This is a genomic window from Senimuribacter intestinalis (assembly GCF_943192965.1).
GTDB classification, from domain to species: domain Bacteria; phylum Bacillota; class Clostridia; order Peptostreptococcales; family Anaerovoracaceae; genus Senimuribacter; species Senimuribacter intestinalis.
This window is the reverse complement of sequence record NZ_CALPCF010000008.1, coordinates 1-55,187: the sequence shown is the minus strand read 5'-3', so window position 1 is coordinate 55,187 and position 55,187 is coordinate 1. Positions and strand designations below refer to the sequence as shown.

Annotated in this window: 72 protein-coding genes (1 of these 72 running past the window's edge); 7 read left to right on the top strand and 65 right to left on the bottom strand. The window is 44.4% G+C overall.

The genetic code is table 11. The features are described from left to right. From NFR88_RS08605 to NFR88_RS08555, 11 genes are all read right to left on the bottom strand, one after another. Window positions 1–723, bottom strand: partial view of an AMP-dependent synthetase/ligase gene (locus tag NFR88_RS08605; RefSeq protein WP_251615185.1) — the 5' portion only. 2,838 nt of this gene lie to the left of the window's left edge; the window shows 723 of its 3,561 coding nt (coding positions 1–723); the start codon lies at window positions 721–723; its stop codon lies off the left edge, out of view. A gap of 319 nt (window positions 724–1,042) precedes the next feature. Beyond that, on the bottom strand, window positions 1,043–1,258 hold the full coding sequence (locus NFR88_RS08600) for a DUF3791 domain-containing protein (RefSeq protein ID WP_160201812.1): 216 nt from the start codon (window positions 1,256–1,258) through the stop codon (window positions 1,043–1,045). A gap of 2 nt (window positions 1,259–1,260) precedes the next feature. Beyond that, complete coding sequence (locus tag NFR88_RS08595) at window positions 1,261–1,500, bottom strand: hypothetical protein (protein ID WP_160201813.1); 240 nt, start codon at window positions 1,498–1,500, stop codon at window positions 1,261–1,263. An 11-nt stretch (window positions 1,501–1,511) separates the two neighbouring features. Beyond that, window positions 1,512–2,003, bottom strand: coding sequence for a DUF3990 domain-containing protein (locus NFR88_RS08590; protein ID WP_160201814.1), 492 nt, complete (start codon window positions 2,001–2,003; stop codon window positions 1,512–1,514). A 286-nt stretch (window positions 2,004–2,289) separates the two neighbouring features. Continuing rightward, window positions 2,290–4,317 (bottom strand): glycine-rich protein, encoded by a 2,028-nt coding sequence (locus NFR88_RS08585; RefSeq protein ID WP_251615183.1) that lies wholly within the window; start codon window positions 4,315–4,317, stop codon window positions 2,290–2,292. Window positions 4,318–4,328: 11 nt separating this feature from the next. Continuing rightward, window positions 4,329–5,774 (bottom strand): collagen-like protein, encoded by a 1,446-nt coding sequence (locus tag NFR88_RS08580; RefSeq protein ID WP_251615181.1) that lies wholly within the window; start codon window positions 5,772–5,774, stop codon window positions 4,329–4,331. 1 nt (window position 5,775) lies between these two features. Continuing rightward, on the bottom strand, window positions 5,776–6,066 hold the full coding sequence (locus NFR88_RS08575; protein WP_251615178.1) for a hypothetical protein: 291 nt from the start codon (window positions 6,064–6,066) through the stop codon (window positions 5,776–5,778). A 3-nt stretch (window positions 6,067–6,069) separates the two neighbouring features. Further along, window positions 6,070–6,237, bottom strand: a complete 168-nt coding sequence (locus tag NFR88_RS08570; RefSeq protein WP_251615175.1) for a hypothetical protein — start codon at window positions 6,235–6,237, stop codon at window positions 6,070–6,072. Then, the gene (locus tag NFR88_RS08565) at window positions 6,206–10,111 is read right to left on the bottom strand and encodes a tail fiber domain-containing protein (protein WP_251615172.1); all 3,906 of its coding nucleotides are present in this window, start codon (window positions 10,109–10,111) and stop codon (window positions 6,206–6,208) included. The genes NFR88_RS08570 and NFR88_RS08565 overlap by 32 nt, the downstream gene beginning before the upstream one ends. A gap of 1 nt (window position 10,112) precedes the next feature. Next, a complete protein-coding gene (locus tag NFR88_RS08560; RefSeq protein WP_251615169.1) occupies window positions 10,113–10,961 on the bottom strand; it encodes a phage tail domain-containing protein in 849 nt (282 codons plus the stop codon). 22 nt (window positions 10,962–10,983) lie between these two features. Beyond that, entirely contained in the window at window positions 10,984–15,120 is a 4,137-nt protein-coding gene (locus NFR88_RS08555; protein ID WP_251615166.1) for a hypothetical protein, read from the bottom strand. 98 nt (window positions 15,121–15,218) lie between these two features. Between NFR88_RS08555 and NFR88_RS08550 the strand changes: the two genes are divergently transcribed. Continuing rightward, window positions 15,219–15,695, top strand: a complete 477-nt coding sequence (locus NFR88_RS08550) for a primosomal protein N' (RefSeq protein WP_251615163.1) — start codon at window positions 15,219–15,221, stop codon at window positions 15,693–15,695. A 368-nt stretch (window positions 15,696–16,063) separates the two neighbouring features. Here the strand turns inward: NFR88_RS08550 and NFR88_RS08545 are convergent, their stop codons facing one another. Next, window positions 16,064–16,480, bottom strand: coding sequence for a hypothetical protein (locus NFR88_RS08545; RefSeq protein ID WP_251615160.1), 417 nt, complete (start codon window positions 16,478–16,480; stop codon window positions 16,064–16,066). 56 nt (window positions 16,481–16,536) lie between these two features. Then, window positions 16,537–17,772, bottom strand: a complete 1,236-nt coding sequence (locus NFR88_RS08540) for a hypothetical protein (RefSeq protein WP_251615157.1) — start codon at window positions 17,770–17,772, stop codon at window positions 16,537–16,539. Window positions 17,773–17,818: 46 nt separating this feature from the next. Between NFR88_RS08540 and NFR88_RS08535 the strand changes: the two genes are divergently transcribed. Together NFR88_RS08535 and NFR88_RS08530 are read left to right on the top strand one after the other, a co-directional pair. Then, window positions 17,819–18,184 (top strand): hypothetical protein, encoded by a 366-nt coding sequence (locus tag NFR88_RS08535; protein ID WP_251615141.1) that lies wholly within the window; start codon window positions 17,819–17,821, stop codon window positions 18,182–18,184. Then, window positions 18,148–18,378, top strand: a complete 231-nt coding sequence (locus tag NFR88_RS08530) for a hypothetical protein (RefSeq protein WP_251615139.1) — start codon at window positions 18,148–18,150, stop codon at window positions 18,376–18,378. Before NFR88_RS08535 ends, NFR88_RS08530 begins: the two co-directional genes overlap by 37 nt. A gap of 401 nt (window positions 18,379–18,779) precedes the next feature. Here the strand turns inward: NFR88_RS08530 and NFR88_RS08525 are convergent, their stop codons facing one another. The 50 genes from NFR88_RS08525 to NFR88_RS08290 all read right to left on the bottom strand — a co-directional run bounded on the left by NFR88_RS08525 (window position 18,780) and on the right by NFR88_RS08290 (window position 51,702). Then, window positions 18,780–19,160 (bottom strand): hypothetical protein, encoded by a 381-nt coding sequence (locus tag NFR88_RS08525; protein WP_251615136.1) that lies wholly within the window; start codon window positions 19,158–19,160, stop codon window positions 18,780–18,782. A gap of 595 nt (window positions 19,161–19,755) precedes the next feature. Further along, entirely contained in the window at window positions 19,756–20,355 is a 600-nt protein-coding gene (locus tag NFR88_RS08520; protein ID WP_251615134.1) for a hypothetical protein, read from the bottom strand. 67 nt (window positions 20,356–20,422) lie between these two features. Further along, the gene (locus NFR88_RS08515) at window positions 20,423–20,719 is read right to left on the bottom strand and encodes a hypothetical protein (protein WP_251615130.1); all 297 of its coding nucleotides are present in this window, start codon (window positions 20,717–20,719) and stop codon (window positions 20,423–20,425) included. Between the two features lie 26 nt (window positions 20,720–20,745). Then, window positions 20,746–21,525, bottom strand: coding sequence for a hypothetical protein (locus tag NFR88_RS08510; protein WP_251615128.1), 780 nt, complete (start codon window positions 21,523–21,525; stop codon window positions 20,746–20,748). Between the two features lie 41 nt (window positions 21,526–21,566). Then, window positions 21,567–22,322: a hypothetical protein gene (locus NFR88_RS08505; RefSeq protein ID WP_251615127.1), complete on the bottom strand. Its 756-nt coding sequence runs from the start codon at window positions 22,320–22,322 to the stop codon at window positions 21,567–21,569. A gap of 2 nt (window positions 22,323–22,324) precedes the next feature. Continuing rightward, window positions 22,325–22,774, bottom strand: coding sequence for a hypothetical protein (locus tag NFR88_RS08500; RefSeq protein WP_251615126.1), 450 nt, complete (start codon window positions 22,772–22,774; stop codon window positions 22,325–22,327). Between the two features lie 217 nt (window positions 22,775–22,991). Then, window positions 22,992–23,711 (bottom strand): N-acetylmuramoyl-L-alanine amidase family protein, encoded by a 720-nt coding sequence (locus tag NFR88_RS08495; RefSeq protein ID WP_251615125.1) that lies wholly within the window; start codon window positions 23,709–23,711, stop codon window positions 22,992–22,994. Between the two features lie 353 nt (window positions 23,712–24,064). After that, window positions 24,065–24,382 (bottom strand): hypothetical protein, encoded by a 318-nt coding sequence (locus NFR88_RS08490; RefSeq protein ID WP_251615123.1) that lies wholly within the window; start codon window positions 24,380–24,382, stop codon window positions 24,065–24,067. Continuing rightward, window positions 24,379–24,612 (bottom strand): holin, encoded by a 234-nt coding sequence (locus NFR88_RS08485; protein WP_251615121.1) that lies wholly within the window; start codon window positions 24,610–24,612, stop codon window positions 24,379–24,381. Before NFR88_RS08485 ends, NFR88_RS08490 begins: the two co-directional genes overlap by 4 nt. A gap of 199 nt (window positions 24,613–24,811) precedes the next feature. Then, window positions 24,812–25,216 carry a DUF4190 domain-containing protein gene (locus NFR88_RS08480; protein ID WP_251615119.1) on the bottom strand — a complete coding sequence of 135 codons (405 nt, stop codon included), beginning with the start codon at window positions 25,214–25,216 and terminating at the stop codon, window positions 24,812–24,814. A gap of 12 nt (window positions 25,217–25,228) precedes the next feature. Then, window positions 25,229–25,594 (bottom strand): zinc-ribbon domain-containing protein, encoded by a 366-nt coding sequence (locus NFR88_RS08475; protein ID WP_251615118.1) that lies wholly within the window; start codon window positions 25,592–25,594, stop codon window positions 25,229–25,231. A 215-nt stretch (window positions 25,595–25,809) separates the two neighbouring features. Then, window positions 25,810–26,304, bottom strand: a complete 495-nt coding sequence (locus tag NFR88_RS08470; protein WP_251615116.1) for a hypothetical protein — start codon at window positions 26,302–26,304, stop codon at window positions 25,810–25,812. A 19-nt stretch (window positions 26,305–26,323) separates the two neighbouring features. Then, window positions 26,324–26,545 (bottom strand): hypothetical protein, encoded by a 222-nt coding sequence (locus NFR88_RS08465; protein ID WP_251615114.1) that lies wholly within the window; start codon window positions 26,543–26,545, stop codon window positions 26,324–26,326. A 284-nt stretch (window positions 26,546–26,829) separates the two neighbouring features. Next, entirely contained in the window at window positions 26,830–27,693 is an 864-nt protein-coding gene (locus NFR88_RS08460) for a hypothetical protein (RefSeq protein WP_251615113.1), read from the bottom strand. After that, a complete protein-coding gene (locus tag NFR88_RS08455) occupies window positions 27,690–28,487 on the bottom strand; it encodes a hypothetical protein (RefSeq protein WP_251615103.1) in 798 nt (265 codons plus the stop codon). The genes NFR88_RS08460 and NFR88_RS08455 overlap by 4 nt, the downstream gene beginning before the upstream one ends. A 1-nt stretch (window position 28,488) precedes the next feature. Then, entirely contained in the window at window positions 28,489–29,079 is a 591-nt protein-coding gene (locus NFR88_RS08450; RefSeq protein WP_251615101.1) for a putative phage tail protein, read from the bottom strand. An 8-nt stretch (window positions 29,080–29,087) separates the two neighbouring features. Continuing rightward, window positions 29,088–30,239 (bottom strand): baseplate J/gp47 family protein, encoded by a 1,152-nt coding sequence (locus tag NFR88_RS08445; protein ID WP_251615098.1) that lies wholly within the window; start codon window positions 30,237–30,239, stop codon window positions 29,088–29,090. Between the two features lie 5 nt (window positions 30,240–30,244). After that, on the bottom strand, window positions 30,245–30,712 hold the full coding sequence (locus tag NFR88_RS08440) for a DUF2634 domain-containing protein (protein WP_251615096.1): 468 nt from the start codon (window positions 30,710–30,712) through the stop codon (window positions 30,245–30,247). Beyond that, window positions 30,693–31,043, bottom strand: coding sequence for a hypothetical protein (locus tag NFR88_RS08435; RefSeq protein WP_251615093.1), 351 nt, complete (start codon window positions 31,041–31,043; stop codon window positions 30,693–30,695). The genes NFR88_RS08440 and NFR88_RS08435 overlap by 20 nt, the downstream gene beginning before the upstream one ends. 125 nt (window positions 31,044–31,168) lie before the next feature. Continuing rightward, a complete protein-coding gene (locus NFR88_RS08430; RefSeq protein ID WP_251615091.1) occupies window positions 31,169–32,221 on the bottom strand; it encodes an XkdQ/YqbQ family protein in 1,053 nt (350 codons plus the stop codon). A gap of 13 nt (window positions 32,222–32,234) precedes the next feature. Beyond that, a complete protein-coding gene (locus NFR88_RS08425) occupies window positions 32,235–32,912 on the bottom strand; it encodes a LysM peptidoglycan-binding domain-containing protein (RefSeq protein WP_251615089.1) in 678 nt (225 codons plus the stop codon). Beyond that, on the bottom strand, window positions 32,909–35,500 hold the full coding sequence (locus NFR88_RS08420; RefSeq protein WP_251615087.1) for a hypothetical protein: 2,592 nt from the start codon (window positions 35,498–35,500) through the stop codon (window positions 32,909–32,911). Before NFR88_RS08420 ends, NFR88_RS08425 begins: the two co-directional genes overlap by 4 nt. A 58-nt stretch (window positions 35,501–35,558) precedes the next feature. Further along, a complete protein-coding gene (locus tag NFR88_RS08415; protein ID WP_251615085.1) occupies window positions 35,559–35,876 on the bottom strand; it encodes an SHOCT domain-containing protein in 318 nt (105 codons plus the stop codon). A gap of 32 nt (window positions 35,877–35,908) precedes the next feature. Beyond that, window positions 35,909–36,175 carry a hypothetical protein gene (locus tag NFR88_RS08410; protein ID WP_251615083.1) on the bottom strand — a complete coding sequence of 89 codons (267 nt, stop codon included), beginning with the start codon at window positions 36,173–36,175 and terminating at the stop codon, window positions 35,909–35,911. A 43-nt stretch (window positions 36,176–36,218) separates the two neighbouring features. Continuing rightward, complete coding sequence (locus tag NFR88_RS08405) at window positions 36,219–36,566, bottom strand: hypothetical protein (RefSeq protein WP_251615081.1); 348 nt, start codon at window positions 36,564–36,566, stop codon at window positions 36,219–36,221. Window positions 36,567–36,612: 46 nt separating this feature from the next. Then, window positions 36,613–36,888 carry an SHOCT domain-containing protein gene (locus tag NFR88_RS08400; protein ID WP_251615079.1) on the bottom strand — a complete coding sequence of 92 codons (276 nt, stop codon included), beginning with the start codon at window positions 36,886–36,888 and terminating at the stop codon, window positions 36,613–36,615. Between the two features lie 93 nt (window positions 36,889–36,981). Then, window positions 36,982–37,203: a hypothetical protein gene (locus NFR88_RS08395; protein ID WP_251615077.1), complete on the bottom strand. Its 222-nt coding sequence runs from the start codon at window positions 37,201–37,203 to the stop codon at window positions 36,982–36,984. Between the two features lie 56 nt (window positions 37,204–37,259). Further along, window positions 37,260–37,601 (bottom strand): hypothetical protein, encoded by a 342-nt coding sequence (locus NFR88_RS08390; protein ID WP_251615074.1) that lies wholly within the window; start codon window positions 37,599–37,601, stop codon window positions 37,260–37,262. Between the two features lie 44 nt (window positions 37,602–37,645). After that, the gene (locus NFR88_RS08385) at window positions 37,646–38,269 is read right to left on the bottom strand and encodes an SHOCT domain-containing protein (RefSeq protein WP_251615069.1); all 624 of its coding nucleotides are present in this window, start codon (window positions 38,267–38,269) and stop codon (window positions 37,646–37,648) included. After that, a complete protein-coding gene (locus NFR88_RS08380) occupies window positions 38,266–38,700 on the bottom strand; it encodes a hypothetical protein (RefSeq protein ID WP_251615066.1) in 435 nt (144 codons plus the stop codon). Before NFR88_RS08380 ends, NFR88_RS08385 begins: the two co-directional genes overlap by 4 nt. 57 nt (window positions 38,701–38,757) lie before the next feature. Beyond that, window positions 38,758–39,276 (bottom strand): SHOCT domain-containing protein, encoded by a 519-nt coding sequence (locus NFR88_RS08375; protein WP_251615062.1) that lies wholly within the window; start codon window positions 39,274–39,276, stop codon window positions 38,758–38,760. Window positions 39,277–39,372: 96 nt separating this feature from the next. Next, window positions 39,373–39,783 carry a hypothetical protein gene (locus tag NFR88_RS08370; RefSeq protein ID WP_251615059.1) on the bottom strand — a complete coding sequence of 137 codons (411 nt, stop codon included), beginning with the start codon at window positions 39,781–39,783 and terminating at the stop codon, window positions 39,373–39,375. A gap of 46 nt (window positions 39,784–39,829) precedes the next feature. Next, window positions 39,830–40,021 carry an SHOCT domain-containing protein gene (locus NFR88_RS08365; RefSeq protein WP_251615057.1) on the bottom strand — a complete coding sequence of 64 codons (192 nt, stop codon included), beginning with the start codon at window positions 40,019–40,021 and terminating at the stop codon, window positions 39,830–39,832. A gap of 164 nt (window positions 40,022–40,185) precedes the next feature. After that, window positions 40,186–40,440, bottom strand: a complete 255-nt coding sequence (locus NFR88_RS08360; RefSeq protein ID WP_251615054.1) for a hypothetical protein — start codon at window positions 40,438–40,440, stop codon at window positions 40,186–40,188. Between the two features lie 269 nt (window positions 40,441–40,709). After that, complete coding sequence (locus NFR88_RS08355; protein WP_251615051.1) at window positions 40,710–40,934, bottom strand: hypothetical protein; 225 nt, start codon at window positions 40,932–40,934, stop codon at window positions 40,710–40,712. Window positions 40,935–41,046: 112 nt separating this feature from the next. Beyond that, window positions 41,047–41,196: a hypothetical protein gene (locus NFR88_RS08350; RefSeq protein WP_251615048.1), complete on the bottom strand. Its 150-nt coding sequence runs from the start codon at window positions 41,194–41,196 to the stop codon at window positions 41,047–41,049. A gap of 57 nt (window positions 41,197–41,253) precedes the next feature. Further along, window positions 41,254–42,000, bottom strand: a complete 747-nt coding sequence (locus NFR88_RS08345; protein ID WP_251615045.1) for an SHOCT domain-containing protein — start codon at window positions 41,998–42,000, stop codon at window positions 41,254–41,256. Window positions 42,001–42,161: 161 nt separating this feature from the next. Next, window positions 42,162–42,296, bottom strand: coding sequence for a hypothetical protein (locus NFR88_RS15060; protein WP_285813835.1), 135 nt, complete (start codon window positions 42,294–42,296; stop codon window positions 42,162–42,164). A 120-nt stretch (window positions 42,297–42,416) separates the two neighbouring features. Continuing rightward, window positions 42,417–45,104, bottom strand: coding sequence for a hypothetical protein (locus tag NFR88_RS08340; protein ID WP_251615042.1), 2,688 nt, complete (start codon window positions 45,102–45,104; stop codon window positions 42,417–42,419). A 51-nt stretch (window positions 45,105–45,155) separates the two neighbouring features. After that, window positions 45,156–45,599 carry an SHOCT domain-containing protein gene (locus NFR88_RS08335; protein WP_285813834.1) on the bottom strand — a complete coding sequence of 148 codons (444 nt, stop codon included), beginning with the start codon at window positions 45,597–45,599 and terminating at the stop codon, window positions 45,156–45,158. 308 nt (window positions 45,600–45,907) lie between these two features. After that, entirely contained in the window at window positions 45,908–46,504 is a 597-nt protein-coding gene (locus tag NFR88_RS08330; RefSeq protein ID WP_251615037.1) for an SHOCT domain-containing protein, read from the bottom strand. Window positions 46,505–46,653: 149 nt separating this feature from the next. Continuing rightward, complete coding sequence (locus NFR88_RS08325) at window positions 46,654–46,992, bottom strand: SHOCT domain-containing protein (RefSeq protein WP_251615034.1); 339 nt, start codon at window positions 46,990–46,992, stop codon at window positions 46,654–46,656. A gap of 7 nt (window positions 46,993–46,999) precedes the next feature. After that, window positions 47,000–47,242, bottom strand: coding sequence for a hypothetical protein (locus tag NFR88_RS08320; protein ID WP_251615032.1), 243 nt, complete (start codon window positions 47,240–47,242; stop codon window positions 47,000–47,002). Between the two features lie 154 nt (window positions 47,243–47,396). Continuing rightward, on the bottom strand, window positions 47,397–47,531 hold the full coding sequence (locus NFR88_RS15055) for a hypothetical protein (RefSeq protein ID WP_285813833.1): 135 nt from the start codon (window positions 47,529–47,531) through the stop codon (window positions 47,397–47,399). A 62-nt stretch (window positions 47,532–47,593) separates the two neighbouring features. Further along, complete coding sequence (locus NFR88_RS08315) at window positions 47,594–48,163, bottom strand: phage tail assembly chaperone (protein ID WP_251615030.1); 570 nt, start codon at window positions 48,161–48,163, stop codon at window positions 47,594–47,596. Between the two features lie 93 nt (window positions 48,164–48,256). Next, complete coding sequence (locus NFR88_RS08310) at window positions 48,257–48,706, bottom strand: hypothetical protein (RefSeq protein ID WP_251615028.1); 450 nt, start codon at window positions 48,704–48,706, stop codon at window positions 48,257–48,259. A gap of 32 nt (window positions 48,707–48,738) precedes the next feature. After that, window positions 48,739–50,118, bottom strand: coding sequence for a phage tail sheath subtilisin-like domain-containing protein (locus tag NFR88_RS08305; protein ID WP_251615025.1), 1,380 nt, complete (start codon window positions 50,116–50,118; stop codon window positions 48,739–48,741). Further along, window positions 50,119–50,298, bottom strand: coding sequence for a hypothetical protein (locus tag NFR88_RS08300; protein ID WP_251614995.1), 180 nt, complete (start codon window positions 50,296–50,298; stop codon window positions 50,119–50,121). Window positions 50,299–50,301: 3 nt separating this feature from the next. Then, entirely contained in the window at window positions 50,302–51,213 is a 912-nt protein-coding gene (locus NFR88_RS08295; protein WP_251614992.1) for a hypothetical protein, read from the bottom strand. Window positions 51,214–51,297: 84 nt separating this feature from the next. Beyond that, window positions 51,298–51,702: a hypothetical protein gene (locus NFR88_RS08290; protein WP_251614990.1), complete on the bottom strand. Its 405-nt coding sequence runs from the start codon at window positions 51,700–51,702 to the stop codon at window positions 51,298–51,300. A gap of 285 nt (window positions 51,703–51,987) precedes the next feature. On the opposite strand from NFR88_RS08290, the gene NFR88_RS08285 reads away from it, so the two are divergent. The 3 genes from NFR88_RS08285 to NFR88_RS08275 all read left to right on the top strand — a co-directional run bounded on the left by NFR88_RS08285 (window position 51,988) and on the right by NFR88_RS08275 (window position 53,205). After that, entirely contained in the window at window positions 51,988–52,332 is a 345-nt protein-coding gene (locus NFR88_RS08285; protein ID WP_251614986.1) for a helix-turn-helix domain-containing protein, read from the top strand. 121 nt (window positions 52,333–52,453) lie between these two features. Next, window positions 52,454–52,924, top strand: coding sequence for an ImmA/IrrE family metallo-endopeptidase (locus tag NFR88_RS08280; protein WP_161909189.1), 471 nt, complete (start codon window positions 52,454–52,456; stop codon window positions 52,922–52,924). Window positions 52,925–52,974: 50 nt separating this feature from the next. After that, a complete protein-coding gene (locus NFR88_RS08275; RefSeq protein ID WP_251614984.1) occupies window positions 52,975–53,205 on the top strand; it encodes a hypothetical protein in 231 nt (76 codons plus the stop codon). A 112-nt stretch (window positions 53,206–53,317) separates the two neighbouring features. On the opposite strand, the gene NFR88_RS08270 is transcribed toward NFR88_RS08275, so the two are convergent. Next, the gene (locus NFR88_RS08270; RefSeq protein ID WP_251614982.1) at window positions 53,318–54,292 is read right to left on the bottom strand and encodes a glycosyl hydrolase family 18 protein; all 975 of its coding nucleotides are present in this window, start codon (window positions 54,290–54,292) and stop codon (window positions 53,318–53,320) included. Window positions 54,293–54,340: 48 nt separating this feature from the next. Next, complete coding sequence (locus tag NFR88_RS08265) at window positions 54,341–54,841, bottom strand: NUDIX domain-containing protein (protein ID WP_243151218.1); 501 nt, start codon at window positions 54,839–54,841, stop codon at window positions 54,341–54,343. A 65-nt stretch (window positions 54,842–54,906) separates the two neighbouring features. Between NFR88_RS08265 and NFR88_RS08260 the strand changes: the two genes are divergently transcribed. Continuing rightward, complete coding sequence (locus tag NFR88_RS08260) at window positions 54,907–55,080, top strand: hypothetical protein (RefSeq protein ID WP_251614980.1); 174 nt, start codon at window positions 54,907–54,909, stop codon at window positions 55,078–55,080. Window positions 55,081–55,187 lie beyond the last annotated feature (107 nt).

Genomic DNA, 55,187 nt, shown 5'->3' with positions numbered 1-55,187 from the left:
GTAAGCATGGTGAATCGGCAGTATAGACAAAGTCTTTGTCCCAACTGGCACATGAACCAGCTTGGACATGCTGACTACATTGGCAACGATATTCTTGTGGGAAAGCATAACGCCCTTGGACGTACCCGTAGTACCGGAAGTAAACATCAGGGTCGCCAGCTGCTCTCTGTCAATCTCAGCATCCACGTAGTCGCGTATGCCTTCTTTTAATAGCTGCTCGCCCTCTTCAATGAGTTCATCCAAGGAAAGCGCCTTCTCGCTGTGCTCGCTCTGCCCCATGGAAATAAAGTGTTCCACGTCATATTTTTCTTCAAAAAGAGGCGCCAGCGCCTTTTCGCTGCGTTTCGTATATACCAGGGCGCTTGCACCGGAGCGCTGCACCAGACTCTTCATCTCATCGATAGGCAGGTTCTTATCCAGCGGTACGATAACGCCGACACCGCAGACCACTGCAAAGTAGGTCAAAATCCACTGCCAGCAGCTTTCACCGACCACTGCGATTTTCTTGCCTCCAAGTCCCAGGTCAAGGAGCCTGGTTCCCAGAGCATCCATTTTCTCTTTAAATTCGCCAAAGGTAATCGGCTGAAAAGTTCCGCCCGGCTTATCCTTCTGTAAATACGCAGGCACATCTTTATAAAGCGACGCGCTGCTTTCAATCATGTCTTTTAAGTCCGCAACTTCCCGCACCGGGTAGTATACGCCGTCATATTTCTTGTTGTTCATATCGATTTATCTCTCTTTTCTCCCGCCTTCTATGGGCAAAATTTTACTTAACCATTAATTTATTATTTTACCATTTTTAGGTGGTTTCCGCAATAGATTTGCAGAAGTCATGAGGAAAATATTTAAAAAATTTTAAAGAAATAGGGCGGTTTTCAAGCCGTAAGATAATTTCGGAGTTGTAGCCGCCGGTTTGTAACATCTTCCTCAAGATTTTGGGGACTGTGTGGAACGGTTTTCTTTGATGGGGCTTAGGGCGAAACGTGGAGCAATGCAGCACTTTGCCAGCAGCGCACTGCAAATAAAAAACGGCGGCAATCCGTTATGATACCGTTGCCGCCTTTCTCTCTTCAATGTACAAATCGATGTCTCTGATAATATAATTTTCTCCTGTGGTGTGCAGCGCCTCAAAGCAGGAATAGATGTAATTCCAGACCTTGTATCGGCTGAATAGCTCGGCCACCTGCGCGCCGGTCAGATTTTTTGCCGACTTATACTGCTCCGTGCAGTAAATCAGAAAATCTCCTTCTCTGCTCATCGTCATGCCTCCTCCGGAAACGTAAACGTTCCCCTTTGTTTTTCTTCGTCAAACATATTGAATATGGTCAGTGGGCTAAAATGCCACAGCTTAGTATCCTCCTGTTCCAAAAAAGAATAGACTTTGGAACTGTAGAATTCCTCTGAAGCAGTTACCTCGCTGCAGCAATACTTTTCTGCAATCAAGCCGACCACCTGTGGAACAAGGAGTATCAGCATCGCTTCAAATTTTTTCTTTTCCATTCCTGCCTCCATCAAAGTTCTTCTTCCGGCACAGTCCCGATAAACCGCAGATAGCTTAACGCATGTTCGGAGGTCAGTACCAGCTGATTGTACAATTTCTTGATTTTAAGTGCCTCCAAAGCCTGTTCTTTTGTCAGCGCTCCGGCACTATAAAGCGTAAATGTCGTATAGACGTCGTCGTCAGCGACAGGTCCATAGATGATGTCATATTTGTCCCCGTCATATGTCCCCGCTCTGTTCTCCGATACAAAATCCAACCAATCTTCGTCAGGAAACGCAAAACGCAGTACAAAGCATTCCGCAAAGGCGACAGTTTCGTCAATTTCATATATATTCACAACTCTGCTACCTTCTCTGCTACGCTTATATACCTTGTCCGCAAAGGCAATCGCCTGTTCTCTATTCGTCGTAGTATAAAATCCAAAACCAAAATCCAGGAACCGATTCTGCCGAATCAATTTAGGTGCGGGTACCTCCACATTACTCCCATGATATAAACGCATCCTGCACCTCCAATCAAGTCTTCAATCTCCCGCAGGCAGGGGAGGATTTTACCCCCTCGCTTATTTTCTTAATCCTAACATAATCAGAATCATTTTACAACGAATTTGTAACATTTTGTATAGTTTTTCGCCGCATTTTACCGCAGATTTCGTCATTTTTCGACAGAGGAAAAAGTGGCTGCTTCTGGATCCATTTCAGTGCCTGTCAAATGAGTCTGTCAGTATAAACTAATGCTAAGCACCTAATTACACCCCCTTTTTCCTGTGCAAATGCTGCTTTAACTCTTTACTCTGCTCCTATCGAATAGTATGTTTTATAATCATATCTTCCACCACCTTGAGAAATTTTTAAAGGAGCAATCCATTTTTTATTCCCATAGACTATATCTGCCGTAATACTGCTTTCGGTAAGATTACTCTGGCTCCAATTTACCCCATCTTTGGAAAAATATAATCCATCAGAATAAGTCATTCCTACCCACATTTTATTTCTATAAATGATGTGTGTAAAATAATTAGAAGCCGTTCCGGGTGCGTTATATGTCCATGTTATACCGTCTGTAGAGTAAGCAACTCCATGATTGTAAGTCGAGACGCACCATATATTATGGTCGGCATCATATTCAGCGTTATAGCAATGTATGTATTGTATTTCACTGGATACACTCCATGTTTTGCCATCCTTCGAATAATACACGCCATCGTAACTACAGGCCACCCAATGATTGTTTGCATAAGTTATTTCATTGATTTTTGCTTTTGAGAAGTCTGTAGCAATCCACGTTTTACCATCCGTCGAATAATAAAACGGTTGATTTGAACTGCTTCCTCCATATAACAGCCATAGCCCATTAGCGTAGTATATACCATAGAGTTCAGTGCTGGTAATGTTGCTAACTGTCCAAGTGATACCACCGTCCGTAGAATAGACGATTCCGCTCGAAGCTTTTTTACCGACCCAGATTCCATTTCCATATGTTATAGCGGAAATATTCTCTCTGTAATTTGAAGTTGTTTTACTGGTCCAATTTTTTCCATCGGTGGATTCATAAAATAAATTTGAAGAACTATATGAAAAAGCAATATATTTTCCATTTCCATATCCTATTGTCAGACTTTCACTTGGTAAGTTGTCTTTTATCCATTCAAATCCATCTACAGAATAGTAATGATTTTTACTTCCGTCTGTTGCTCTAAAAATTCTCAAATCATCATTATAGGCAATACTTTGCAGCTGGCTTGGTGCAGTTTCAAGCAAAGTCCAGATTTTCCCATTAGGAAATACTTTCGCGGACTTTTTCCAGACGCCGTCTATCTTGGTGAAGATGCTTTTAACATTTCTCCAACTGCCACCTGTTTTCACAAAGCCAGAATCTATTTTCTTTTGGTTTCCATCTACTTTCATATAACCGCAAAAATCATTTTTCTTCGGCAATTCCAGCACCGTAATTCGGCAGTATCCATCGCCAGAATGACCGTTTTCTGCGGTTCCTGCAGGTGACAGAAAGCTTTCATTTCCGGAAATCGTCTCAGCATTTTCCAAATAATACGCAGCGTCCAGCAAACACCCCGAAGGATAACGAGAGGAAGTCTCAGCAGTATAGACATAACCACTGCCGCCTCCACCGCCGCGGTCATCATCTCCAGAACCGTCCGGATAGGAACCTGCTCCGCCATACCAGCCGCCTCCGCCTGCGCCGGCATAACCAGAAGAAGCATTATATCCTTTGCCTCCAACTCCGAAATCGCCGTAAGTCCCTGCCAGACCCTTTCCCGATGCCGAAGTACTGCCAGTTCCGCCAGCAATCTGCGTTCCGCCGCCTCCGCCGCTGCCAAAGCTTTCTGTAGTCGAGCCGCCCGTCAGGCCACCGCCATACATACCTTTTTTACTAGGAGCGCCATCAGAGCCGCCTCCGCCTGCAACAATTACTCTGGCGTAAAGCGAATTCTGACCAATTCTCACATCAGTCGCACCACCACCTCCATTATATGTAGTGCGCGCGCCACCTCCATTAAAGCCTCCAGAAGTTTTTCCTGTATTCCCTGCACCGCCTACATATACATATAAATTGGTATCTTCTGTAAGTGTTAATTCTCCTACAGAATATCCACCTTTTCCAGCGTATGTGGAAGAAGATCTGTACCCGCCTTCTGCGCCCCATACCTCAATTTTATACTTTGCCGGAGGCAGCGCCACTTCATATGCTTTACCAAGATAAGGTCTATTGATGATTTGACCAACCGTTACACCAGTATTGATAAAACTTTCGATATTATCGCCGCCAATATCCGGCGCCCGCATTATCTCTGCCATGTTGCACCTCCTTATTCCTCATACACAATCCAGATATCGCCATTTTTGCCATCGGAGGATGTTGGTTCTGATGTACTAATTTGGATGTTTCTGAAATATCCACCATTGTCTGCAACTCCGTTTGAATTATACATGCCATTCGCATTCAATGTAATATATTTCATATTTCCTGCGGCATCATAGACTCCTAATTTCGTTTCGTTCCCACCAAAACTCAAACATCCTCCATCAACAATTGCTGCACCTGTAATGTCTTTAAATTCAGAGAAAATAGCAAAACTATTTGCATCCCCATAAAGCACTGTTTCTCCAGGTATATTAGTTGGTCCGAAATGCAATTTACTCTTATTAAATAGAATATCTGGAACGCTAGATGCATCTTGCTGTCCTATTAATAGTGCAGTTTTTCCATTCTTATTAATCGGTACAAATTGTACATTTTTATATTCGTTATAACTTTCATCAGCTGTAAAAGTGAGTATACCAGTCATAGTGCCGCCAGTCTTTTGCACAAGATTCGTAGTATCGACATCTGGAATTTGTGAAAATTTTTCATCCACGTATTTCTTATTGGCCGCGCTATTATCCAAGGCGGGATCTTCCACATTGTTTAAGCGTAGCTTTCTGCTGGCAGCGTCTATTTCCGCCACGACGCCCATTCCATCTCCGCTCACATATAGTGAATTTCCAGAATTATAGATGTGAAATTCCTGCGTTCCAGTATCCGTTTTGCCAATCAGATTGAGCATTGAATCATTGAGGTCAATATTCAGCTTACCATTTTCAGTCGAAGTTCTCGAAAAGTCCAAGTGCGTTTCACCATCATCGTACGGCTTGGTTCCTTTTATCAGTATGCTGTTTGTCGCTGATGCTTCTTTCACAGTAATCAAATCCGTGCTGGCATCCAGTTTTGCATCCAGCACCGCCTGAAACTCTTCTGCAGTCATGCCCGCATCGCCTTTATCTCCTTTGTCGCCCTTCGCGCCCTGCAGTGGTCCGTTGTTGACCCACCTGCCGCCTGCCGCATCGTAAATATAAATGTCATAGGGCTGCGCTGTGCCGATGCCATAAGCCGCTCCTTCAAACGGCGTAACCTGTGCCTGCAGTTCTGCCAGCGAGGCAAAATAGCCGCTTACAATAAAACCTCTGCCGGTTTCTCCTTTCGGTCCCTGGGCGCCTGTTTCTCCCTGAAGCCCCTGCGGACCTTGCGGCCCACGTTCACCGGTGTCACCTTTTTCTCCCGGAATGCCCTGTATACCCTGTTCACCCCGGTCGCCTTTTTCACCTTTCTCACCCTGCTCGCCTTTGGGACCGCGCAAAGCCGCAAGCTGTTCCTGCGTAAAATCTTCGTAGGTAAAAGCATCGCCTTTTTCCCCTTTGTCACCTTTTAGCACATTCTCAGAAGACATTCTGATTACTTCTGTGTTCAGAAGTGACATTCCTATGGTTTTTTCCATCTTACATAACCTCCTCGTTCAAAATCGGTAGTACTTTTACACGAACAATATCAGTCGCCACTACCACCCCGTCCTTTTTTCCTTTAATCTGACACTGCACTGACTTTTCAAACTGTAGCGTCTCCGCCTGTGTCAAAGACAGATATACGGTGGAACCGTCCACGGTCAGCCTGCTGTCGTCAAAGGTCAGTTCCGACTTTTCCGTGCCGCCGCTCATGGTCAGCAGCAGTTCGTAGCCTGTCCAATCCCATTCTGTCTCAAATTGCAAAGTTGGTGTCGTTCCTCTGCGCATCGCTTATCCCTCCTTTTTTTCCTGCGACGAATCCTGCAAAGGTCTTGCAGATGCCGCTGCAAGGACTTCCCGCAAAGTGCTAAGGCATGCCGCCATCAGCACCGTAGACTGTCCTTTGGTTTCCACTAAATTTAATGTGTTATAAATGTTGTTCAGTTTCTCGTATTCCATTTTTCATTTCTCCTTTCAGTTCTTCTAAAGATTCTTTCAGTTTGTCGATTTCCTTTTTTTGGTCTTGGATTAAAACAAGCATGGCATTCAAAAGATGCCTATCCCTATAATTTTCAACAAGACCGTCCTTATCCAGAATAACAGCATCTGGTAAAACAGAATATACATCTTCTGCAATCAGTCCAAAAGTTGTAGTTTGATATAACTGATCTTCGCTATCAATGTAATCATCGTTGTAGACCCATTCCTTTATCTCGATATCGTAAAGTCCATAGATTTTTTTAATAAGTTCGCCACTCATATCATTGATATCATGTTTAAAACGTTTTGACGAACCGCTATATTTCTGTAAATACCCACTACTGCTAAAACCACAATCATTGTTAGATATAGTAGTATTTGTATGAATACATACATTGTTCGCATGTACCAATGTGGCATAGTTGCTGTTAGTTCCAAAATAGTCAGCTCGAATAGTTCCTGATGCAACGATACTTCTTATATTCATGAAATCTGCATCTATTGATTTGACGTTTATCCCTCCATTAGCATTTATTGCATCACTTATCGTCAATTGTCCTCTAACCTTCATGCCTTGGAATGAACTGTCGTTACTCAATCTTACTGTCCATCCACCACTTCCGTCAGTTTCCTTCATAACCTTTGCCCCACCGGGCATAAAATACATATGTTCTCTGGCATACATGGTGATATCTTCATATTCCACATTCGTTGACGGTGAACCGATTTGCAAATTATTGTTGCCATTTACACCTAAAAGAAGATATTCTTTTGCATTCGCGCCCCACCATGCATCACCATCTGTGATATGATAAAGCTTCCCGCCAAGGTGCAAATCTCCCGTCTGAATCGCATTCTGGGTAATGGCAGTTACCGCACCTGCCGATGCCACACCCGAAGGCAGCTGTTCCCATGTAATCTTTGCATCCGCTCCCATGGTCACATTCTTCCCGACTTCTAGCCCCTGCACAACGGCATTGTCCTCGATTACCAGATTAGAGGTCTGGATTTTTCCGTTGAAGTAGCCTTCCGTCGCCTCGACTCTACCCTTAAAGCACCCGTTTTCCGCATAGACATTGCCGCGAAAGCTGGCGTTTCCGCTTTCGGCGTCAAAGTACAAGGACGCGCCCTCAGGCATCACGCCTGTAGCATCGTAAACCACTTTTCCGTCATCGTCGATAAAGTTCGCCTCCGCACCGCCGCTTCCGATGGAAAACAGGGTATGGTCGCCTGCCACAAGACCGTAGCGGGGATCCAATACCATCTGATTTCCAGGAATCCCGTCATGGGGCGCGCCCTGCATCACAAAGGCAGCGTTGCCCAGATAAGCGCCGCTGCCGTCCACTCGAAAGTGGGTTAGATTCGGCTGCTGGGTCACAGCATCCACACCGGTTGCTTCGATGGTCAATTTGTTTCCGATGAGAATATTTCCAATGAGACTTTCCGCAACTACACCCATCACCGACTTTTCCGTGCCGTCCAAGCTGGCAGTAAGCTTGCCGAGAGCCAGACCTGCCGTATTCCAGCCGTCATCCGTGAAGACTATCTGGTTGTGAATCATGCGGACTTCGCAAGGATCGAAGACCTGATTTTCTCTGTCCGTCAGCCTGCGCAGGTGAATGCCGCCACCGTCGATTAGAATATCCTGATTTTTTGCATTGACAATAGCACGTTTACTTACATCCAGCGCCGAGTGCATCAGCTTTTCTACATCGTTTTCGATATTAGAATTATGAAAGGCGCTGTAGCTGAACTTGCTGGCGTCCAGACTTGCCGCCTGCTTCGCCGTCTTTCCGATGGTATCCGCCAGCAGAAACTCCGGATGGTTAGCATGAAACTTGTTGCTCAAGGTCATCTCAAAGCTTTCCGCCTGATCGAACTTCACCTTCATCTCAATGAGAATGGGCTGCAGGTATATGCCGTCTTTCCATTCCAAATTCACCGATTTACCGAGGGCGATTTTATCCCGCAGCTCACTAAAAGCCGGCAGCGCCATAAAGTTTACACTGTCCACAGAGAACTCATAAGACGGTCTTGCCAGCTTTGCCAGACAGGAAACGCCGTAGTCATACAAATCCTGCACGGTATTCTGCTGCTGATATAAACTTGCGTCCAAGGTTAAAGTCAACGTACCGCCGGTCAGCTGAAAGGACAAATCGCCATCCTCTGCATGGGTAAGTCCGGTTAAAGTGCCGCTTACCACAAAGATTCCATTGGTGTAGCTTACGTCATCGCCGTTGTATGTCGGATGCTCCACATGAAGCACTACGGTACAGCCATAACTTCCATCGGTTCCGGGCTCTGACTCAACCGACAGGGTCGAATTCACCACGGTTCCCGTCAGCGAAAAATCACCGGATGTATTCTGCACGGTCAAGACGCCCAAATCAATGGAGAAAAATCGTCTTCCCAAATAAATCGTATCCAGCGATTCCAGTATCTTCAAGAGTTCCCGCTTTTCGGTTTCAGAAAGATTCAGCGCCGCCAGTTCCTCCGGCGACAGATTTCGATAATCACCGCTTTCCTTGATGCTGCCCTTTGTCATCGACACCTGATAGCTGTCTGCCGCGCTGATTTTCCGGCAGGTCTGCGGCTCATCAGAAACCTCTGATACTACATAAGTGCTGTCCTGCAGCGAATCCTCTTTCAGATACGGATTCAGTTCCTTCAGCTCATCCGCAGTAAAATACCGCTCAAAACTGCAAAAACCACTGATTTCTTCCAACATGAGGTAATTTTCTTCCAAATCTGTTTCCAGCTTTTCTACTACCTGCCTTTGCGCCGCCACCGCCGCGGTCAGCTTGTCAATCTGCTGCTGACACATGGTAATATTTGCAGCCAGTGTACCGGGTTCTGTTTTCAATTCATCCATCATCAGAAGCTGGGCATCCAAATTTTTTTGCAAATCCGCCAGCCGCGTGTTTTCACCATTGCAGATAGCCGAATTCGTACAAATTGCGGAATGTATCCTGCTGAAAATGGTCTGATACTGCCTGCAGTCCCCCTGCCACCGGTTCCATTTGTCACCCAGCGCTTTCGGAATATCTCCGGTTTCGATGAAATAGTCCAAGTTATAGATTTTGTTTCCACCAATGGGATTGACGCTGGTGATATCCGTATCCTCCGCACCGTATACGCTGAGGCAGGTGACGATTTCATCGCTGAGTTCCTCAAAGCTCTGGTTCTCAATCAAGTTGACCTTTGAGAGAAACAGCGGCACATTGGAAACCGCCGTCCCCGCGTCGTAAACATGAATTTCCCGCTTTTCCGTGTCGAAGAGGAAGATGCAGGAATAAGACTCCTGCAGCGTATTCATCATCAGCGAATACACCGAGTCCGAAGAAATATCAAAGGTCCTGTACCGAGTTGCCACCCCAGCATCAATATGTCCGATTTTCCATCCAGGTACCGCCGCCAGGATAATGTCCATCATGGTATCTTCGTTTTCTCCTACCGGATTGTAAAACATATATGTACCGCTTATGGCAGAAACTGTTTTATAATTCAGTTCGTACTCCAGCGAATACGCCTTGCATTCCTTCACCTGCGTGATGCCGTCATCGCTGACGGAGGGATTGACCAGAATGAAGGTGCCGTAGGGCTCCATGGTTACCGTCCTCATGCCGGAAAGCTTTTCAAAACACGGATTGTCCAAAAGCCGGTCGCCGTCCATATACTGCCGTGGCACACGAAAGCTGATTTCTGACACATCGTTAAAGCGAAACTCTGCCTGCAGGTCGAAGTATCCACTCACCGGACAAATCGGCGTGCCTGTCATCGTCTTTAGAAACAGCACCGGCTGTCTGAGCCGCCCGCCTGCTTCCATCTGCAAATCATGAAAACTTACAATCATATCACATACCTCCCTTCCTCAAAAATTCACACTCAATTTTCAGAAGACCGCTGCCCGTAAAGCGTAAAATATTGTCTCCTTTCACAAGACGGAAAAAATAGTGACGGTTTTCTTCGTCTCCAAAGCAGTCGTAAATATTGATGCCGCTGCTGTTGCAGGTGATAATCTGATTCTTGTTATCCACCTTTACGATCAGTTCTTCGCTGCCGTCATCAGCGGCAAAATTCTTCGGCATCCTTATGGTAAAAGGACGATTTCCATCACTCTCGTTGACTACCGTAAAAGTTTCACTGTCTTTAGGAATATACAGTTCCATCTTCGGGTAAAGATAACCTGAAAACGCGCTGTCATTTCGCAGCACGACTTTTTCCAGGGTTTTTCCCGCTGCATTTTTCACAACTCCGTCCTCTATCTGATAAGCATACTGCAGCGGATATTCGTAAGCGAACTGACTGTCACACACCACAGTGCAGCGAAAGGCTGTTGCAAGTCCATGAAAATGAATCAGCTGCACATTCTGTATCAGCGCCTTATATCGCCAGCCGCTCATATCATCTTGGTCGATTTCCAGCCACTTGTACGTGTCACTGGACGTGAGCCAGTCCATAATCTCATCAATCTGCTCCCGCTCCAGCGTGTTCATGCTTCCCACCACGAAGGACCAGGTCAGCGGCTTATTCACATTGAGTCCGAAAAACAGCGGCGCTATCTGCGAAGCCAGTCTGGTTTCTGCGATTTCCGACTCCCAAATGGGATCCTCGGTTACTGCCTGATTGTCCAAATAGTAAACCTGCAGTCCAAAATCATCGCTGGATTTTCCATCGTAAGTAAACGATTTGGCTGTAAACATAGTTCATTCCTCCTTTTCTTCTTCATTTTTTCATTGCATTTGTTTTTACACGTGATGTATAGCCCCTGCGATTCATGGCAGACTGCAGTTTTCCTAAGGTCTGACCGGAAATGTAGTCGCCGTATTCGTGGAGTGCTTTCACGGTGCCCGCATCGGCATTTCCCTCGATGGTAACAGGCGCCTGTACGTTGATTACGATATCACCCATACCAAGGTTTCCGCTGCTTACGCCGGAAAGCCCTGTCCTATGCAAGCCCTCTGTCAAAAACGCCAGTGCCTGCATCTGTATGCCAAGGCGTTTCTGGTCGGCACGATTCAGCACCAGTTCTCCCTTTTGAAGCAGCGCATAGGTTTCGTTCTGCTTCGGTGTCGGAACGTAACTGCCAACAAAACCTGCAGAAAGGCCATCGTGGAAAATCTGCCACTTCTCTGAAGTTCCCGTTTTTTTATGGAGATGGAATTTCTTTGCCTTGCTGTCCCATTCCAAATGAGCATCGCCGTAGCTCCACAATTTATTCAGCTGTTCCATCAAAGGCTTTAATCCGGCCTCCTTGTCTTTCTTAGACTTCTTGGAATCGTTAATCTCCTTCATCTTCTTAATGAGTTTATATGCGTGAGCGGTAGTTCTGCGGTCGCCTTGGTCGCCCATATAGATGACTTTGTTTTCCCGGTCATACCAAACTTTTCCCTTGTTCCATCCTCCATCTATCAGCCTGTCCACCAATGCAGTATTTTTTTCATCGGTACTCGCCTTTGTGTTTTTAGGCTTGATCGCTTCTTGAACCTGCGCTGTCGTCATCCCCTTTGCCGATGGGTTATCGCTGTCTCCGATATTTTTTTTCTGTTCCTGTTCAGCGTCTTTCTGTGCCTGCAGGAGCTTGACAATATCGGAGCCATATTTCGTCAGAAGAGGTTCGCATTCGGTCCAGATATCCGTTACTGTTGTCAGTAGCCCATTGCCATACTGATAGTTATACTGTTTTAATTCTTCCAGCAGTCGGGAAGGATTGGTATTTTTGATGTAACTGTAAACATATTCCTGCCACTTTCCGGCATGTTCCATCTGCTCGTTCAAATCGTCGATTTTGCTCTGCATTGCTCTTTCATAAGCATCGCTTGCCTCATCGAGAGCTTTTACCTTGGCATCGTAGGCTCTGTCTGCCTGCTTGTCGCTGATGTCCTCCTGCTTCTGACGAATTTCTTCCATGAGGGCGGCATACTTCGCCTTACCCTCGCGGGAATTGTCAAGCGCCAGCACTGCAGCTTTTGCCTGCATCTTTGCCAGTTCCTCGCCCTGCTTCTTCATCTCTTTCTGGTAAGAAAGTTCATCTCGAGTGAGATCCAGGGATTTTTTCTTCTGGTCGATGATTTCCTTGTACTTATCAACCTGCTTTTCCAGCGCGTCAATCATATCTTCATAGCGCTGTTTCAGCATGTCAGAAACCATGTCGGTCAAATCGTTGATGGAATCTACACGCTTTTCAATCTTGTCCAGCTCTGCTTCAGCAGCATCTTTACGTGCTTCGATCAGTTTATCTTCCAGCTTGTTGTATACTTCCAGAAAATCCTCAGTGCTGCCAAATAAGCCTGCCGCATAGTCTTCCTGCAGCCGCGCCATCTCCTTTTCCAGATAGGATACTGCATCCTGCCCCGGTATCCAGTCCTGTCTCAGGTCACGGCGGTCAATGTATTCATTTGCACTACTGATGCGGTCGTTCCAGCTCTGCACCACTTTCTTTGAAAGCTCGATAGATGCATTGGCATAGTCCTCTTCTGTGGACTTACGCCCTTTGAGCCACTTATCCATCAGTTCCTTCGTCTTTTTGTAATAGGTTCTGATACCGATGATGCCCTGCTCATACTTCTGATCCAGCTGCTCCTTGGCATGGGAGAAAACTTCTCTTCTGGCAGCGATGACATCGTTTAAATGCTGGCGATAATCTGCGGCATTGCCCTTCTGATCTTTGAGATATTTTTTGCCCAGAGCAGTTAGTCTTTTGTAATACCGTTCATAAGAAATCTGGTTCTTTTGCAGCTTGTCATCCAGCTTTTCCTTTGCAGCGTTGTACTCGTCGCGGCGCTCCTCTGAAGGTTTTTTCTTAGGGGTAGAGTCGCCGGAGGTTGGGGTTGAGCTAGGAGTTGTTGGGGAGTAATTGGTATCAAATGTGAACATTTTTCTATATGCCGCCTCTGCATCACTTCGTATGCCTATTGCCTTTGTAATCAAAGCGCCTATTGCAATTTTACTTCCCAGGCCAGGATCTTTTTGCAGTTCCTGAATTGCCAACATAATTTCCGCATACTCAGCCAAACTTTTACCGGCAGTACCCGCTGCCATTCCCACGGCATATAGCATCTTGGCATTATTCGAAACTACCTGTGCAAAAGAACTCCCCGTTACATAGGATTCATATGTTGCAAGTAATGCCGTTTTCTGTGCTGCATTCAAGCTTGCTGTAGCATTAGCATTTAATGCTAAATTGCTTTCCAATACCGCTTGAATCTGCGCTCTTGCCTGCTTTTTTTCCTCCTCGGTCGCAGATGCATTTTGTAATTTTGCTACTGCCAGCTTATACTCTACCACTTCTTGTGCATTGCTAACACCCATTTGCCTTAGCTGATTGATGTACAGTTCCTTGTTTTTATCAGTCAAGTTTCTCATCACATCTTCACTGTTCAAGTATGCGTTTACCAAACCATTCATTGCATCTTCAACTTCAGCAACAGACGATGAAGAATCACTCAAAACAGTAATTGCGTTTTTAAATTCTTTAGTACCAGACATGGAATCGAATGCTTCTGCAACGCCTTCGATCGTCTCTATGGATACCTTTCCGCCGTTATCTGCGAATTCGTTACAGGCATTACTTAATGCTCCTATGGCACTTTCCATGTTGGATATTTCATCGATGGAATCCTCCAAAGTCGGTACTCTGACTTCAATTTTACCTCCGGAATTCTTAAGTTTCTGTAAATGCTCTGCTAAATCTTCTGCAGAAATCCCGGCGTCCTCACAAGCAGTCACAAACTCTTCACCCAACTGCTCTCTTAGCGATGTTGTGTTAAACTCAAAGTTTTTATTTTCAAGCAGCTGATTCAGCTTACTTCCATAAATTCGAAACTCATCTTCATTAAACACCTCGCCCAGCAAATCTTTCACTTTCAATGTTCCATTGGCAAGGAGTCCTTCGTTGATTGCGGATTTTGTGCTGAGGACAAAAGCTTTCACCTCTGCGCTTGCATTGGAGAGGTCGATGTTGTTGATCTGCTCTTCTGCTTTTGTAGCCAAATCAAGTAAAGATTCCTCCGCATAGTTCATCTGTCTGACATAGGACTCTTTCTGCTGTGAATTTTTTGCTGATGCAGCATTCTGTTTCGCCTTATTATAGCTGTCTGTAGCACTGCGAATCTGCTCATCAATTGTGATTTCTTCTTTAGTTCTATCCTCTTTCCTAATGGTTTGAGAATAGCCCTTCAGTGCTTTATATGCATCGTCACTTGCCTTCTGCTTTTGCGTCTTCTCCTGTGCTTCCAATAAGGCTTTCTGCCGTTCCAGCTTCGCATTGGCTTCTTCAAGGGCTGCAAGCTCCTCTTTCTCTACCAGCGACAGAGGTCCTTTGTTTCTTAGTTCCGCAATTCTATCCCGGGTGGTTTCTAGTTCTCCATTAAGGCTTTCCAGACTAGACTGTGTTTCTTCCAATTGCTGGGCAGATTCTGCCGCCCATTCCAGCAGGTGATCCTGCGTTGGTACCATACTCCATAATTTCTGCAGTCCTTTGAATAACAGGTTAATTGCTTCTGAAACAACGTAGAAGAGGGCGAAACTCTTCATCATTGCACCGAATTCCATCTTTACAAGATTTGCTGCATTTTTCAAACCATCCATGCCGGACGCTCCGACAAGGGCAGCCGAGCCGATTTGTTGATATTGGATAGCTGCGCCGTTGGCAGCATTGGCGACATCCTCTAATTCCTTACTAACACCCTTTAAATGGTTTTTCATAGCCTTTTCTGCTAGCTGTCCATCCTTTAAAGCCTGATTGTATTTTTTTACAGCATCCAGTTCGTTATCTCGGATTACTATTCCTTTACTGCTTGTCGTATCTGAAAAGTATTTACTGAATCCGACTTTACCCGGCTGCTGTCCTTCATATTTCATGCTGTTACTTTCGCAAGAAGCTCTTGCTACTGACCGTAATCTATCATTGAAATTCACTAGAAAGAATGCTATACTGAATAAAAGTGAGGTGATAATCCATGGAGAAAAAAGTTCATCTATTTATGTGTTGTAGATGTGGTAGCTTCGAAAAAGAAACCACTCACCGTTGTCCTGAATGTGGTGGCGAAGTCATCGACACTGGTAAATCTCGTGATGAATGGGAAGCTGCTCTTGAACAAATGCCTGATGCTCCCCCTAAATTACCCATATCCCAGCGGTTTCCTATCGAAGATCTTTTTGAATTCATTCGAAAACAGGTCATTGATCCTTTAGGCACATTCGACCCCGAAGAGGAACAAGCTGTTCTGCGAAGATATGCAGTTCCCTCTGCACCCCACTGCCCACGCTGTTTTTCTACCAATATCCAGGGAAATCAAGGTGGTTTTGAATATGCCTTTGGAAACGGTGTCGGCTCTAGTGGATATGGCTGGAATTCCGCAACTAGTGATAATTTAGTTATTACTGGGCGTAACCGGTGTAAGTGCAACACTTGTGGCTATACTTGGCGTCCATAATTCTTTTCACATCTATTCAGTATACTAAGGCGCAGTTTGCGCCTTTTTCTTTTTCAATCGTTACGGCGGCAGGGCATTTCATCCCTGCTCTGCAGGCTCTCCCTGCAGTTCAGACTGTCTCTTCAAAGCTGCCCACTTTGACAACTCCGGCTTCCTTACAGTCGTTGAACCTTCCCCTTGCAATGAATGTTTAGGGGCTTGGCTGCTGATATGGCATTTTACAGTACTTAGCACTGCTATCTCTAGCAGCTTTTTCTCAGCCTATACCATCCTGCATGTTTTTTCCGAGTTTCCCCACCATGACGTTTATCGTTTCCGATTCCGCTTTGGTCTTACAGGCTTTAGCCGGTTCCAGCAATTTGAAAGCTTCATATCAGCGATATCGCTAACAGCCTAACGCTTGCCTTACAGGCTTGCGGTAAGCGGGCAAATGTTTTACCTATGATGTCATTCGCTTTTAGCCAATCCGGCATTTTTGTCGACAAATTACTAATCGTTTGCGGGATTGATAAAAGCGCTTTATCATCTACCTTTGGCCTTACCTTTACCTCGACGGTCTGCTGAATCTTCGGAATTGCAACATGCAAGTCCTTTAATTCCGCTTTAATCCGTGAGACATCTTTCTGCGACAGTTTTACGCCAACTTCCAACGGTTCGGCACGCAGTTTCTTTGTCGATTTAGAAACTGCTGTTTCCAGTTCTCTTTGCACTTGCTTTGCAAGTTTTTCTTTGTTGTCAATGACAACTTCGGTTTTCACCGTGTGTTTTGTTTTACTTTCTGACATATGTCCTCCTATCTTTGGGGTAACTATTTTTAAATCTTCTTTTGTTTTTTACAGAATTATGCTACAAGGCTTTTGGCATAGAAGCAGCTTTTCATCTGTGCAATACATAATGGTAAAGTTCTCAGCACTCCCATGGCGTTTTCCATGCTTGAAATTTCATCCTCTTCGCCCAGCTGTTCTTTCAACGAAGTTTCGCTGAAATCAAAGTCTTCATTTGCCAAAAGCTGGTTCAACTTATTTCCATAATTTCTGAATTCATCTTCACTAAACACTTCGCCCAGCAAGTCATCTACTTTCAATGTTCCATTGGCAAGGAGACCTTCGTTGATGGCGGTTTTTGTGCTCAGAACAAAGGCTTTTACCTCTTCGCTTGCGGTGGAAAGATCGATGTTGTTGATCTGTTCTTCGGCTTTTGATGCTAAGTCCAGAATTTCATCGTTGGCGCTTTTCATCTGCGCAGCATATTCTTTTCGGTCTGCATCGGTCTTTGCGCCTGCATAATTTGCCTTTGCCTTTTCATATCTGGTTGTTGCAATCTCAATCTGCTCATCAATGTCCACTCTTTTCTGAGTTCTGTCCGGTCTAGTGATGACCTGCGCATAGCCTTTCAGCGCATTATACGCATCCTCACTCGCCTTCTGCTTTTGCGTCTTTTCCTGTGCTTCCAGCAAGGCTTTCTGCCGTTCCAGCTTGGCATTGGCCTCTTCCAGAGCATTCAGTTCTTCTTGTTCTACCAGTGACAGCGGTCCTTTATTTCGCAGCTCGGAAATTCTGTCCTGGGTGGTTTCCAGCTCGCTGTTCAGGCTTTCCAGACTAGACTGGGCTTCTTCCAATTTCTGCGCGGACTCTGCCGCCCATTGCAAAAGATGATCCTGGGTCGGCACCAGATTCCACAATGCCTGCAGCCCTTTGAAAAGCAAGTTGATTGCTTCAGAAACGGCGTAGAAGAGGGCGAAGCTCTTTAACATTGCGCCGAATTCAAAAGCTGCCATTTTTGCTGCTGTACCAAGACCTTTCATGCCGGATGCACCGACAAGGGCGGATGATCCGATTTGCTGATATTGGATGGCAGCACCGTTGGCTGTGTTAGCAATTTGTTGTAATTCTTCACTAGTTGCACTTAAATACTTACGAAATGCAACTTGCTTATCTCCACCATCTTTTAATGCTAAATTATATTTCTTTACAGCGTCCAATTCACTGTCTCGGATTACCATACCTTGACTACTTGTCACATCCGAAAAGTATTTACCGAATCCAACTTTACCCGGATGCTGTCCTTCATATTTCATGCTGTTACTTTCACAAGAAGCTCTTGCTACTGACCGTAATCTATCATTGAAAATCATCTTAGATAATGATATACTGAATAAAAGCGAGGTGATGATAATGCCACTTGTTGGAAAAAAGTTTAATGGCAATTTATTTCTCTGTAATAAATGTGATTTCTTTAGAGAAGAAGCAGATTTTCTTGAAAATCCTTCCCTTACTCGCACTTGTCCATTTTGCGGAAAAAAACATGGAGGGCAACTTACCAATACTGGCAAGTCCTATGAAGAATGGGAAGCTATTCTCGAACAGCAACCTGATGCCCCCCTAAGAATCGTCTTGGTTGCACCCCTTTTGATAGTGTTCTTGCCTTTGCTCATAAGCAAGTTATTGCTCCAATGGGTACTTTCGATCAAAAGATTGTTGATGAAATAAATGAACAAATTGAAGAAAGTAAAAAACTCCACTGCCCGCGTTGTTTTTCCACCAATGTTGAAACCGATGGCGGCTACGAATATGGTTCAAACGGCGTTGGAGCCTCTGGCTACGGCTGGGATTCCGGTGATGGTTTAGTTGCTACCGGATATCGTAACGTCTGCAAAAATTGCGGTTACAAATGGCAACGTTAATCCTTTCACATCTATTCAGTATACGAAGGCGCTTTTGCGCCTTTTTCTTTTTTAGTATTACGGCGGCAGGGCACTTCATCCCTGCTCTGCAGGCTCTCCCTGCAGTTCAGACTGTCTCTTCAAAGCTGCCCACTTTGACAACTCCGGCTTCCTTACAGTCGTTGAACCTTCCCCTTGCTAAAAAGTTTAGGGGCTTGGCTGCTGATTTGGCATTTTACAGTACTTAGCACCGCTGTCTTTCAGCGGCTTTTTCTCAGCCTATACCATCCTTCATGTTTTTTCCGGGTTTCCCCACCATGACGTTTATCGTTTCCGATTCCGCTTTGGTCTTGCAGGCTTTAGCCAGTTCCAGCAATTTGAAAGCTTCATATCAGCTACATGGCTGACAGCCTAACGCTTGCCTAACAGACTTGCGGTAAGCGGGCAAATTGTTTACCTATGATATCATTTTTCTTTAGCCAATCCGGCAGTTTTGTTGATAGATTCCCTAATTCTTTAGGGATTGACAGCAAGGCACTATCATCCACTTTTGGGTTCACCTTTACCTCAACGGTCTGCTGAATCTCTGGAATTGCAACTTTCAAATCCTTTAGTTCCGCCTTGATTCGCGAAACATCCTTCTTGGATAGTTTCACGCCCACTTCCAGCGGTTCGGCACGCAGTTTCTTTGTCGATTTAGAAACTGCTGTTTCCAGTTCTCTTTGCACTTGCTTTGCAAGTTTTTCTTTGTTGTCAATGACAACTTCGGTTTTCACCGTGTGTTTTGTTTTACTTTCTGACATATGTCCTCCTTTCTTTGGATAACTCCTTTAAAATATTGTTTTAATATTTGCGAAATCAGGCTGCAAGACTTTGTATGTAGAAGCTGCTTTTCATTCCACCCTTTAGGGTCAGATTATACTTTTTAACTGCATCCAATTCACTATCTCGGATTACTATTTCTTTACTGTTTATAGTATCGGGAAGGTATTTCCCAAATCTAACCTCTCTTGGCTGCTGCCCTTCATATTTCACTCTGTTACTTTCACAAGAAAGCTCTTACTACTGATCGCAGGGCAAACGCATGAAGTCGTTTTTTTGTTCTGAAATTCATAATCTGACCGTATAGCAACAAAAATGCTGTCATGCGGTCAAGTTTGAAAATCCTGTTACGGCATTTCTGACCGTAAATAACTAAGATTAGACCAATACGGTCAAAAAATCCGAGTTTACCTGCTTTCAATTGTGTATCGACTTTTGGGGACAAATCTGACACTTCGTATCGTAAAAATGGGGTAAAGTGTCATTTCTTCAAAAACATAAATCATAAAAATGACACTTTACGCCTAAATTGAAAGAGATTGTTTCATTTTTCCCGTTACGCACCTTTAGCAGGCACTAGGACAGTATCTTTTTATCCACCGCAGCGGAATTTCCCGGCGTCTGACCGGACTGCGGCTTTGCCTCTCTGCCTGTCGTCTCTGGCTGCGCCTCAAGTTGTGCGGAAAGCTGCTTCCATGCCGCTAATGCTTCTTCCAGCAGCTGCTCCGTTTTACCCGCCAAACGATTCATGCCGTGCTGCTCCTCCATATCAAAGGCAAGCTTCTTGTCGATATATCCTTCGATAAACGGAAGCTCTGTATCTGCCATCAGTTCCTGATAAAGCCCCGTCTGAAAGACGTATGCGTAGCATTTTGCCAAGTCCGCAACCTGCGGCGACGCCTGCTTTTCGTCCACGGGCACCGGAATATTCGTAAAGTATTCCAAAATAAAGCGGGACAGCATCATATCTCTGGCGACAGGATTGTAATTTCCGTCACAGGTCGCCGCGTAAGCCACAGTGTCCACCATCATCAGCATTTTCCCCATGGAAATCCGTCTGCGGTACTGCACGCAAGCCGTTTCCTCTTCACCTGCAGAAATCTGTACCGCACCGGTTAAATCTCCGGATACCAATTTATCTAAAACTTTCATTTCTTTCTTTGTCATCTGTTTCATGTTCTTCTCTCCTCCATTTTAGTATGAAAACAGGGAGCATGGTTTTTTCTTCCAGCTCCCCGCAAGTTCAATTTTTCTCCTGCGCTTTTATAAAAATTTCATTGATCAGTTTTTCCGCGCCCGGTACAAAGCCATAGGAGGGCTGTCCCGGCAAAATCCCAAAATCCGCAAGCTCTGCCTGCGCGCCTTCTGCGTCTGTAAGTCCTTTCTGATAGCTTTTCAACACCAGATAGATTAAATAATGGCGCTGGCTGCAGCAGACCGTCCGCCACGCAGTGTAGCTTTTAATCTTGCTGCAGTCATCACAAGCATAGTAGCCCGCACCGCACAGGATACAGGTATGATTGTTCTGTCTCTCTGCCATAACCTGTCTCTTTTCTCAGGTTTCCCTTATTTTGCCATTGCGATGGTAAACAGCTCTTTGGTTGGAGAACAGTAATCCTGCATCGCGTTGACAGTGAAGCCGTGCTTTGCTTCGTTGGTCAGGGTCAGCGTTACAGCGTTGTCCATCTTCGCGTTGTTAAAGATAATATACGCGTAGTACTCGGTATTCACATCGCAGATATCAGCTGCCAGTACTTCCAGTACAAATTTGCCGCCCTTGGCGAAGTTTTCCGCAGTGTTGGTCACCTTTACAGCCTCAGCGGATTCTCTGTCATACCAAACCGCTACATAATCGCCAACCTGGAAAGCGCCTGTCGGCAGCGTAATCTCTTTTCCAGTGATGGAAAAGGCTTCCGCGCTGGCTTCCACCGCAGCCGGATACGCCTTATTTTTGCTCTTATCCGAGTGGGTGGAATAGATGTACTTCAAATCGCCTGCCGGTTCGTTTACCAGGGACACTTTAGCCGCATCCTTCACCTCAATCAGTTCAAATGCCGGCAGGATAATCTTGTTGTCCGCATTTGCTACCTCTTTGTCAGAGCCCAGCTGCGCAGCCATCAGTCCAAAGTTTACTACCGCGTTGGAACCGGTAAACTTAGCATCCTTGGTTCTGTCAAATGCAGCGATTTTCTGACCCATCGCGTCATTTACAAAGACCTGCTCGCCGGAACATTCCAGTGACGGATCACTGATCTGGTCGATGGAGAAAATCACTTCTCCTGTCGCCTTATCAAAAAGGGTACCTCTAAGAATTCTGTTGATAATTAAATTTTCTACGTTAAACATTTTTCTTCCTCCTAATATTTTTATAATTTTTTTCGCCGGGCTTAGTCTAAGTCGCCCAGCCAGTCCAGTTGTTTGTCCGAAATCGATTTGGCATCGATATTTCCTGTGTAAATGCCTGTCATCAGATTTCGATAATTGTTCAGTTTTCTGATGCGTTGTACCGCGTCGAAAAAGTTGTACAGGCACAGGTCCCATACGGTTTCATAGGTGTACTTGAAGTCAGCACAATTGACAAGACCCGAAATCAACGGCGCCAGCAAAGAGGAAAAAGGCTTGTCCTGGTTTCTCTCCTGGGCTCTTCGATCCTCTTCAATATATATTTTCTTAGTAATTTCATTGCCTGGTTTTCTCTGATTTCTTTTGATTCTGTGCATACGGCGCAGATGGTCTGCAATGAGCTGATAAATCACGTCGTCTATCACAATCTCTCTTTCCGCGTCGCGAAGTACGATATCCTCCGCGGGATTTTCCCCGTCGCTTCCCGCCTGACGCCTTGTAAAAACCTGAAACCTCGAAAAGTCAAGACCCCCAAATAAAATCTTTGTCTCCTCCTTCGGCAGGTTTTGTGTCAGCATGATAAACAGCGCAAAGTCCGTGATTTCTTCATAGTCAATCCCCATGTCATAAAAGGCAACTTTGTAGTCAAAAGGTGTGGCAGTCAGCAGGCTGACAAGCTTCCAATATTCCTCCTCACCATAATCAGCTATTTCTCCTATGGTCGGATGATGAATCTTTATATGTGCATTGATTACATAGTCTTCACCGCGGAGAAGTGAAAGCTCTGCGGGCGCGTTCATAGTTACGCACCCTGCCTGCGCAGAGGTTCCATCGACTGAAAGCGCATCACTCTCTTGTTATATACGCTGCCTGCCGGTTCTTCCCAGGTTGATATCAGCTTCATATCCCCCCTGCCTATGCTTTGAAAACGGTTAAACAAACGATCTAGTTCCTCTTCTATCATATCCATCCGGTTGACCCCATTATCGTCTATGTAATCTCTGCGGCACCAGATGGTAACGACCAGAATCTGCTTTTTGAAAAAAGGATTCTCCTCCGATATTCCGCTAACCGCCTCCTCTGCGCTAATGCAGCATTTCGGACCACCTGCGTCTTCCGGCACGATTCCGTAGGAAAAAATCACCTGCGTATCTGTCTCACCGATGGCATCCGCAATCGCGCTGCTGGCGGCAATCATCTTTATAGCCCTTTGTTTAAATCCTGTTTCTGCTGTTTTTTCTCTAACCTCCATACATGTTCCTCCTTTGACTTTTTATTTCCTTTTCGCAAAAGAAAAGCGCACTTTTTTCTTTTGCCCTGTTGTTCTTTGTTCTGCTAAGCTCAGCTTGTTTGCGGGCGAAAAAAACGCTCCCCACAGGGTAAAGAGTTTTACGCGATTATGAGCAAGCTCTTTACCATGTACAGTGTAGCACTTTTTTATGTACCCGATGCACACTCTTGCGCCGTCTCTATAAAATTTTGACATACTTGTCAGTAATGGTAATCCAGCCGCCCTGCGCCAGCTTTCCTCTGGTTCCCTTCTTATTGGTTTTGATAATTCTATAGGTCTTGTCCCTCTCTAAATAACGCAGTTTCGGCGACGCAAGCAAAGAGGTTTTGCGTACAATCAGCTTCCCTCTTGTCTTTACGTCAAAAACCATGTCAACGCCCAGATACTGACATAATCCCATCGCCAGCGCGAAACCGTAATCTTTCGCGTCTTTCAGCCTTTTCAGGTCTGCCTTGATGGAGCCGGTTTCAAAAATGCACGCCGGCATATCGGTAGCCGTCAGTTCATACAAGTCCGTTCTCTTTGTCAGTCCTCTGGTCTTCATGCCCATGCGTTCCATCACTGCGTCATTGAGACATTTCGCCAGTTTCTTGCCCTCTTTCGAGACATACAGCGGCATGGTGCCGGACGGCGCTTTGTAGTAATCACAGTGCAGAGAAATAAATACCTCCGTCTTTTCCCGGTTTGCTTTCGCCACCTGCGCAATCATGTTCATGTTGTTGTCGCTGTCCGCGTCAGTCACAACCGTAATACCGGCACTGCGCATGTACTTTGCAAACGCCTTTGTCATCGGCAGCATCAGTGCCGCTTCATTTTCATCTTTATATACGGTGCCGCAGTCCCAGGAGCCGTCCTGAGATTTGCCGTGCCCGCAAAAAATTCCTGCTTTTTGTTTCATCTTTGTACCTCCAAATAAAAAGCCCTGCGGAATGCGCAGGGTGAAATTGACTATTGCATAATCTCTTCATTCGTGGTATATTGGTGTCAAGAGAAAGCCTGACAGCAAGCTTTCTAAATAGGTTTAATTTAAAACCGCTTCAGGGGGCTAGCCTGGGCGGTTTTTACTTTTCGTGATTATCCCTCAAGACTAACCCCAAAATCATAAGTACAATGACTAAGATTCCGTAGTCTGTCATATCGGAGTCCTTTCCGAAAGTTCGCCGCCTTTAATGGCTCACTCTTGACTATATGTATTATACCACGCCTTGTTCCTACGGACAAGGTTTCCTTACTTCTCTACGGTCACCCCCCTCAAAACATCCTGTCCTGAATTTCTTCTCTCAGTTCTTTCATCTTCTCAACGCCGTTTCCGTCGATAAAGTGATTTAAAAGCGCCAGATTCACCCGCATATTTTCCTTTGCCATTTCCTTCATATCGGCAATTGCCTGTTTGTCATTACCCAGGAAAATATCGTGATTGTCCAGCCTTTTCTCGCACTCTGTAATTCGTTGCGCAATTCGTTTAAAAGGCGAACACATCTGCATGATCACTTTGACGCCACCGGCGACAACTGCCAGCGCGCCGAAGAGCGCCAGAATCGTCGAAACCGTTACTTGAATTTCATTCATTTGAGCGCCTCCTCTTCCGCAGGCTGATGTTCCAAACTAAGTTCCGGCAGTCCCGCCGCACTAGTCAACAGCGATAAAATGCCCGCCAAAACTGCCGCCGATCCGGTCATTTGCCAATCGACTTCTGCCAGCACAGCGCTGGTTCCAATGGTCGCTGCCGCAGTCTGCGCCATAGTTTTTACCGCGCGAACCGCTGCTGCTTTCGCCCACTTTTTTACATAATCTCTCATCTCATTTCCTCCTTTCTCGTTTCTTTCCATAGAAAAAAGCACCACTTCGGGTGCTTTGTCTATTTTGGACTATATACATTTTAACATAATTTTAGGGTACTGACGCGCACAGTTTCAACAATTCTCTTCATATGCCGCAAATTACACAACAAACTACATCTGCTAGAATAAACCTGTATTTCCAATCCGTTTGCAGAGATCAATAATAGCTGGTATAGTTCGCCAGTGACATAATCTGTATACAGAAATAAATCGTACTAACTGCGCCTACTGCAATACCAGTCACCGCTTTTGCTTTTCCGTTCTCAGGATTTTTACTGATTTGCACCAGCCCGATGACAGAAACAACAATTCCTGCGATGCCAATCAAGGCAAACGGATTAATTAACAGAGAAATCAGGGAAATCACCATTCCTACAACACACATCGTATTATTTCCCGCACTCTTTGCCTGATTTTCAGGGATATAAGTGTTTACTTCCGGCTTTGATTCCTGCACATGCATATACTGTTGTGCTGCCGCCTGTGTAGTATGCTCTGCGCCGCATTCAGGACAAAAGGTTGCACCATTCGGCATTTCTTTACCACAATTTGAACAAAACATTTCTTCCTCCTATTAATTCACGATGATTTCCCCAGTCAAACGATTCAGCTTCAGTACAACGGATGCATCCTGCGTAATATGAATATCTATGATCTTACTCTCAAATGGCAACGAAAAGACAATTCGATGCAAACCTGCACTAATCGGAATACGCACACTGGAGCCATTCTTTACTTCGTAATGTTCCTTGTTGTCAATTTCGATCTTGATTGCGGGATTAATCGCAAAAAACTGATCCGTTCTACACACTGTCAGTACATAGGTTTCCTTATCTTCTGACACTTCGATCTTTTTTCGTACACTCTGTACCGGATGTCCACACCTTGCACAAAACCTGGCTCCTTCAACAAGGCGTTCTCCGCATTTTATACAAAACATACTGTTACTCCTTTAAAGCTGCCGCTTCCCCTTTCTTTTTAAATTATATCACATTTTTGTTGCCTTTCAACAGGAATATTTTCCTATCATACGGGAATTGCGTTTGATTTGTCTATATTGTTTTTCTAGGTCTCTTTTCATTCTTTTAAACGCTTCCGGCTGTTTTTAAGAGCAAGAAAGACATGACTTTTTTGTTTAAACTCTGTCATTATTTATCAAGTAACTATCTTGTCATGCGCACCGTGCTCACAGATGTTACCATCCATATAAGTCCCGTTTGCGATCGCTACAGCTTTATTAACAGCTTTCTGCTCCACTTCTTTCTGGATTCTATCCCATTCTTCGTTTGGGATTCCGTACGGATTATTTGGCAAATTTGAGATTTCTTCATTTACTTTGTCTTTCAATTTTTCTGGCACATCCTCAATCTTCATCTCTCCAGCATGTACCCTTCTTGCCAACTGCCCTACTACCATACTTCCGACTTCTTCACAACATTCATCAGGGATATCTTCCCACGCCATTTCTCCGCTAAGTACTTGAACGGAATGCTCCCTAACAATGTCTGTATGTGCCTTTATTTTAGCCAGCAACGCATTGTATTCAGATTCTCCTATCTGCGTCTGGCCTGTCCCTGCATCTGCAGGGAATGACTGCGCCCCAATCTGCCGCAGCTTTCCTTCTTTCTCTATTTTATAAAAATATTTCATACTTTTTCTCCTTTCGATTTTATGTGATAGCGATCCATTTATATTTGATTTCTGCTTTATAACAAACGGTAATCTTTCCAGTGCTCTGCCCCGTACTATATCTGAGATATCCTGAGATGTATTCTAGTCCGAACTTTGCTTCATTGGACTTGATATTGGACTGGTACTCCGCTAGCCCCGACACATCAGTGCTCATAATCCTTCCCGTCAAATAGTCCGCTGTTAGTTGTTTTAATGTCAAAAATAAGCGAATCAACATAATGCGACGTACTTATTCGCCAACGCAGATATCGCTTGCTGAATAAGTCCATCTCCGCCCACGGGTCTTCTGATGGCTTCATTTTGTAAAGCCCCTCCGCATTTTTTGTTATCTCACCAATCATTGCACATCTTGCGTTGCCAGCTTTAAGTCAACACCTCCGGGCAGTCCGTCAAGAACGCCCATGATTTTGCGCAGGTTATCATTGTTCAATTCAAGCTATGGCTTGTTCTTTAAACAATTTTTTTGCTCATATTTACCTCCATTTATGCCACAAATACAAATGCATATTTTACTCCCGCTTGGAATACTACATTTTCACTGCCTATTGAACCTCCGCTAAATTCTACTTTATCTTTATAGCATTTAAACGGTCCCAATACCACGTTATTCATGTCGCCATTATACATATATCTTGTGGATCTGTATGAATCCAGCTTATTAACGTCACCTTGATTCGGTCCGATAACACAATATGAAAACATTGCGCTATATGGATAAAGCATTTCTGTACGTTCTAAACACATTACAAAAACAGCCCTTGGGACTTTATTCAAATTATGCCGAACATCCCCTAATTCCTTTACCGCTTTCGGACTGGCGAATGTCTTCTCTTGGATTTCTATATTTGTAGCTCCAAAAGGCATTAATGGCGTGTAAGACTCATACCACACCCCATCAGTATGCAGACCACTTTCCGGGTACTGCGTCTCATTGTCTGACACTGCGTAGCCTATCAACTCTTTAACGTCTATCGTCTTTGGCGTGTATTCTGACAGTACACCGGTTTCGTCTGTTATTGAAAATGCATGCAGTGTAAGCGTTTGTGCGCCAGCATCATAAGTGCAACCAGACATCCCTCCATTTACACAGTCCTCAGCAATTTTGCCAGACAAAACAGCGAACATGTGAATCATGCCAGTGTTGGCATGGATGCCAAATTGAAATCCGTCAAGTCTATCCAACGTGACTGCTTTCGTATCTCCTATAACTTCTAGTTTGACCACTACTGGCGAACGGCTAATAAGCTCTACGGGCTTTACAACAGCATAGCCCTTTTCGTACTTCTTCCATAAATGCTTTCCGTTTGGATTTGCCTTGCTAGCCACATTCTTCACACTGATACTCATTTTTCTCTCACCTCCAAAATTACTGGTACATCCACTGCCGGCACATCGCCATATGCTTTCAACACATTCCCGGCAGAGCTTCCCACAATTCTGGCGCCGCTCCATGCGTCAAGCTGCGCCTCGGTGCAGGTACTGTCCGGTTCCACCGAAAGGTCAAAAGACGCCGCCGGATAATCCGCCTCAAAGCTATAAGTTTTGTCTGTCTGATTCCATGCGGAAGCGGCAAGGGTCGTCAGCACAGTCACCGGCTTTTTCGCCTTGTCCGCCAGCGCCTCGCTCAATGCCTCGGTCAGCTGCGCAGGTTTTACATATCGCAAGTCTGCGACGCTCTCTGTTAAAACACCTGCCTGAGGCACTTCCACGGTTACATTTGCCGCGTCCGAGACCTTGATGCAGAGATTCCACTGAATAGAAAAGGCAGGCTGCTGCGCCTCTGCCGGAATTTCTTCTCCCTCTTCTGTGTCCGTCTGGCTCACCATATAAAGAATCTCTCCCAAATCAGGATCTTGGGCATAAATGCCCAGGGTATGCATCTGATAAGATTCGGAAAGTCCCGCATTGGTCAAAAGAACCGGCAGCGTCATTTGCGCCGCATCCTCATCCATCAGCCTGTCTGAAAGGGTCAGCTGCTGCATTTCCGACGGCAGCGCTGTCAATGTCGAAAGCTGCGCCGCATTGACTCGCTTCCCGCCGGACATTGCTTTTGTGATTACGAGCGGCGTTTCCCCGCCCATCAATTTTAAATCCAGGTTTTTCCCCTGTTGTGTTCTGCAAAAATGCATCCATGTTGCCATGTTAAATTCCCTCCTTTATCTCATATATCTCATAGGTTTTCATCATTGCGGCTTTTGCCGCTAAATATCGCTTGCCCGCTGCCTCCCTGCGCACTTCTGTTACAATCTGATAAATCAAGTGCGCCGGTTTCAGCTTGTTCAGTTCACGCCGCACCGCCTGCATAATTTCCTGCGGAATACAGCCGCCGCATACGACAGTAAATTTGTTTTTTCCTGTATTTTCTCTGATTTCCGTTTCCACGCCTGTCAGATTTGTAATTATACTTTCGATTTTGGCAGGCGGCATCGGCGCTCTGGTTCTGCGCCGATTTACAATTTGATTTCTCCGCTGCGCGAGGGTCAATTTTTCACTCGGTAAAATCCCAAGCCGCTCTTCCCAGAGGGGAATCGTAAAGGTGGCGGACTGAGGCATGACCTGAGCTGCAAAGGCTTCCGCCCACTGCTCCATCCGCTCAACGCTTTCGCCGATTTCCTCCAAAAGCCACAGAAACACATAGGCGTCACTGTACACCGGCGGAAACCAGCCGAGAATTTCCCGCGCTTTATCGCTTTTTAAAATTGCTTCAATCTGTTCACTGCTGTAATATTCCATCCTGCCGCCTATTCCCTTTCTGTCAGTGAAACCTGCTCACTGACGATTTTCGGAAACGCATTGACCGGCACCGGTATATTTTCGGTCTGTCCATTGAGCTTCAGCGAGGCTAAATTGTAATCCGCAATCCCGCTGGTCTGGGATAATACCGCGCCAACCTTGGTATAGCGCACTTCCTTATCTTCCGGTACCTGTGCCATGTACGCCGTCAGATTGCGGACAAATTCCTCCTTCACCGCCGCAAGATCGGCGCCCTCTGTCAGTTTTACCTCCGCCGCGATGGCAATCTCGATCAGCACCGGCGGCACGACAGAAAGTACTGCGCCGTTGACCGGCGCTTTCCGCTTCTCCCGATCCTCTGGGCTCACGATGTAATCGTAGACGGTCTGGCACAGGGTTTCCGTCGCGGGATTCCCCTGACTGTCTGTCAATACGATGGTGACAAGCCCGGAATCGTCATCCTTTGTCGGCGGTACCACCACAGCTGTTCCCGTGCCCGGCACTTCCTCCGCCCAGCGTTTGTAATCGCTGTCATTGCCCACGAAAGAAAGTCCCTGCATTTTTTCGTATTCGGTGATGCGTCCAATCAGCGCCGCATCACTTTCCGCATCGGAACCGCCGGTCGCCGCCTGCGGATTTTGTACAGAGGAAATTCCCTCAAGCGGCGAATCCTGCAGGATAATCGTCCCTGCCGCCACATTGCCGCTGCTGCCTGCTTCTGCCGCTTTCACGACTATTTCTACTGTTCCGTCTTCTCCGATGACCGCCTCTTGCTGCGACACAAAGGATGCAGCCGGAACATCGCCAATCGCCGCAGTAGAAAATACACTTTCCGCGGGGATCACGGTACCTGCTGTTCCCGTCACCGCAAGGATTGCCTCCGCAAAAGACGCCGCTTTCCGCGTAATCCCGTTGACCTCAGCATGATAGTCTACATAATCCGAATACCCTTCACAAAACCGTGGGAAAATTCGTTTCAGTGCTTCCGCCATGATATACTGGGTAAAATATGCCTCCTGCATAGCAGTCGGTGCCAGCAAATTGTACGGATGACTTCCTTCACTCAAATCTATATCCTGCGGCAGCGCCGCAGTCATTTCTTCCATAATATCTTCAAAATCTCTATTCAGAAATTCTGGCATTGTCCATTCTTCTGCCATATTTTTCACCTGCCTTCTAAACTCACTTCTAAATCTATGGTTGCGCCATCTGTGCCAACCACTTCTATTGTTACTACCACGCTGTCTGCACCCCAGTCAAAGGTCATCTCCCCTACGTAGTCGGTTCTCCCGTAAGGGTCCGCTTCCAGCGCTTCTTTGGCTTCCGCCCGAAACATTGCCTCCGCTTCTTCTCTGGTGCCCGCCCTTAAAATCTCCGTGATGGCGATTCCAAAGTCGGTGGAATACAGCGGGCTTGCATACCGTTCCATAGATAAACAATTGATGCACCACTGCTTCCACGCATCCACGGGACTTGCGCTCTGTACCCGGTTTCTGCCGTCCCTGACAAAGTCCTTTTCAAAGGCGACTGACGCTAGATAACCTGCGTCTTCTTCTGTCTCTGTCACATCTTCGTCAGGTTCAAACTCTTCCAGATCCTCCGGAAACAAGTATTCATCCTGCAGCATCTTCATCCTCTCCTTCCCCTGCAATTAAATCGACAACCACTGGCTCACTGCCGCACCATGCCAGCAGCACCCGGTCGCCCTCTTTCAGTTTTTCATAGTGAATATCCTCCATATACACACTGCCCGTCACGACTTTTCCTTTCTTCATCACCAGATCCGATACAGTCCTGCAAATCGAATATTCCCCTGCTGGAATCGGTCCCGGCGACTCGTCCGGTACCAGCGCGCAGCCTGCTCCGATTTGGGCAAGTTCCAGCCGCGTACCCTTGCCCGTCTGTCTGACGCTGTGCATCCGCCCCTGCAGGGTTTCTCCCAGCTTTTCAATATTGCTCGACATCTTTTCCTCCTTTCTTAAAGTCTTCTGCAAATAGAAAAACGCCGCTGCCGGCGTTTTTCTGCTCTTCTGATTCAGTTCTTCACAATACATATTCTAGCACAAATCTATGTACCTGTTGCACAGTTTCACTTCTTTTTCTTCATGCGCCGCACATTCATCGTCATAGTGCCCTGGTCGCAGTTGTGGGAAATTTCGTTGACGACATAATCATGTTCTTTCCCTTTATTCAGCTCGATTCTGACCCGGTCGCCTTTGCGAATCCAGGGAATATCCAGCGCGGTGATATCGTACTCTTTTCGCGGCAGCGCGCTTTCATCGAGGATATGCTTCGCCTCTTCCTTTGCCTCGGACAGCTTGGTATCGCCGTCTTTATAAATGACTCTGGTCAGCGTGCCGTAAGTCTTTCTGTTTCGCTCTTTCCTGGCTTCCACCTTTCGCTTGCCGTTGTCGTCACTTTTTCCAGCGATGAGCACATTGGTGACCATACCGTCCATGGTCACAGATCTGCTGTAGCTGCTCATAATCCCCTCATCGCCCCGGGTAATTCGATACACCGTTTCGTTGGCACCCTGCTTATCGATGTAAATTCTGCCCTTATGACTTTTAATGCTGTACTTTGTGCCCTTTTTCTTTTGCACCTCATCCAAAAGTTCGCTAGTCAGCACGTCTGCCAACGTACCGGACAGCGGCAGCTTGGGATGGGTGATACTGCTGTAGCGATATGTCAGCTTTACGCCGCGGCGCTCCATCAAAGTTTTTACAATATCTTCGGTCCGTTTGCCCTTACTGAAATAGGTCAGAATCTGGGAGTTCATAAAGTAAATCATGTTGTCGTAGCAGGTCAGCGTCAGCTGTGTGCCATTTCCCAGGCTATAATCCGTATCCCATACATAACCGCGAAACACTTCGGTCTTCTTGGTCTTTCCGGCGCCTTCCGCGTAAATAAAAACACGGCTCCTGACAGAAAACATCTGGCTGGGATAGCCGTATTTATCTATGTGCCTGTTATAAAGCCGTATGACGGCTTTCTGCGCCAATTGATTTCTCGATTCTGTCAGAGAAAGACTGGTTACCAAGCCTTCTGTCTCGCCGGTCTTCACATTCAATTTCTTCACGGTGAACTGGTTTCCGTCAGGTGTTTTAATCACCACCTCATACACTGGTCTTTCATATTTCATCTGTCACACCTCCTTATTTCTTCGGCAGCTTCAACACCAGTCCCGGCCAAATGCGGTTGCCATTGTCCGAAGAACTGTATTTATGCTTCTTTGCGTCATCTTCAATCGCTTTTTTGTTGAGTTTATAAATCTCTTTCCATCGATAGGAGTTCCCAAGCTTCCTGCCGGCAATACCCCAAAGGGTATCGCCGCTTTTCACGGTATATTTTGTGAAACTCTTCGACGGGCGCTTTTTGCTGTTCTTGCTTTTTTTTGGTTTCGGTTTTTTCGTAATGGTCACCGGCTCATATGCAATCCACTCGATGGAATACTCCAAATCGCCAAGTCCGCCCGTATAGGCGGAAGAATACTGATTCACGTAGCACTTGAAGCCGGTGATTCCGGTGCCTTCGATGATTAGCTCGATCAGCGTGCCCCGACTCTGCCATCGTTTCAGCAGTTTGTCGCACTCCAGCGGATCTGTCCAGGGCGCTGCCAGTACGGACAAGTCCTTTCTGCTCTCTCCCGGAAAACGCGCTTCCCAGGAAATCCGCCTCAGCCCTTTCCCTTTGGGTCTGACCACTTCCCCTCTGTCCAAAAGACTGTAGCTGGCAAAACTCATGTCGCCGCCGCTGTCTTTGATTTCCAGCGGCAGCCAGTCAAAATCAATCATTTTTTTGCTGTTGTTTACTTCCTTTGCGATAATTCTCATAATCCTGCACCTCCTGCTGCCGGTGTATTGGCAAACTGTCCCTTAAATGCCGCGTTGAATACACCTGCGATTTCTTCACTGATTGCTTCTTTGTTTTCCCGGATGGTTTCGACCAACGACTGTCCATCTTTGGCTTCTACTTTAATTTCTACACCACCAACTTCTACTGCGACCGGCATACCGCTGCCGCCTCCGCTGAAACTTCCGATACTGCCGCCTACGATGCCACCCGCTGCAAAACCTTTCGGCGAAAAGCCCGGCGCTTCCAGATAACCACCGACCTGATTGAAAAGCTGCAGCGCCCGCTTTCTTCTGTGTTTACCCAGCGGAATAATTGCCTCTGGCGTGCCCTCTTCCGCCACTGTAATCAGCTGGGCGCCGCCGTGAACGTAGCCGCCGTCTGCGAAGGCTGGGGCAATGATGCCGCCACGGTACTTCACTCCAGCTGGATTATAATGCATTTTTTTAACTCTATCCGGCAAATTATTAAAAACATTTTTATTACCATCTTCTTTTAAATATTCCGGTTCATAGTGCTGTAAATACCAACTTCCTGCCCGGTTCTGCGCAATACTTCCTAAGAGTTCCATCTTGTTCATAAAGTCTTGTACTGCTTCCGGTAAGGCTTCTCCTTTTTCTTCATATTGTTTTGCTGTTTCCAGCATGTCATTGTAAAGTGGCTTCATACTATCTACATATTCACCAATAGCTGCTCGATCGACCGGGTCATTTTGTAGTCCCCGTATATTGCCTAGCATTTCCCCACTCAGTTTTCCATCTTCCATGTCAGCGCTTAAGTTATCAAGGAATGCAAGTTTGTCAGAATATTTGTTCGTAAATTCATTCAGTGCAGTTTCAGCAACCGCACCATAGGTATCCATCTCCTGCTTATACAGTCCATCGGTTTGTCCAGTTCCATCTTTTCCCCAAAGTAGCGTTTGTTTCTGCTTGTCCGTCTTTCCGATGGCTGCATAACCATAAGCGTCTTCTAATGCATCGATTCTTTCATTTGCGCCCGCTGTTGCTTCTTGTATAATTGCATCGAAAGAGTCTTTAGAATACTCTTTACCAAGCCCTAATTTCATCTTTTCCAGCATTGCCTGAAAATCTCTTTCCTCCTGACTACCCTGATCCGAACCTGATGCTCCATAAAGCAATTGTAATACCTCTTGCCTGATTCCGTCTATTTTCGTCTGCTCACTTCCATCAACCACACCATCAGACAAAGCGTCAACGGTTACTTGATTAAGGTCTTCAATCAAATCATCCAGGTTTTTCAGTTTTTCCCGATACTGTTTATCGATTCCTTCCAGTATTTCGTCTGCTGATCCAGGCTCTGTCAGCAATGCTTTTACAGATTTCTCCTCCGCATACTGATTATCCAGCAAGTGCATCCGACTGCTTTCACCAAAGTCATTCGTTGATTCCGCCAGTCCCATCAAACTTCCTGCACCTGCTTCTGTTCCACTGAGCCAGAGGCTTTTCTGCAGCCCATAATCTGCCTGCTGCAGGTTCGCAAAGGATCCCTGCAAATCATTGATTGCTGCTGCTGCGTTGTTAATCCGCATAGTCTGCCCTGTATCAAACAATTCTCCCACAACCTGTGATACTTCTCTTGCAGATAGTGCCGTTTTTCCGAACATTTTATCCAGCTGTTCACTTGCAAGCGCTTTCTGCTCCGCTTTTAATTGTGCTACTTTCTCCGCGGCACGGGCAGAAACATCGGCATATTTTTCTGCACCGTTTATGCCGTCTGCAAAAGAATCTGCTATCGGTTCACTGAGCAGTTTTCCAAGGAGGTAGCCGCCAGCCGCACCAGCCAATGCGCCCCATGGACCTAAAGCACCACCTAATTTCAGTCCCAGTGCAGCACCTGCCTTCGATCCTACAAAAGAACCAGCCATGACAGTTGCCCCTTCGGCAACCTTATATGTTCTGTCGTAGGCATTATCTGACGAAAAAACACCTTCTGCAATATCTGCGCCGCCGTCCAAATAGCCGAAAGCAGTGATGGCTGTGGCGGCAGATTGGGGGATACCAGCTTTGAATTTGGCGTATTTTTTGGAATCTGTTACTTTCAATTTTTTTAACGCTTTAAAGTCATCATGAACCTCTTTTAATCCATTTACCATCACAATCGCACTGCCAACCGACATAGCACCATCAAAAAAGCCTTCATTGTCAGCTGTTTGCACCGGTATATTACCTGCTCCCCTGACACTTCCGCCAGCATATGGTATCATATATCCTCCACCATAGCTTGGCTGCAGCTGCATACGCCTGATTTTTCTCTCTGCCGCATAGATATCTGCATATACCTTCCGCATATCAACAGTGACAGCTACCTTATAGCTACTTTTCGAAAAATCTCTTAACCTTCCTGACACAGACTCCAAAACCGGCGTTATCTGATCATCAAGAAAAATAGATGCGGTATACTCTGTCTGTGCAAATTCATTCAGCAATCGATCTGTGGTCTCCATTGTCTTCTGAAACTTTGTCATCTTCGCAGGTAGTTTGCCAAACTCGCTGCTGTAGGCTTGTAAAATCGTTACATCCTGTTTCATAATTCCTGTTTCCTTCCTCATACTCTCTCCTTCCTTTTTCCCATAGAAAAAACGCCCGCAGGCGTTTCCTCTTTGCTTATTAATCTACATATTTGAACTTTAACAGTTCCTTCTTTCTATCCTCGAATTCTTCCTCCGTGATAATTCCATCGTCACAAAGCTCCTTAAATCTTCGAATTTCCTCGGCAGGACTTCCTAAAAACTTCTTTTGCTGTACTTTCTTTTCCTGTATTTCTCTGATATATGGCATTACCTCTGCAAGTTCACGCTTAATAAAATCTATATCTTCATGATATATCTTTACATCCGCTAATCCCCGATACCAGCCATCAGTGTCAAAACACACTTCTCGACGTTCAGCGCTTACCAGTATATTATTTATTTTCTCATATCTCAATATTTGCCATCCTGCGTCATCGCATTTGGCAATTAATCGTTTATTTGTGAACATGTACGTCCATTTAATCTCCTTATGCTCTTGCATATATACTTGTCTATATATATATCCCCAAAAAAAGTCATTACATACTCATCATCATCTAAAAGGGGTACGAGATATTCATAATCAAGCAAACTGTCGTCTGGTCCCGAAACCTCTATTCCAAACAGTCCTGTTGTCATCTTATGTTCCACATTTTCATGATAATATGCAAACATTTCCTCTGCTGTACGCATTTTTCTCATCTCATCCACCATTCCTTTCCCACATCTGCATTAGCATCAGTTTTCACTATACCTATTATAACATACTTTCTTGAACCTGTTGCACTAAATTACGGATTCTCTTAACGCAATTCTCCCCCTTTCTTTTCCCCACTCTATATACCTTCCGCATATCAACAGCGACAGCCACCTTATAGCTACTCTTTGAAAAATCTCTTAACCTTCCTGACACAGACTCCAAGGTCGGCGTTACCTGATCGTCCAAAGATATAGATGCGTTATACTCGGTCTGTACAAATTCATTCAGCAATCGTTCTGTGGTCTCCATTGCCTTTTGATACTTTTTCATTTTTGCAGGTAGTTTGCCAAATTCGCTGCTATAGGCTTGTAAAATCGTTACATCCTGTTTTGTAATCTCCCTCATATTCTCTCCTTCCTTTTTCCCATATAAAAAACGCCCGCCGGCGTTTCTATAAATCTAATAGTTTCTTTTTCTTTTGCTGAAACTCTTCCGCAGTAATAATCCCATCGTCCCAGAGTTCCTTGAACTTACGTATCTCATCAGCAGGGCTGATAATCAACTTCTCTTTCCTCATTTCTTTTTCATGCATTTCTCTGATATATGGCATTACCTCTGCAAGTTCACGCATAATAAAGTCTGTATCTTCTGGATATATGCATACATCCGCTAATCCCCGATACCAGCCATCAGTGTCAAAATACACTTCATTATATTTAGCGTTCACCAGTATATCATTTATCTGCTTATACCTCAATATTTTCCAACCTATCTCAGTGCTCTTGGAAATCAATCGTTTATTCGTAAATATATATATATCTTATTCCTTTATGTTCTTGCGTATATACTGGTCTATATATATATCCCCAAAAAAAGTCATTACATACTCATCATCATCTAAAAGTGATACAAGATATTCATAATGAAACAAACTGTCGTCTGGTCCCGAAACCTCTATTCCAAACAGCCCTGCTTTCTTCTTATGTTCCACATTTTCATGATAATATGCAAACATTTCCTCTGCTGTACGCATTTTCCTCATCTCATCCACCGTTCCTTTCCCACACCTGCATTAGCATCAGTTTTTCACTGTACACATTATAGCATACTTTCTTGAACCTGTTGCACAAAATTATCGCTATCCCCCATTCTTTTCTCTACTCTATATACTTTCCGCATATCGACAGAGACAGCTACTTTATAGCTACTTTTCGAAAAATCTCTTAACCTTCCTGACACAGACTCCAAAACCGGTGTTATCTGATCATCAAGAAAAATAGACGCAGTATATTCCGTCTGTACAAATTCATTCAGCAATCGCTCTGTGGTCTCCATCGCCTTTTGATACTTTTTCATTTTTGCAGGTAATTTTCCAAACTCACTGCTGTAGGTTTGTAAAATCGTTACATCCTGTTTTGTAATTCCTATTCCTTTCCTCATTTTCTCTCCTTTCTTTTCCCCATAGAAAAAACGCCCGCCGGCGTTTATAGGTTTAATAATTCTTTTTTCTTTTTTTGAAATTCTTCTTCGGTAATAATCCCCTCATCTAAAAGTTCTTTAAACTTTCGTATTTCAGTGATAGGACTAGCTGTACTTGGTTCCTTTTTTTCGGATGTGTTTCTTTGCTGAATTAAAGGTAAAACTCTTTTCTCCAGCTCATTTATAGATTCTTCTCTATAACAAATACACCGTTCTTCTTTATTATTATATTTAATTATTATTGTATTATCATTTATTTTCATTTCAACGATATCATTGTACATTATGTTCTTGAAAAAGCTTTCGAATGCAGTTAATGGTGAAAAAATTTGCTTTTCTGCACCAAATAGTATTCTTTTTTCTGTAAATGCATAGAACACATTCCATTGCACCCTTTCAACTATTCGTTTCCCCTCAAAACAATGAATTACATACTCATCGGGCTCCAGCGATTCCTCAACGGCTCTCATTATGTCTACACACTTTGGAATTGTTTTATGATAATAACAAAAATACCGACTCATCTCCACACTACTTTTCATTTTTTTTGGCACCTCACTACCTGTTACTTTCATCAAGATATCGGTAAGTCCCATGGTCGACCTCTCTTTCTTTTCAACAAACATCATGATTTTTTATTATGCCTATTATACCATATTTTCGAAATGAACGTATACAGAAAATAGCTAAATAGTTCCGCCTTTTTCGGCACCACATATCCTCCACCATAGCCTGGCTGCAGCTGCATACTTCTAATTTTTCTTTCTGCTGCAGAAATATCTGTATATACCTTCCACATGTCGACAGAGACAGAGACCTTGTAGCTACTCTTTGAAAAATCTCTTAATCTTCCTGACACAGACTCCAAGACCGGTGTTACGTGATCGTCCAGAAATATAGATGCGGTATACTCCATCTGTGCAAATTCATTCAGCAATCGCTCTGTGGTCTCCATCACCTTTTGATACTTTTTCATTTTTGCAGGTAGTTTGCCAAACTCGCTGCTGTAGGCTTGTAAAATCGTTACATCCTGTTTCGTAATTCCTATTTCTTTCCTCATATTCTTTCCTTCCTTTTCCCATAGAAAAAACGCCCGCAGGCGTTTCCTCTTTGCTTATTAATCTACATATTTGAACTTTAACAGTTCTCTCTTCCTATCCTCGAATTCTTCCTCCGTAATAATCCCATCGTCACAAAGTTCCTTAAATCTTCGAATCTCCTCGGCGGGGCTTCCCAAAAACTTTTTTTTCTGTGCTTCCTTTTCCTGCATTTCTCTGATATATGGCATTATCTTTTCGATCTCATGTTGTGTGAATTCCAAATTTTCTTTTTCTGCGCGTACATCAGAAAATCCCCTATACCAACCCTCTATATTAAAAAAGATTTCGGTTTTATCTGGAACAAAGATTATATTTTTTAAACTGGTATAATCAATTGCTTCTACTCCATCCTCGTTACAACAGATTGCTATCATTTGTTTGTTAGTAAATATATATATCCATCGCATATATTCATTTGTCGCATATACATATTTAACTATGTATATATATCCCCCAAAAAATGAAATTACATATTCATCCGGTTCTAAAAAAAACTCAGCAAGTTTAAAATCACCCCGTCTTTCATCATCAAACACTGGCAAACTTGTATCAAAAAACCTTTTTTCTTTTCTGGGTCTTTATGTTCATGATAATATGCAAACATCTCCTCTGCTGTACGCATTTTTCTCATCTCATCCACCGTTCCTTTCCCACACCTGCATTAGCATCAGTTTTTCACTATACACATTATAGCATACTTTCTTGAACCTGTTGCACAAAATTATGGATTCTCTTAACGCAATTCCCCCCTTTCTTTTCCCCTCTCTATATATCCGCCACATGCAGCCAAAGACAGACACCTTATAGCTACTCTTCAAAAAATCTCTTAACCTTCCTAACACAGACTCCAAAACCGGCGTTACCTGATCGTCCAGAAAAATAGACGCAGTATACTCTATCTGTGCAAATTCATTGAGCAATCGCTCTGTGGTCTCCATCACCTTTTGATACTTTTTCATTTTTGCAGGTAGTTTACCAAACTCACTGCTGTAGGCTTGCAAAATCGTTACATCCTGTTTTGTAATTCCTGTTTCTTTTCTCATATTCTCTCCTTCCTTTTTCCCATAGAAAAAACGCCCGCAGGCGTTTCTATAAATCTAATAGCGTCTTTTTCTTTTGCTGAAACTCTTCCGCAGTGATAATCCCATCGTCCCAGAGTTCCTTGAACTTACGTATCTCATCAGCAGAGCTGACAATCAACTTCTCTTTCCTCATTTCCTTTTCGTGCATTTCTCTGATATATGGCATTATCTTTTCAATCTCACGTTGTGTGAATTCCAAATTTTCTTTTTCTGCGCGTACATCAGAAAATCCCCTATACCAACCCTCTATATTAAAAAAGATTTCGGTTTTATCTGGAATAAAGATTATATTTTTTAACTTGGTATAGTCGACCTCTGCCATCCCGTACTCATCACAACAAATTCCAATTATTCGATTATTTGTCAATATATATATCCATCTTTTGTCCTTATTCCCAGACATGTCATATATATATATATATATATGTATGCCCAAAAAAACGAAAGAATATATTCATCCGACTCTAAAATAAACTCTGCAAGTTTTAAATCTCGCCATCTATCGTCATCTGATACGTTTTTAGCAAAAAGACCTTTTTTCTTTTCTGGGTCTTTATGTTCATGATAATATGCAAACATCTCCTCTGCTGTACGCATTTTTCTCATCTCATCCACCATTCCTTTCCCACACCTGCATTAGAGTCCGTTTTCCACTGTACACATTATATCATACTTTCTTGAACCTGTTGCACAAAATTATGGATTCTCTTAACGCAATTCCCCCCTTTCTTTTCCCCCTCTATATATCCGCCACATGTAGCCAAAGACAGCCACCTTATAACTACTCTTCAAAAAATCTCTTAACCTTCCTAACACAGACTCCAAAACCGGCGTTACCTGCTCATCTAAAAATATAGATGCGGTATACTCCGTCTGTGCAAATTCATTCAGCAATCGCTCTGTGGTCTCCATTTGATTACCCGCTCTTCAATCTTTGCAAGTACATTGCTTGCCTTATCATTCACATACATTTCAATGCAACTGCTTACATTCGTATACTTTTGTATACGATTTTCAGTTTGATTCAAATACTCCAATCCCTGATTATTTAAGTTTTTTAACTGCGTCAATCTTTTCTCCATCTGCTTCTCAGCCTGCTCCAAATTCTTCATCGACTTTTCATCATAACATTCAATATATATATTTTTTCGTCATGCTAACCTCCTTTTGCAAAATAAAAAACACCTCTGCCGGTGTCTTTTATGTTCTTAGCTTTTTATTATTTTATAGTGCAAGTACAAGTAAATATACCATACTTCCTATCGTAACCACTGTTGTTGCCAAAGCAATCCACATTGCAATATCGCCCCAAATTTTCAATATCTTATATTTCTTGTCCAATTTATCTAATTGCTCTTTTTCAATCTTCCACATAATTTTCTCCCTTGCTTTCAAGAAAAACATCCACCACGCATGATTTTTTCGAGTGTTCTATGGAAGTTCATCTACAATTCCATAATGATAAAGTATTAAATGTATGAAAATTATAGCAACTGGTAGCTGTATTATCGCCCCTACCGTAAACGTCACCGCTCTAATCACAATTGCCTTTTTATCATTGCTCTGCACGGCCTTGTCGAACTTTTTCTCATAGGCATAAGTCGGTTCTTCCGGGATGTCTTCAAAATAATCTGTACAGATCATCGCAGGGTTTAGCAACCTGTCTTTTTGCGCTTGAAATTCTGCCTGCGTCATAACTCCATCATCAGTCAGTTTTTTCAGCTTTGCGAGTTCATCCGCCACACTTCCGGAAAAGTTTACGCTTTGCCTTTGCTCCTGATTCTTCTGCTGAATGATTGGTATAATTTCTGCCAGTCCCTTCTGGACACCAGTTACATCACCCTTGAGCACTTCTACATTCGGCTCCCACTTTGTCGCATCAATCACAACACTTCGTCCTGCCGCCGTAACATTATGAAGATCTCTATAATCAATCGACCTGACAATTTCTCCTGTCAAATGTTTCTGCCCTATAATCAGCCTTCTATTAGTAAATACGTATGCAAAATTTCCGTCTGTCATCATTCTGACATTATTCTGCAGCCCCTGAAAACAGAATACCGCATACTCATCCGGCTGCAAATGTTTTGCCACAAGATAAAAATGCGCTTTTTCATAAAACAAATCGTTTGCAAAGCAAAACTGCCACATTTCTTCTGCCGTCCGCATTCTACGCATACTAGCTTCTCCTTCTTATTCAGCATTATGTGCAAATCTTCACTATACACATTATAGCACACTTTCCTATCCCTGTTGCACACAAATCGGACAACGATTGATAAAATCTTTCCAACAAAAAGACGGCAACCCCTTCTGCGTATGCCGTCCTTTTCCTGTCTCTATTCCTCTTCCTTTTTCCCAAAGCTGCTGACTTTAACAGGGACGAAACCTTCTTCGATTGCTAGAAGATCCGACGCCATCATAAAAGTTCGTTCGCCAGGAAACACCGGCTGCTGACAGGTACGAAGCCCCATCAGAATACCGGGTTCTTTATTGTGATTCTGATAAGCGAAGTGAAGCCACTGCGCCAGTCCGCTTATCTTGATGAGTTTTTTGCGTATTCCTCATCACTGATTTCTTAATTGGGACGACTATCATGCACAGAATCCTGCGCCTCCTGCTGCCGGTGTATTGGCAAACTGTCCTTTAAATGCCGCGTTGAATACACCTGCGATTTCTTCGCTGATTGCCTCTTTGTTTTCCCGGATGGTTTTAACCAGCGACTGTCCGTCTTTGGCTTCTACTTTGATTTCTACACCGCCGACTTCTACTGCGACCGGCATACTGCTGCCGCTTCCGCTGAGACTTCCGATACTGCCGCCTACGATACCGCCCGCTGCAAAACCCTTCGGCGAAAAGCCCGGCGCTTCCAGATAACCGCCGACCTGGTTGAAAAGCTGCAGCGCCCGCTTTCTTCTGTGCTTACCCAGCGGAATAATCGCCTCCGGCGTACCCTCTTCTGCCACTGTAATCAGCTGGGCGCCGCCGTGAACGTAACCGCCTTCTGCGAAAGCCGGAGCGATGATGCCGCCGCGGTATTCCGAAAGTGGTGATAACGTTGGTGGGGCAGCTCCAAATATTTTATGTCCTGTAACATATACATCTACCGGCGCTGTGATAAACTCTGGAATCCCAAAATCTTCTGCTGTAATATTAATCTGTTCTTCTATTACTTTTTCTCCATCAATCAGCAATTCTGTTGGAACTGTTGCTGTGCCTCCTGTCTCCTGCGAACTAGCTACAGGCTGCTGCGCTGCCCCCGCCAGATAATTATAATTTTCAGACTGAAAGACTCCATTTGCATTATCACTGAACCAATTCAATGCTTTATCATCAGCAAGATACGCATAAAAATCCATTTGACGTAAATACTCTTGTGCCTCTCTGGGAGCATTCAAGCCTGCTCCTTCATATAAGCTTACTATTTCCAATACTTTTTGCGTCATATCCGACATGCTGTCAACATATTCACCGACAGCCGCTCTGGTTTCTTCATCTGCACGCAACGCATTTCCCTGATCTCTTATTTCCTTAAAATCCTCTATGCCAAATTGACCTGCTTTAATTTTTTTGTACATCGGTTCTATAGAAGTCATTGACTCCCCAAGTTCATCCTGAAAGCGATCAGTGAATTCATCAAGCATTGTCTCTGCAACATTCATATAAAGATCTTTCTTCTCCGCATATAAACCTTCGTTTCCATCTTCCGCTTTTCCCAACAATAATTGTCTTCTCTCATCCGCATTCAAGTCTGGCGCAACACTGGCATACAAATTGTCGAGTACAGCAGCCTGTTCATCCGCACTGCCAATTCCTGTAGTAATTACATTCTGAAAAGATTCCCAGTTCATGCTTTTTATACTTCCTGTTGGTATCCCATCTAAACCAGCTTTAAATTCATTAGGCTTATCTTCTGCAAGGGTTCTTTGGTTTTCTATATTTGTCATGATTTCATCAATTTTGCTTTTTTCAGATTCGCTAATTATTCCATCTTGCAGAGACTTGTTAATCTCATCGTCCAGTTGTTTAATCAGGTTCTCAGTTTCCTCTATTTGCGCCTCGTACTTCTTACCCAGTGCGTCAATTAATATGTCCCCTGTATCTGAGTCTCCTGTGATTGCATGAATTGCCTCAATCCCAGCATACTGTTTTTCTCTCAGAAAGGAAAGCTGCTGCTGTCCATAATCAACAGTTTGTTCTTTTAACACACTCTGTTCTCCCGCATCTAAATGCCCTGTCGATGCCATCCACAGACTTTTATCCATCGTATAGTCCCCTTGCTGCAAGCTTTGGTATGCATCACCAAGCTCATTTATCGCAGCATTAGCGTTGTAAATTCTTGCCGTCTGCGACGGATCGAATAATCCTGCTACTACCTGGGAAAGCTGTTCTGCCGAAAGTGCGATATCACCAAATTTCTCATCCAGCCTTATCTTTGCAAGTTCTTCCTGTTCTTGCTTAAATTTTTCCAGACGTGCCGCTGCTTCAGATGAAATTGCCGCGTTTTTCATCGCACCCAACTTCCCGCCGCTCATAAACTCCGAAATGGGATCGCTAAGATATTCTCCCGCCAGATATCCCAGTCCTGCGCCCGCTGCTGCGCCAACGGGACCGAACAAAGATCCCAGCGCCGCGCCAGCCTTCATACCACCAAAGGATCCTGCCATGATAGTGGCGCCTTCAAAAATTTTTGAAGTTCTGTCGTAATCGTTACCTGCGGCAAACATTCCTTCGGCAATCCTAGCGCCGCCGTCCAGCATGCCGATAGCAGAAATGCCGGTAGAGATAGATTTTTCACTAATACTTTGTATATGAGCGCGAATTTTTTTATTATCTAATAAAGTTTTATAGTTCCCATACAACGCCCCCACGGTCGCACCACCAAAGAACAGTTCTTCTAAGATGTTTCCATCCTTCGCTTCCGGAACCGCCTGGGTTCTTTCCCACACTGCCCTGCTTCCGGTATAGGACTTTGACTGCCGTCCGCCGCCTTGTACATAGCGAATCCGCGGCTGTACGGTATATGTCCCTGCCGTCAGATTTTGCAGTCTCCGTTCAAACAGATTCAGTCCCTGCATCGCCTCATCCATATCGATATAGAAACTGACTCTGCAGGATTTCTGCGAAAAGCTGTCTGCAAATCGATCCAGATTCTTCAGCGTCTTTTCAGTTTGCTCCAGCGTTTCCACAAAACTCCGCGTTTCATGGTCTGCCTCTATCACAGCTTTGCTGTAGCTTTTTATGGACGTTTTGTCCATTTCAATAATTACCTTTTTGCTCATTTCCCTTCTCCTCCTTTATTTTTTCCAAAAGAAAAACGCCCGCAGGCGTTTTTACAAATCCAATAATTTCTTTTTCTTCTGCTCAAACTCTTCCTCAGTGATAATTCCATCGTCCCAGAGCTGTTTAAACTTGCGTATCTCGTCGGCAGGGCTTAGAAAGCGGTTTCTTTTTTGCAGCATTTTTTCTCGCTCTTCCCAAATAAAAGGCATGACCTTTTCTAATTCTTTCTTGATGATTTCAGCAAGCTGATTACTTTTTACAAATATACGAGATAAGCTCATATAATAAGTATCAACTTCAATAATAATACTTTTTTCCTCAACAGTCATGTCGCCTATTTTTTCCCATCTAATACTTTCTATCCCATCACAATACATTCCAACTGTAATAATTCGTTTGTTTGTCAAAAAATACATATATCTTTCATCTGACTCCATATGCGCATATATATATATATATATATATATATATATGCGCTGAATATTGTCAAGCAATATTCATCTGGCTCTAATAATGATTCTGCACTTTTATACGGCTGTAAAGGTTCATCTAAAACCCATTTCTCCAAAAAAGACCCTTTGCCTTTTTCCATTTCGCAGTAATACTCGTACATCTCTTCTGCAGTTCGCATTTTTCTTAGTTCTGTCATAATATATCCTTTCTATCATCAACCACTCATTATTTCTTTTATGCCCTACATTATAGCATATTTGTCGGGACAATTTATACCTAATTCGCTAATTTTAATCCATCTCCCTTTTCCTCCTTTATTTTTTCCAAAAGAAAAACGCCCGCAGGCGTTTTATAAATCCAATAATTTCTTTTTCTTCTGTTGGAACTCTTCTTCTGTAATAATCCCATCGTCACAAAGCTCCTTGAATTTTCGTATCTCATCGGCAGGACTTAGAAAACGGATTCTTTCTTGTAACAGCTTCTCTCGCTCTTTCCAAATGAAGGGCATAACCTTTTCTAATTCTTTTTCGATAATTTCAGAGTCTTGCATATTTGTTACAAATACTCCCGCAAAACCGGGAAGATAAACATCCGCTTCAATAATAAAATTTTCATCTTTTATAGTAAATCGTTCTATTCGCTCCCATCCAATGCTTTCCACTCCATTCAAATAAATGCTAGCTGCAAGAATTCTTTTATTTGTTAATACATATACCCACGTATCTTTCTCTGATACCTGTATATATATATATATATATGCGCGAAAAGTGGTCAGACAATATTCATCCGCTTCTAAAAGTGCTTCTATTCTTTTGTATTGCCTTAAAGGATCTGGTTCCAATACTTTTCTACCTAAAACAGACGTTCCCGGTTTAACATCTTTCCCCATTTCACAATAGTATTCATACATTTCTTCCGCCGTACGCATTTTTCTAAGCTCTGTCATTATATACTTCCTTCCTCGTATTATCACTTCTTTCTACTATGTACATTATAGCACACTTTCGAGGATAGCTTGCACATCAATTCTTTAAATTTTCATCCGTTTCCTTTTCCTCCTTTATTTTCCCAAAAGAAAAACGCCCGCAGGCGTTTTTACAAATCCAATAATTTCTTTTTCTTCTGTTGAAACTCTTCCTCAGTGATAATTCCATCGTCCCAGAGCTGCTTAAACTTGCGTATCTCGTCGGCAGGGCTTACAGAAGCGTTTCTTTTTTGCAGCTGCTTCTTTCGCACTTTCCTAATAAAAGGTATAACCTTTTCTAATTCTTTTTCGATAAATTCAGAGTCTTCCATTGCTCTAACAAATACACGAGACATACTCATACGATATACATCCGCTTCAATAATAACATCTGTTCCAGTAATGTAAACACTTTCTATATTTTCCCATCTAATGCTTTCTGCCCCGTAAGTATCAATACAAATACTCATAATCCTATTATTCGTTAATATATATCCATTTTTCAGAATTATATCCGGTATCATATATATATGCACGGAATGTGGTTAAGAAATATTCATCCGTCTCTAAAAGATTTTCCACCCTTTTATATGGTTCCAAAGGATCCATGAATAATCTCTTTCTGTCTAAATCAGATGTTCCTGGTTTAATGTCTTTTCTGACTTCGCAGTAGTACTCGTACAGTTCTTCTGCGGTTCGCATTTTTCTGATTTCTGTCATGATATATCCTTTCCTTATCAGTTCTCAGCTTTCTACCATACACATTATAGCATACTTTCTTGAACCTGTTGCACACAAATCGGACAGCTATTAATAAAATCTTTCCAGCAAAAAGACGGCAACCCCTTCTGCGTATGCCGTCCTTTTCCTATCTCTATTCCCCTTCTTTTTTCCCAAAGCTGCTGACTTTGATGGGTACGAAACCCTCTTCGATTGCCAAAAGGTCCGACGCCATCATAAAAGTTCGTTCGCCGGGAGATACCGGCTGCTGACAGGTACGAAGCCCCATCAGAATACCGGGTTCTTTATTGTGATTCTGATAAGCGAAGTGAAGCCACTGCGCCAGTCCGCTTATCTTGATGAGTTTTTTATGTATTCCTCATCGCTGACTTCTTCCTCATCGATTGGTCCAAACATTCCGCTGATACTGTAAATCAGATTAACAAGCTGTGTTTTTTCTCCAGCGACTAAAAGTGAATTAACGCATTCAACCGGTTTCAAATGCCCCAGCTTTTTCATGACTGCAGAATTTCCCCAAATTTTTTCTCTGTCATTCTCTGTAGTTCCTAAATAAATCACCCAGGAGTTAAACATGCTACTATCCATCTCGCCTCTTACTTTTGGCAGTTTCTTGCCCTGTGGATTTTCATAGTATTTAGATGCTTTCTTTCTGGCAAAAGCAATATCATCCTCAGATACCGGATGTAAATGCACCGTAAAATACAGCTTGCCCTTTCTTCTGATTTCCACCTCTTTCACCATTTCAGGTGCCTGCTGGTATTCCGCCGCCGCAAGGAGCGAGCTAACCAGATCATACTCATCCTCTTTCTCAATTTTCTCCGCAACTTTTGCGGGAATTTCCGGATCGGTGACCGGTGTAATGTAGGTACTTCTCATCGTTTCCTGTGTGTTGTTTTCCATCTTTTCTTTTCCCCTTCCGTACAATTTTTAGATGAAGGGCGGGTGCCCCTAAAGCCGCCGCCCTCCTGCATATAGCCGATTGAGCCTCGATTATTAGCCCTTGAACCACTCCGGCGTGGAATTGATTCTGTAAGACTGATTTCTCTTGATGATTTCACCCGGCGTCAACGTCATCAAATCAAATTCTCCATCCGGAATACAATCCTCGATTGTAAGCTGCTGCTGCGTTCCGTCCGGCTTGTTGGCGCTGGCTCTGAATGTGAAGCTAATATTTTTTCCATTCTTTGCCGCTGCCAGCAGCGGCTCCATAATCACATCATCTCGAACCACTGCCTCTGTAAAGGTCAGCGTATAGGATACATCGCCCGGTACACTGAACTTCTGGTAAGAGCCCACCGGTTGATAATCCAGATTGGTATAGTTTGCCTTGACAGAATAGGTATCAATTTCTAAAAGTTCCACAGGCTGATCATCTACAGAAAGAAACAGCTTTCCGTCCTTTCCTGTCATAAGATTTTTTACAAGTGTTTTCTGATCTAACATATCTTTTCCCCTTTCGTTATTTCACGTAAATTTTATGCAGTCTGCACATTGCTGAATCTATAGTGCAGATAGATTTTTTCCAGCGTGTCGATATCGTCTACTTCAACGATAAACCAAGCGCTGTCACTGGTCTGCGGATTATCCGCATCCAGCGTAAAGCTGCCGCCCGGCATAATTTTCTTTTCTCCTGCCATGTCGTTGAGAAGACGCATACCGCTCTGTACCACATCGGCAATGCCATCGCTGTCGCAGCTTACCTTTCCGACTTTTTTCTCCATCATGATGTGAAGTCTGCGCATCAGTTCATTTCTGACCTTCGTGCGTTTCAGTTTCTTCCAGCCCGCATCCTGGCTCTCGTCAAGCGTTACCAGTGTCGTTACGCCGGAGTCAAACCAAACCAGACCGTCGGCACTTCTGGAAAGCAGCACAAGACCATTTTTAATAGCTTCCTCGTACTGGGTGCCGGTAAAACGTTCCGTCACATCTCCCGCGCCTCGCAGACTTTTATGTACGATGCTCTGGTTTGCCGGTGTTGCGGCGACTGCACCTGCCAGATGAGCTGCTGCGAAAATCGCTGGTGCTGCGATGCCGGTCAAATCTGTATAGGTATTGCCGATCATGGCAATCTGTCCGTGATTCTTTGCCGCCGCGGCTGCCATTCTGTCAGCAAGCGGTTTTGTCACATCAGCACTCATCACCGCAATTGGGAATTTTCCGGTCTTTACTACGTCTTCTACATACGCTGCCAGCACGTTCTGTACGCCGTCAGCGTTGCTATCGCAGCAGATGACATTATAGTAGTACGGTTCCAGTGCCTGGCATCCTTCCAGATAACTGTCAGCCGTCGTGGCAGGATCTGTACCGCCGCTGAGTACCGCCTCAAATTCCTCCACCGCACCGGTTTTGCCCTGTTCTGCAGTTACATAAGCACTTGCCTTTAACGCCTCTGCCAAAGCTGCCGCTTCACCGGTTTCGTCTGCCGCAAAGGTGTAAACTTCTTTTACTTTATTGCCTGCGATAATCAGACACTGTTTCTGCTTGCCGCCAGGCAGCGCCAGCACTTTTACCTTAATCGGCAGCGCGCCTTCATACTTTGCGGTAAGTACGACGTTATCCCCCTGAGTCAAGGTCGCCTTGGTGCCGCCGGTGCCCGCTCTATACACATACACCGTGTTTACGCCCTCCGCAAACATAATTTCTGCCATCGCTGCGCCGTCGCAATCACCGTACGCCTCTAAAAGGTCTGCCGCGCTGCTGAACGCAGATACCTGTCCGCAGGGACCCCATGATGCTTTCATCACCAGTGCGGCAATGCCGTTGACTGCGCCTACTTCCTCCGTACCCCGGTTTGAGTAACGATAATACACATCCGGTCTAACTTTCATTTCTCCTTCTCTAAAAATCTGTGCCATTTACTTTACCTCCTTTTGTTTAAACGTTTCAATTATTTTTCTGGCATCTTCCTCTGTATACGTCTCCTGACCCGCTGTCACAAGGGCTGCTTTTACCAGCACCGGATTGCTTCCGAATACGCCAGCAGCCTCTGCCAGTTGGGCGATCGTATATACAGATTTACTTTTTTTGGTTTTCATTCTCTACTCCCTTTCTTTCATTGCTACTGCTACATGCTGCAGAATTTCGCTGCTTTGACCCGCCGCAATCACCGGATAGATGGCTTCTACGGCAAGCTGTCCTGCCTGCACCGCATCCTGCGCCAGATCGAGTCCCTGGGTGTCTCCCACGATGACAAAACTTTCTTCGTCCGCAATGCGTCCTTCCTCAAGTAATGCGTGTTCGATTAAAAGCGCCATGGCGCCCGCTTCGGCGATGCTGCCAGGAATGATTACATGACATTGTACCTTTGCGCTACGCCACATGCTGCCCTTGCCGCCTGCAAGACTTTCACACTTTCCCGTTTTGGCAAGACGCCAGTAGACTGCCGGTTTTTGCTGCGTCGGACGAAATGCCTGCGGCAGCAAACTGTCGTCATATCCAAGCAAATATGCGGATCTACCGATAACCTGCGGTAAATTCTCTTTGCTCCATGCACTAAGCAATGCCGCCGGACTTTCCGGCAAAAGGCACTGGTCAGGATATTCATAAACCGAAAAGGTTATGACTGCCCGCTGCAGGTTTTCCGCTGTTTCTTCCTGCTTTTCCAAAGCCGGCTGTTCGGCTTTTGAGAAGTGCATAGAATAGACGTGTCTTTCTTCGGCAAAGAACCAGCCATCCAGACGCTCCCGCACCGTATCCATAAATACATATATATTGCTGTCTGACTCTGCCAGAAGTTCTGCGGTCAGAAAGTTCTTTCCCTCTCTGGCAGCATCTTCCTGCAGTTGCAGATGCAGAAGCAATTGCCCATAGTGACTGCCCGCACTCCATGCTGCGTCACTTTCTTTGGGCGCGACGTCTGCAAATACTGCCGGCTTTCCTGCATACTGTGCAAGATACGTCTGCAGTGCAGTGTCTGTCTGCAGATGTTCCAGTATCAAATTGATCATCATACTTTCCTCCTTTCTCCGTGTATCGGATTTTTTCACTGTACACATCCTAGCACATTTTTATGTACCCGATGCACACTCTTTCGATTACACCAAATCCAATTCTTCCGCTACCAATCTGATAAAGTCTCCCTGCCACTTTCCCGCGATGTTCCGATGGCAGGGTACCTTCATTGCAGCGCCTGCAACAGTATGAGACTGTTTCCAGTACACCATGTCGATAACCTTCAGACGGTCAGCAGCAGTTTTTGGATGGGTCAGACGTGTTTTTAAAATCGCGTTGCTAACGGCATCGTATTTTCTCTGCTGCTTCGGCGGCAAATCGTGAATGACGCAATCCTGCGTTGGATTGGCAGTTTTTCTGCCTGTACTGGGTTCCAGCGTCGCACAAAGCCTCGGTGAAAGCGGCGTCGCCAGTTCTTTTTCCAGCACAGGATATTCTTTGATAATGGACTTTACATAATGCCAATACGGCTCTCTTGCCCTTCCCATAAGATAGACCTCCTTTTGCATTTTCTTGCATTTTATGCAAGTTTATAATGAAAAAAATACTGTATCGCCAAATCTTGCGTTTTATGCAAGTTTTGGTATGTGCCTACTTTATCATACGAACATACGTTTGTCAATAGCTTTTTAGAAAGTTTTTTTGCATAAAATGCAAGTTTTTGGGTTGCGAAAAAAGAACATATGTGCTAAAATTTTTATATCAGAGGAAATATCAAGAAAGTCATGCTGTCGCCCAAATACGGCACAGCCGTCTTTCTTTTAGGAGGCCCCATGCATCATTCCACTACATTGAAAGAACTTCGCAAATCCCGCGGGTATACGCTTTTGGACATCGCACGGAAAATGGGCGTATCAGAAGGTACCGTGCAGCGCTGGGAGTCCGGCAATATCAGGAATATGAAGTACGATAATATTGTCAAACTGGCAGAACTTCTGGATGTAACCCCCGCTGTACTGATGGGCTGGCAGACAGAGCCGGCACAGAATACGCAGCATCAGACAGAAGAAGTGCACACCATTGCTGCCCATCATGATGGGACGGAATGGACCGAAGAAGAACTAGACGAAATCGAAGCATTCAAGAAATATATACTATCGAAACGCAAGAAGAAATAACCTTGATTTGCATTTTAGCAGCATGTATGTTTGCAGTGGAGCAATCCTTTGCATATAGGTAAACTCGCCTGCTTTTCTGCAAAAAAGGGATCGCGAGGTGATAACTTTGAGTAAAAATCTTATGAGCAAATACGAAGATTTAATTGGTGAATACGAAGATATGCTGGATATTGAGGAACATTCCATGTGCCACGAAGGACTCTATGGTGACGATACGATTTGGATTAACAAGGAACTTCCAGAACAGCGAAAGGCTTGTATTTTAGCGGAAGAATTAGGACATTATGAAACTTCTGTCGGCAACATACTGGATTTGAACGATTTAAACAACGCCAAGCAGGAGCGTGCTGCCAGACTCTGGGCATACAACAAGTTGATTCCACTAGAACATATTAAAGAAGCCTGCAGAAACGGCTGCACCGACATTTACGAAATAGCAGAATATCTGGATATTGATGAGGCTTTTCTCAGAGAGTCTATCATCTGTTACGAATCTAAGTATGGTGATATTTGGCAAGAGGAGAAACAGCAGGCACTTGCAGATGCTCTTTTGAACTACACTCGCAATGCTGACATCGATACACTGGAATAGTTTCAAGGAATTGTATTGCCTGATAATATTAGGAGATGAATTTAGAATATATGGACGAATTTGTACGCGTATTACTTTTGAACCTTCCCGTGGAAATTGACGGACGCACAGTCATTTGCGCTGATGACACCTATATCATCATGATCAATGCCAGGTTTAGTCATGAACGTCAATGTCAGATTTATGACCGCGAGATTGGTTATATTGATAACCACCAGCTACATATGATGATTCCAGCCTCGGCTTTGGAAGGACTTACAGACTTTGCGCAAGTGGTTTAGAAAGTGATGCAGGAATTTCTAAGAAACTCTTGTATCACTTTTATTTTTTGCGAGTATATTTGTCAAGAAAAGCAAAAAAACGTCCGCAGGCGTTTTACAAAATTTTCGATTTTTACAGCTTCCGCACCTGATACATCTCATTGAGTACTTCAGAATTTGCCGGAAAGTAGTCCATAATGTTCCAATACCCCACTCCCGCCAAATCATACTCTTCAACCAGCGCCAGCTTTGCACGAATGCTGCGAATGTCTTCAAACCAGACTACGTGCTTATTTCCAGCCGAATCAAAATAGGTGAAATACGGCGCCTGCGAAAGTTGGTCATAAATTACTTCCGCGCCATAATATTGCGCCCGCCAGAAAGCCCCTTCACTGGACATTTTTTCTGCCCGAGTTTCTCCTTTGACAAAGGGGAGTTTCCAATCATAACCGTAATTAGGCATGCCCATCAGAATTTTTTCCCTTGGAATTTCACTGACCGCGTAGTCCAGCACTTTCCGCACCTGATTGATTGGCGAAACCGCCATAGGCGGTCCGTACGTGTAGCCCCACTCATAGGTCATAATCAGCGCATAATCCACAATTTCCCCAATCTGCCTGTAATCATGCCCCTGATAAATGCTTCCCTGCTGCGCATCGGAAGTCTTAGGTGCCAAAGCCGCCGTTACATAGTAGCCCTGCGGTCCCAGCAATTCTTTCGTCTGTCGAATCAATTCTACATAGTCCTGCCTATTTTCCACTGGTACAAACTCAAAGTCAAAATCTATCCCTGCGAGTCCTTTTCTTTGAATCGTCTGCAAGATGTTGTTTACCAAATTTGTGCGTGCCTGCGGATTCGAAAGTAAAATGCCTGCGGTTACATCATTAAAAGTTCCCGACTCGTCCAAGGGTGTCAGCACCATCATCGGTTTTACCCCTGCAGTGTATGCTGCCTGAATCAGGTTCTCGTCGTTCAAATCCACAACACCGCCCTCTGCAGTGATTCCATAGCTGAAATTTCCCAGAAAGGTCAAATCCGACAGCCAGGAAGAAAGTACCCATGGCTCAATAGACGGATAAGCATAGCCGCTCACAACAATTATTTTCATTTATAAGCCCCCATTCTCATATTACAGAATACGGAGCCGGGCATCTTTTTAGAACTCCTGCAGCACAGCAAATTCCATTCCCGCTTCACCAGTCACGCCGCAATAAATTTCCTCAGTAAAGCGTCCAACCCCAAAATAGTGCGTCAGCATTTGTTTTGCCGTTACGGGCATTTCCAACTCTAAAACGTCCTTTATAGGAATCCAACGCAGTATGCCCTCGTCTGTACATTCATTTACAGCCGCGCCTTCCCTTAGCTTTGCAAAGAAATAGTAATTCTGTCTGATTTCTCCATTTTTTAGCCGCAAAGTTACATATCGCATTTCTACAGAAGTAATATCGCTTTCACAAAGCCCTGCTTCTTCTTGTAATTCCCGCAGCATACAGGCTCTTGGCTTATTCAGTTCCTGCGGCTCAAAATGTCCTCCAATACCGCACCAAGAAGGCGCAACCACCTTTGAGCCAATCCTGTAGAGCATAAGCATGCTCCCATCCTTTTCTATATAAATCGCAGTCATATTTCGCAGCGCAGCTTCCTTCATACTTTTCATTGACAATTCCTCCTTAGCCTTCATTTTACTCCGAATTTTTCTTCTGAGCAATCCTTTCCTAAAATATGGACGCGCTGATTGACATTTCTGAGGCGCTTAACGCATCTATCGATTGGTTGCTCCTCAACGAAAAAGGTGATCAGACGGTCCCTTTGCAGAAAAGTGATGTTGAACTGAAAACGGTCCAGGTCAAATCCCGGGATGAAATTCAATCTGATTTAATGATTGGTATGCGGTAGTTCGTGCTGCAGAGAATCCGGCGCGCCATATGAGCTGATACAATAAAGTTGTAATAGGAGTGAGACTTTTGTAAAATATAGTAAAACGAAAGGAGTACCCCTATGAT

Bases quoted from the DNA above. Each gene is read 5' to 3' on its own strand.
- NFR88_RS08600 (WP_160201812.1), bottom strand. From the start codon at position 1,258: ATGAGCAGAGAAGGAGATTTTCTGATTTACTGCACGGAGCAGTATAAG.
- NFR88_RS08595 (WP_160201813.1), bottom strand. From the start codon at position 1,500: ATGGAAAAGAAAAAATTTGAAGCGATGCTGATACTCCTTGTTCCACAG.
- NFR88_RS08590 (WP_160201814.1), bottom strand. From the start codon at position 2,003: ATGCGTTTATATCATGGGAGTAATGTGGAGGTACCCGCACCTAAATTG.
- NFR88_RS08585 (WP_251615183.1), bottom strand. From the start codon at position 4,317: ATGGCAGAGATAATGCGGGCGCCGGATATTGGCGGCGATAATATCGAA.
- NFR88_RS08580 (WP_251615181.1), bottom strand. From the start codon at position 5,774: ATGGAAAAAACCATAGGAATGTCACTTCTGAACACAGAAGTAATCAGA.
- NFR88_RS08575 (WP_251615178.1), bottom strand. From the start codon at position 6,066: ATGCGCAGAGGAACGACACCAACTTTGCAATTTGAGACAGAATGGGAT.
- NFR88_RS08570 (WP_251615175.1), bottom strand. From the start codon at position 6,237: ATGGAATACGAGAAACTGAACAACATTTATAACACATTAAATTTAGTG.
- NFR88_RS08565 (WP_251615172.1), bottom strand. From the start codon at position 10,111: ATGATTGTAAGTTTTCATGATTTGCAGATGGAAGCAGGCGGGCGGCTC.
- NFR88_RS08560 (WP_251615169.1), bottom strand. From the start codon at position 10,961: ATGTTTACAGCCAAATCGTTTACTTACGATGGAAAATCCAGCGATGAT.
- NFR88_RS08555 (WP_251615166.1), bottom strand. From the start codon at position 15,120: ATGAAATATGAAGGACAGCAGCCGGGTAAAGTCGGATTCAGTAAATAC.
- NFR88_RS08550 (WP_251615163.1), top strand. From the start codon at position 15,219: ATGGAGAAAAAAGTTCATCTATTTATGTGTTGTAGATGTGGTAGCTTC.
- NFR88_RS08545 (WP_251615160.1), bottom strand. From the start codon at position 16,480: ATGTCAGAAAGTAAAACAAAACACACGGTGAAAACCGAAGTTGTCATT.
- NFR88_RS08540 (WP_251615157.1), bottom strand. From the start codon at position 17,772: ATGAAATATGAAGGACAGCATCCGGGTAAAGTTGGATTCGGTAAATAC.
- NFR88_RS08530 (WP_251615139.1), top strand. From the start codon at position 18,148: ATGGGTACTTTCGATCAAAAGATTGTTGATGAAATAAATGAACAAATT.
- NFR88_RS08525 (WP_251615136.1), bottom strand. From the start codon at position 19,160: ATGTCAGAAAGTAAAACAAAACACACGGTGAAAACCGAAGTTGTCATT.
- NFR88_RS08520 (WP_251615134.1), bottom strand. From the start codon at position 20,355: ATGAAACAGATGACAAAGAAAGAAATGAAAGTTTTAGATAAATTGGTA.
- NFR88_RS08515 (WP_251615130.1), bottom strand. From the start codon at position 20,719: ATGGCAGAGAGACAGAACAATCATACCTGTATCCTGTGCGGTGCGGGC.
- NFR88_RS08510 (WP_251615128.1), bottom strand. From the start codon at position 21,525: ATGTTTAACGTAGAAAATTTAATTATCAACAGAATTCTTAGAGGTACC.
- NFR88_RS08505 (WP_251615127.1), bottom strand. From the start codon at position 22,322: ATGAACGCGCCCGCAGAGCTTTCACTTCTCCGCGGTGAAGACTATGTA.
- NFR88_RS08500 (WP_251615126.1), bottom strand. From the start codon at position 22,774: ATGGAGGTTAGAGAAAAAACAGCAGAAACAGGATTTAAACAAAGGGCT.
- NFR88_RS08495 (WP_251615125.1), bottom strand. From the start codon at position 23,711: ATGAAACAAAAAGCAGGAATTTTTTGCGGGCACGGCAAATCTCAGGAC.
- NFR88_RS08490 (WP_251615123.1), bottom strand. From the start codon at position 24,382: ATGAATGAAATTCAAGTAACGGTTTCGACGATTCTGGCGCTCTTCGGC.
- NFR88_RS08485 (WP_251615121.1), bottom strand. From the start codon at position 24,612: ATGAGAGATTATGTAAAAAAGTGGGCGAAAGCAGCAGCGGTTCGCGCG.
- NFR88_RS08480 (WP_251615119.1), bottom strand. From the start codon at position 25,216: ATGTTTTGTTCAAATTGTGGTAAAGAAATGCCGAATGGTGCAACCTTT.
- NFR88_RS08475 (WP_251615118.1), bottom strand. From the start codon at position 25,594: ATGTTTTGTATAAAATGCGGAGAACGCCTTGTTGAAGGAGCCAGGTTT.
- NFR88_RS08470 (WP_251615116.1), bottom strand. From the start codon at position 26,304: ATGAAATATTTTTATAAAATAGAGAAAGAAGGAAAGCTGCGGCAGATT.
- NFR88_RS08460 (WP_251615113.1), bottom strand. From the start codon at position 27,693: ATGAGTATCAGTGTGAAGAATGTGGCTAGCAAGGCAAATCCAAACGGA.
- NFR88_RS08455 (WP_251615103.1), bottom strand. From the start codon at position 28,487: ATGGCAACATGGATGCATTTTTGCAGAACACAACAGGGGAAAAACCTG.
- NFR88_RS08450 (WP_251615101.1), bottom strand. From the start codon at position 29,079: ATGGAATATTACAGCAGTGAACAGATTGAAGCAATTTTAAAAAGCGAT.
- NFR88_RS08445 (WP_251615098.1), bottom strand. From the start codon at position 30,239: ATGGCAGAAGAATGGACAATGCCAGAATTTCTGAATAGAGATTTTGAA.
- NFR88_RS08440 (WP_251615096.1), bottom strand. From the start codon at position 30,712: ATGAAGATGCTGCAGGATGAATACTTGTTTCCGGAGGATCTGGAAGAG.
- NFR88_RS08435 (WP_251615093.1), bottom strand. From the start codon at position 31,043: ATGTCGAGCAATATTGAAAAGCTGGGAGAAACCCTGCAGGGGCGGATG.
- NFR88_RS08430 (WP_251615091.1), bottom strand. From the start codon at position 32,221: ATGAAATATGAAAGACCAGTGTATGAGGTGGTGATTAAAACACCTGAC.
- NFR88_RS08425 (WP_251615089.1), bottom strand. From the start codon at position 32,912: ATGAGAATTATCGCAAAGGAAGTAAACAACAGCAAAAAAATGATTGAT.
- NFR88_RS08420 (WP_251615087.1), bottom strand. From the start codon at position 35,500: ATGAGGAAGGAAACAGGAATTATGAAACAGGATGTAACGATTTTACAA.
- NFR88_RS08410 (WP_251615083.1), bottom strand. From the start codon at position 36,175: ATGGTGGATGAGATGAGAAAAATGCGTACAGCAGAGGAAATGTTTGCA.
- NFR88_RS08405 (WP_251615081.1), bottom strand. From the start codon at position 36,566: ATGAGGGAGATTACAAAACAGGATGTAACGATTTTACAAGCCTATAGC.
- NFR88_RS08395 (WP_251615077.1), bottom strand. From the start codon at position 37,203: ATGAGGAAAATGCGTACAGCAGAGGAAATGTTTGCATATTATCATGAA.
- NFR88_RS08390 (WP_251615074.1), bottom strand. From the start codon at position 37,601: ATGAGGAAAGGAATAGGAATTACAAAACAGGATGTAACGATTTTACAA.
- NFR88_RS08385 (WP_251615069.1), bottom strand. From the start codon at position 38,269: ATGATGTTTGTTGAAAAGAAAGAGAGGTCGACCATGGGACTTACCGAT.
- NFR88_RS08380 (WP_251615066.1), bottom strand. From the start codon at position 38,700: ATGAGGAAAGAAATAGGAATTACGAAACAGGATGTAACGATTTTACAA.
- NFR88_RS08370 (WP_251615059.1), bottom strand. From the start codon at position 39,783: ATGAGAAAAGAAACAGGAATTACAAAACAGGATGTAACGATTTTGCAA.
- NFR88_RS08360 (WP_251615054.1), bottom strand. From the start codon at position 40,440: ATGGTGGATGAGATGAGAAAAATGCGTACAGCAGAGGAGATGTTTGCA.
- NFR88_RS08355 (WP_251615051.1), bottom strand. From the start codon at position 40,934: ATGAAGAATTTGGAGCAGGCTGAGAAGCAGATGGAGAAAAGATTGACG.
- NFR88_RS08350 (WP_251615048.1), bottom strand. From the start codon at position 41,196: ATGTGGAAGATTGAAAAAGAGCAATTAGATAAATTGGACAAGAAATAT.
- NFR88_RS08345 (WP_251615045.1), bottom strand. From the start codon at position 42,000: ATGCGTAGAATGCGGACGGCAGAAGAAATGTGGCAGTTTTGCTTTGCA.
- NFR88_RS15060 (WP_285813835.1), bottom strand. From the start codon at position 42,296: ATGGGGCTTCGTACCTGTCAGCAGCCGGTGTTTCCTGGCGAACGAACT.
- NFR88_RS08340 (WP_251615042.1), bottom strand. From the start codon at position 45,104: ATGAGCAAAAAGGTAATTATTGAAATGGACAAAACGTCCATAAAAAGC.
- NFR88_RS08330 (WP_251615037.1), bottom strand. From the start codon at position 46,504: ATGACAGAGCTTAGAAAAATGCGTACGGCGGAAGAAATGTATGAATAC.
- NFR88_RS08325 (WP_251615034.1), bottom strand. From the start codon at position 46,992: ATGAGTATTTGTATTGATACTTACGGGGCAGAAAGCATTAGATGGGAA.
- NFR88_RS08320 (WP_251615032.1), bottom strand. From the start codon at position 47,242: ATGACAGAAATCAGAAAAATGCGAACCGCAGAAGAACTGTACGAGTAC.
- NFR88_RS15055 (WP_285813833.1), bottom strand. From the start codon at position 47,531: ATGGGGCTTCGTACCTGTCAGCAGCCGGTATCTCCCGGCGAACGAACT.
- NFR88_RS08315 (WP_251615030.1), bottom strand. From the start codon at position 48,163: ATGGAAAACAACACACAGGAAACGATGAGAAGTACCTACATTACACCG.
- NFR88_RS08310 (WP_251615028.1), bottom strand. From the start codon at position 48,706: ATGTTAGATCAGAAAACACTTGTAAAAAATCTTATGACAGGAAAGGAC.
- NFR88_RS08305 (WP_251615025.1), bottom strand. From the start codon at position 50,118: ATGGCACAGATTTTTAGAGAAGGAGAAATGAAAGTTAGACCGGATGTG.
- NFR88_RS08300 (WP_251614995.1), bottom strand. From the start codon at position 50,298: ATGAAAACCAAAAAAAGTAAATCTGTATATACGATCGCCCAACTGGCA.
- NFR88_RS08295 (WP_251614992.1), bottom strand. From the start codon at position 51,213: ATGATGATCAATTTGATACTGGAACATCTGCAGACAGACACTGCACTG.
- NFR88_RS08290 (WP_251614990.1), bottom strand. From the start codon at position 51,702: ATGGGAAGGGCAAGAGAGCCGTATTGGCATTATGTAAAGTCCATTATC.
- NFR88_RS08285 (WP_251614986.1), top strand. From the start codon at position 51,988: ATGCATCATTCCACTACATTGAAAGAACTTCGCAAATCCCGCGGGTAT.
- NFR88_RS08280 (WP_161909189.1), top strand. From the start codon at position 52,454: ATGAGCAAATACGAAGATTTAATTGGTGAATACGAAGATATGCTGGAT.
- NFR88_RS08275 (WP_251614984.1), top strand. From the start codon at position 52,975: ATGGACGAATTTGTACGCGTATTACTTTTGAACCTTCCCGTGGAAATT.
- NFR88_RS08270 (WP_251614982.1), bottom strand. From the start codon at position 54,292: ATGAAAATAATTGTTGTGAGCGGCTATGCTTATCCGTCTATTGAGCCA.
- NFR88_RS08265 (WP_243151218.1), bottom strand. From the start codon at position 54,841: ATGAAAAGTATGAAGGAAGCTGCGCTGCGAAATATGACTGCGATTTAT.
- NFR88_RS08260 (WP_251614980.1), top strand. From the start codon at position 54,907: ATGGACGCGCTGATTGACATTTCTGAGGCGCTTAACGCATCTATCGAT.